A 57,671-nucleotide genomic window follows, 5' to 3' on the forward strand; every position below is an offset into this window, starting at 1 on the left:
CTAAAGACTCATGCTTATGGGAAGTTATTTTGCCATCTATTACTTTTGTACAAAGTGGCTTTCCAAAATCATGGCAAAGTATTGCAAAAAATAGAACTAAATCTTTATATTCATCACCTGTTTTTAATTTAGCCATTTCATCTAAAGTCATAAGAGTATGAACCCAAACATCACCTTCTGGATGATATTCAGGCTCTTGTTCACAGCCAATTAATGCTTGTAATTGGGGATAATACTTTAATACTTCTAATTCTTTTAAAAGTTCAAAGCCTAAAGAAGGTTTAGGTGATTTTAAAAAGAGTTTTTTTATCTCTTCAAAAATACGCTCTTTTGGTAACTCTTCCAAGTCACCATTTAAAACCATTTTTTTACATAAAGCAAAAGTTTTAGTATCCAATGTAAATGCAAATCTTGAAGCAAATTGAATAGCTCTATAAACCCTTAAAGGATCTTCCATAAAACTATTATCATCAATATGTCGTAAGATTTTATTTTCTAAATCTTTTAGTCCATCAAAGGGGTCTAAAATCTCTTCATTTATAAAATCATATCCTAGGGCATTTATTGTAAAATCTCTTCTTCTAGCTGCCTCTTTAAAGCTTAAATGGCTATTACTAATAACTTCAAAGCCTTTGTGACCTTTAGCTACTTTTTTTTCAACTCTTGGCAAGGCAAAATCATACTCATCATTGTCAACTGAAAGTTTTAACACTCCATATGATTTTCCTACAAGTTTTACTTTTCCAAATTGTTCTAAATGTTTTGTGAGGGTTTCAAAGCTTTCTATATGAAAAACTTCTATGTCATAATCTTTTATTTGTAAGTTTAAAAAGTGGTCTCTAACACATCCTCCTACAAGAATAGGCTTTGCACCTTTTTCTTGTAAAAGTTTTAGTATCCTTGTTAGAGTATTGGGTAACTTGATACTAGTTTTTTTCGTTGATAATATGCACATCTCTTTGAGGGAAAGGAATAGAGATTCCTTCTTTATCAAATGTATTTTTAATATCTTCGATTAAGGCCCATTTTACAGCCCAAAAATCAGGTGTATTAACCCAAACTCGAACTACAAAATTAACTGATGAATCACCTAGTTCTGAAACAGCAATTGTAATTGCTTCATCTTTTAAAACTTTATCATTTGATTCAATTATTTTAGTAATCAAATCTTTTACTATTTTTAAGTTATCACCATACCCTACACCAATAAGTAAATCAACTCTTCTTTTAGGATGAGCATTTACATTTGTTATACTTCCTGCAGTAATTGCGCCATTTGGCACTAAAACTCTTTGATTATCTGGTGTTGTAAACTCTGTATTAAACAAATGTACTTCAGTAATAGTTCCACTTACTCCACCAGCACTTACAAAATCCCCTATTTTAAAAGGTTTAAAGAAAATAATCATAACGCCAGATGCAAAGTTTGATAAAGAATCTTTAAGTGCTAAACCAACAGCTAAACCAGCTGCACCTAAGATTGCCAAAAATGAAGTTGACTCAACTCCTAATTGTTCTAAAGCAGTTAAAACAACAACTACTACTAATACATAATAAATAATATCATCAAAAAAGTTTATAAGAGTTTCGTCAAACTTTGGATTTTTTCTAATCATAGTAGTTAATAGGTTTGCAACCTTTTTAGCTAACCACTTACCAACCACAAATATCACAATTGCCATTGCTACATTTAAAGAATAAAGACCGATTATATCCGAAACTGTTTCTACACTATTTCCCATGTTAATCCCTTTTTATATTAGTTTTTTTAATTTGTTTACAACTTCAGCTAAAGAGACTTCTTCTTTTTCTAAAGTTTTTCTATTTACAATCTCAACTAAGCCATCTGGAAGTTTTTTACCAACTACAACAGCATATGGAAATCCAATAAGTTCAAAATCACTCATTTTAAATCCAAATCTTGCATTTACCCTATCATCTAAAATAGTAGAAATACCTGCTATTTTTAAATCATTATATATCTTTTTACCAGCAGTCAACTCTTCTTCTTTTTTTGCATTTGAAACAATAATATCAACCATAAAAGGAGCTGTTTCTTTCGTCCAAATACAACCTTTATCGTCATGATGTTGTTCAACCACTGTTGCTACAAGTCTAGATACACCTATTCCATATGTTCCCATAACAAAAGGTTTAGACTTACCATTTTCATCTAAAAAGTTTGCTCCAAGAGGTTCAGAATATTTAGTTCCAAGTTGAAAAATATGTCCAGCTTCTATCCCTTTTGTATGGATAAGTTTTCCGCCACAGCAAGAACAAATATCTCCTTCTTGAACAGCAATTAAGTCAAAATATTTCACATCTTTTAATGTAGTTAAGTCAGTTCCAGTAAAATGATAGTCAATTTCATTTGCACCACAAACTAATCCAACTTCATCCTTTAATTCATTATCAATAACAAAATTTATATTTTCAGGTAAATTAAATGGTCCACAATATCCAGCAACTAAACCAGCATCTAAAATATCAGCATCATTTGCATCAAGAAGTTCTAAGGCATCAACTGCATTTGTAGCTTTTGTTTCTTCCAGTTCGTCATTTCCTCTTACAAAGAAAACTACTACTTCTTCTTTCTCTTCATATATTGCTTTTTTAATTACTGCTTTTATTGATTGAGCTTTTGGAGTGCTTAAAAAGTTTGAAACATCTTCAATAGTTTTCATCCCCGCAGTTAATACTTTTTCCATTTTTATATTTTCAGCAGTAAGCTCATACCAGTTTTTAGTCTCTTTTTTTGCTCTTGTAGCTGCTTCAATATTAGCACCATATTCACACTCTTCACATACAACTATTGTATCTTCACCTGAATTTGCCAATACCATAAACTCTTTACTTCCACTTCCACCAATTGCACCACTATCTGCTGCAACTACACGAAACTCTAAACCTAATCTTGTAAAAATCTTTTTATAAGTCTCTTCCATAAGATTAAATTCTCTAATCATATCCTCTTCACTAGAGTGGAAAGAATAAGAGTCTTTCATTAAAAATTCTCTTCCTCTCATAAGTCCAAATCTAGGACGTGCTTCATCACGAAACTTTGTATTGATTTGATATAAATGAACAGGTAAATCTTTATATGAAGTAACTCTATTTTTTACTAAATTTACCATTGCCTCTTCATTTGTAGGACTTAAAACAAAATCACTACCTTTTCTATCTTTGATTCGAAGCATCTCTAGACCCATTTTAGATGCACGACCACTCTCTTCCCAAAGTGTAGTTGGTGTTACAAATGACAATTGAACTTCATTAAGCCCTGCATTATCTAACTCTTCTTTTACAACAGCTCTAATTTTGTCTAATACTATCTTTCCTAAAGGCATAAAATTATATAAACCAGCACCTTCTTGATTGATAAATCCAGCTCTGATTAAAAACTGATGAGATGGTAAAGTTGCATCTTTTGGTGCTTCTTTTGTAGTTGGTATAAACATTTGAGAAAATTTCATTTATATTCCTAATTATTAAATTTTATTGCGTGGTCGCATTTTTGAATAGAGTTTGATTTACTCTCTAGGCCAAATACTGATTGTACTGTGCCTAAAATAATATCGCACTCAACATCTTTTGAAATCTTTTTTAACCTAGTTGTTGGTTCATGTAAAAATTCATTTAAAACTGTTTGACAAAGTTTTTTAATATTTTCTTCATCTTCAGCTTTTACAAAACCTTTTTTTATAGCATTTTGAAGTTTCTTTTCAATTACATCATCTGCTTTTGTATAAAGATGTTTTACTACAGGTTCCACTTCAAGTGATTTTAGCCATTTAAAAAACTCTTCTGATTCTTGATTAACGATTTGATATGCTCTTTTTGCTTGTTCGGCTCTTAGTGTCATATTTGAGTTTACTATCTCTTGTAAATCATCTACAGCATATATTTTTAAGTTTGAGCTTTCTATCTCTTCAATATCTCTTGGTACTGCAATATCAAACCAATGTCTACCAAAAGAACAATTCTTCACCATGCTCTCTTTTATGATGGGATAGGGAGCTGCAGTTGCTGTAATCATTATTGGTATTTCATTTAAAAGTTTTTCTAAATCTTCATAAGGCTCAACACTTACTTCAAAATCAAAAGTATCCACAAGCATTTGTGCTTTTTTAATATCTCTACTAGTAAGAACAATATCAAATCCAGCTTTATTTAAGTGCTTCATTGTAAGTTCACTCATCTCACCAGCACCAATAACTAAAGCTTTTACTCCACTTGTATTTTGAATAATATCTTTTGCTTTTGCAACGGCAGTTGAAGCCACTGAAACAGAACCTGTTCCTAAGCTTGTCTCAGTTCTTACATTTGCAGCACACTTAAAAGCATAGTTCATAGCTTTTGAAATACTTTTACCGCAATAACCTTTTGCCAAAGACAATCTAAAAGCGTCTCTTAATTGTCCTACTATTTGAGTCTCACCTATAACTAGTGAATCCAAGGCTGAAGCTACTGAAAAAAGGTGATGTATAGCACTTGTATTATCATAAATATCAGCTCTTTCTAATAAGTTCTCATAATCTAGTCCTGAATATTTTGCCAATATTTGGAAAATCTTTTCTTTTGATTGTTTGATATTTAAAGAAGTAGTCATTATCTCAACTCTATTACAGGTTGATAATAAAACTACCTCATCAATAGATTCATCTGCTTTTACACTTTTTAAAAAAGTCTCTACTGAACTTTCATTTGAAAAAGCAATCTTTTCTCTTGTTTGTATATCTGTATTTTTGTGGGTAAAAGAGATACTTAAATAACTCATACTTTAAAACTCTCTTTCTATCATTTCTTTCATAATTTTCACAAGACCATCTGAATTTTCGTCTTCTAAAATCATGATTGCTTCTCTTCCTAAAGCTTTTGCTTGAGAGATAGCATCATTTAATGAATCTGTTCGCTCCATTTGTTGTTTTATCCAAAGGGCATCTTCTTCATTTAACTCTTTTTTGAAAAGTGATTCCAACTTTGTTTTATCATCTAATCTTTGATGTAATAATAAATAAGGAATTGTAGCTTTTCCTTCAACAAAATCAAACATTGCAGGTTTTCCTAAAGTAGTTGAGTCTTGAGTAATATCTAAAATATCATCAATCATTTGAAAAGCAAGACCTAGATTTTTTCCATAAAGAGCATATTTTTCTTCATCTTTATTAGCCAATATTGCAGCACTTGCAGCACTTGCTTCTATAAGTGAAGCAGTCTTTTTATAAATCATATCAAGGTATTTTTTGTAATCAGTATTAAAAGTTTCTGTCAAATCAATATCTAGCATCTCTCCAATACTTAATTTTGTAACAGCACTTGAGATATTGTAAGCAACTTTTCTATCCATTTGTGAAAGTTCAGTAAAGGCTTTAGAGTATAAAACATCTCCAAACATAATTGCTGTTTTATCATCATATAAAGCATTTACAGAGGGGCTTCCTCTTCTTGTATCTGCCTCATCAATAACATCATCGTGTAAAAGTGATGCCGCATGAATCATCTCAACTATTGCACATAGTTTTATTGACTCTTCATTTACTCCAGCAATTTTAAGTATTAGTTTAGACCTTAACATTTTTCCAGTTGCTAGATGTCCAAAAAGTTCTATGCTCTTTTCATCTTCACACTCTTTTACAAACTCTAAAATTTTTTCTTTTACTATTTTTAATTCTTCCACAAAATACCTTATGAATCTAATCTACAAATAATTTCACCAGTAAACTCAATATACAAATCATCTTTTACCTTAGATACCTCATCAAGATTTTCTAAAACAAAAGAGTCTATATCTTCATTTACATCATAAGCCTCACCTTTATCTTTTGATAAAAGTAATTCCATCGCTGCGTATTTTTCCAATATTTTATCTAACTCATCACTTACAACTTCACTTGATGCGTGTTTAACCACATCCAAAAACTTTGACTTTGGAGTTCCAAATAAAATATCATCCATACTATTTTTCCAATCTCACTCTTACAGATTTTGCATGAGCGGTTAAGCCTTCTGTATCTGCTAATAATGCACAAGCTTCGCCAAGCTCATCAATTGCCTCTTGAGAAAAACTTATTATTGAAGACTTTTTCAAAAAGTTTTCCACATTTAGTGGGCTATAAAACTTAGCTGTACTTCCAGTTGGAAGTGTATGGTTTGGTCCAGCAATATAATCACCTATTGGCTCAGGTGTATTTTTACCTAAGAAAATAGCTCCTGCATGTTTGATTTTTGGCAGTAGTTCAAAGGCATTATTTGTCATAATTTCTAAGTGCTCTGGTGCTATTTCATTCATATATTTTATAGCTTCATTCATATCTTTTGCGATTATTATAACACCTCGCTCATCAATAGATTTTTTAGCTATTTCACGTCTGCTTAACTCTTGCAAAAATCTATCAACCTCTATTGAAGTAAGCTCTGCTACTTTGTCACAAGTTGTTATCATAATAGAACTAGCCATCTCATCATGCTCTGCTTGTGAAAGTAAATCAATAGCTAAAAATCTAGGATTTGCACTTGCATCACTTAAGATTCCAATTTCACTAGGACCTGCTATCATATCAATATTTACTTCCCCAAAAACTAACTTTTTAGCTGTTGCAACAAATATATTTCCAGGACCAGTTATAACGTCAACCTTTGGAATAGTTTCAGTTCCATAAGCCATAGCAGCAATTGCACTTGCTCCTCCAACTTTAAAGGCTTTTTTTATTCCACAGATGTGACAAGCCGCAAGTAATAATTCATTGATTTCATTATTTGGTGTTGGAGTACATACAACTATCTCTTCTACACCTGCAACTATTGCTGGAATTGCATTCATAAGTAAGCTACTTGGATATGCAGCTTTTCCACCAGGAATATAAAGCCCTGCTCTATCAACAGCTGTTACTTTTTGTCCTAAGATACTTCCATTTTTTTCAAAATCAATCCATGATTTTGGAAGTTGTTTTTCATGGTAAGATTTTATTCTATCATAGGCAGTGTGAAGTGACTTTCTTAACTCATCATCTATATTTTCATAGGCTTTTTTCATCTCATCAAGTGATATTTCTAAATCACTATCTTGTTTTACTTCCCATTTATCAAATTTAGAAATATGCCCTTTAATAGCCAAGTTTCCATTATCAACAATCTCTTCAATAATATTTGAAACGATTGCAGAAACACCTTTGATATCTGTTTTTGCTCTTGCTAATATATTTTCAAACTCTTTTTCGAAATTTGAATCTGTAGTATTTATTATTTTCATTTAATCCTCATTCACACATACTTGTTAATTCTTTTAAAATCTCTTCAATATCTCTAGCCTCTACATCAAGTGTAAAGTCAGCTACATTTTCATACTCTTTTACTCTTGTATTATAAAGTTTTTTTGCTTCATCTAGATTTTTAAGAAGTGGTCTTTTTGCTAGTTTTTGTTTTGTATTTGGAGCATCATTGATTCTTTTAAGAATGCCCTCAAAAGAAGATTTTAGATAAACAACTTTACCAATATTTTTGATATTTTCTTGTCTATAAAACCCACCACCTGTAGATATAACAGTGTTTGTAATTGACTTCTCTAGCCATAAAGCACATTGTTTTTCCAAGTCTCTAAAATGAGCTTCGCCCTCATCTTTAAAAATTGTTTTAACTTTCTTTTTTGTGATACTCTCAATTAAATCATCAGTATCAATTGAAAATCTACCACTATATTTAAAAAAAGCTCGTGCAATGGTACCCTTACCTACACCCATAAAACCGATTAGTATAATATTGTTCTTATTCATAACTTGCGATTATAGCTAAATAAAAGTAAAAGTTTAAGTTGTAGGTATATAAATTAAGAAATTAGCGCCTTTGTACTTTTTATTTTCCCAAGTGTACTCTTCATTTAATACTTCGATTTTTCCTTCAATGTGATTTTCAATTATTTGATGGGTCATATAAAGACCAATCCCTGTTCCATTACTTTGATGTTTTGTAGTAAAGTATGGTTCAAAGATTTTATCTTTAATATCTAAAGAAATTCCTCCGGCGTTGTCTTTAATAGAAAGAACTAAATAGTTATCTTTTTGGTAAAGTTCAAAAAATACAAATCTATTGTCTTCTTTATTATTTAAAAGTAAGGCATCCTTAGCATTGTTGAAAATATTAACAGTAGCTTGAATAAGTTCATTTAAGTATGTGTTTACTTCTAAGCCTTCACAGCTATTTTTTACAATAAATTCAATGCTATTATCTTTTAAAGAACTACCTATCAAATTGCTATTTTTGCTAATAATTTGATTTGAGTTAACATAAGTCTTTTCTTTGTCAGTTTTATAAAAATTTCTAAAATCATCTATTGTTTGAGATAAATATTGTGCAGATTCATTCATGTTATCCAAAGAAGAAAGAACACTACTAGTCTCATATTCACCTAGTGAAAACTTTAGTTTTAATCCAGTAGAAACTGCACTAATTACACTTAAAGGCTGTCTCCATTGATGGGCAATATTACCAATCATTTCTCCCATTGCAGCCATTTTAGACTGTCTGAAAAAAATCATCTCTTTTTCTTTTATATCTCTTAAATCAATAACACTAATAATATATACAGCTTTTCCTTCAAAGTTTGTTGTATTTACTTTTACAAGGGAGGGAATTGTTTTACTATCTTTATCTTTTATATTTATTTCAAAGGGCTCATGGTTTTCATATAGATTTTTAAGAATATCTTTCTTTCCACTATTTTCAATAAATTTAAATATATTTTGTCCTATTAGGTCCCGTTTATTTTTATAACCTAATAAAAATACCCCGTTCTCATTTGTATCAATACAAATATTTTTTTCAACAACATAAATAGAATCCATAGTAGAACTTAAAAGTGTCTCAAAACTTTTTAAAGTCTTTTCAAGCTCCTTTTGTATTCTCTTAAATTGATTATTACTCTCTTTTAATTTGTTTTTTTGCTCTTCTATTTTTCTGTTTTTAGAGAGTAACTCTTTTTGTCTATAACCTATTAAGAGTAAAATAACCAAAAAGCCTAAAACTATTTTCCAAATTATAGAATAATCTATTCCACTATCAAACTTTACATTTACCCATTTATTATATATCTCATGTTTTTTATCTTCAGGAATATTTTTTATAATCTTATTAAAAATTTCCAATAAAGCTAAATCATCTTTTTGAATAGCAATACTTAAATCTAAGGAATCATCAAATTTCCCTGCAATTTTAAGTTCACCTATAAAATCTTTTTGTATTTCATAACCAATAGCTGCTAGGCAATCAATAAAACCATAAACTTCACCCTTTGCAACTTTTTCTAGCCCCTCTTTTACAGAATCTACTTCAATAATGTTTTCATATTTATATCTTCTCTTCAATAAATCAATTATTGCATAGCCCTTTACAACAGCTAACTTTTTTTTACCTATAATACTTTCTATATCTGGTATAAAAATCTCTTCATTTTTTGTCGCTATTACAAAATGAGAGGAAATATATGGTTTCGTGAAATTCGCGTACTCTTTTCTATTATTTGTTTCCATAGCTAAAGATAAAATATCACATTTTTTTGCTTTAAATTTTTCTAAACTTTCACTCCAAGTTTTTGTTTGAATTAAGTTTATTGGTCTTTTTAATATAGCTTGAAAATAATCCATGTATTCTCTACTTATTCCTATATGTCTGCCATTTTCTATTTTTTCAAAAGGTAGCCAATTGGGATCAATACATACATTGATTTTTCTTTTTTTAGTTAAATATTGTTTATCAGCATTAGTTAAAATATTATTAGATTTAAAATCTTTTGTATTAAACACGATATCATTGATATTTATATTTGGATGAAACTCTTTTAGTTTTGATAAAATATCTTTTATCAATTCATCCCTAATACTACCTATCTCATATAGATTTGGCATCATTAGTTTTTCTATTTCAAGTGCTTCAAAAAGTAAGGCATCTTTTGATTTTAATTTAGAGTATTTATTATAAATTATATCTACTAACTCTTTTTTATGATCAAAGGCATATTTCCATCCTCTGTTTGTTGCTTCAATTATTCTCTTCATTTTGTCTTGATTTGATAAAGCATAATCTTTTAAAGCAAATAAATTCAAGCTAAAATTATACATTCCATAATTTGCTGGAGTAATTACAGTATAAGGTACTTTTGATTTTTTGATTTTATATAATTCATTTGATAAATAAGCTGTCATAATGTCTACATTACCATTTATAAAACTATCGGCGGAAAAGTCATGATTTCTTATCTCTTTAAAATCAGATTTTTTTATTTCAAATTTTTTAAGTAACTCAGATAGAATAGATTTATCAAGCTGACTTTTTTCTGCCATAATTATTTTGTTCTTAAAATCATAGGGAGTAATAATATCTTGTTTTGCAACAAATACAAGTGCTGATTTTTTCATATAATTAGCTAAAAGCATTAATGGCTTTTTTTCATCATAATATTCTAATAAAGATAAATCATAAACTCCAAAATCGGCTTTTTTATTTTTCACTTCATTTATTACATTTATTTTATCTTCATATTCTCGTATCTCAACATCAAACCCAAGCTCTTTATAAAAACCTTTTTCATAAGCTGCAATAAACCCTGCATACTCAAATTGATATTTCCAATTTAATTGAATAGAGACTTTTTCTAAATTTCTTGCATATAAAGCAGAAAAGAGAGATAAAAATAATATAAAAAGTAATTTAATTTGTTTTTGCATTAGATATTCTAGTGAATTTAAACTTAAAGATATTTGTTTATATATCGTTTTATCATACTTTCATTACCCAATATTCCGCCTTGGTGTATATATATGATATCATCATCTTGAAAGTAATCTGATGATATCAAATTTAGCCAACCCAAACTATCATAAAGTAAGTCAAACTCTATATTAGTATCTTTTAAAAGTTCTAATTGTATTTCATAAAACTCTTTGTAAAGTTTTCCAAAGTGATACTTCTTTTTATTTTTTAATATGGTTGGGTGTTGTGTTTCATCGCAGTTTAGTTGTAAAAACTGTTTTTTAAGATACTCTTCATCTCCAACACATGCACAGGTTATCACTTCATGATTTAGATGTTTTTGTAAAAATAAGGCAGTAGTCCCTGTACCACTTGGTAAAAATACTTTTAAATTCTCTTTTTTATTCTCTTTTGCCCATTTGTTTATCTCATTTGCTAAAATTTGGATTCCATATTCAGCCTCTTTTACTCTACCACCCTCTTCTATATAAATATACTCTTCTTCACTTTTTAAGATATGGTTTTCTATATACTCTTGCGTTGATAATTCATTTTGATTAAGTTCTATTATATTTGCACCATTATTTAAGGCCTCTTTATAGTTTCCTTGAAGATTCTCTTTTAGATATGTAGCTATGTGAGAGACATAAAAATCAAGTTTTACATTTTTTATTTTTGCTAAAACTGATAGGGAATACAAAGAGTTTGCTTGGGCAGAACCAAAAGATATAATTTTTTTAATACCTTTAAAATCATGCTTTAAAAAATAGTAAAACTTTCTAGCTTTATTGCCTGAAAAATCAATATCAAGTAAATCATCTCTTTTTATAAATATTTGACGATTTTTAAAATTTATTGTACTTATGGGTGAGTTTATGTATTTCATTAAACTTATTATACTAAAATAACAAAAAAAATTGGAGTATTCTATGGATTTAATGCAATATGTTGACAAGGGTGGAATTATTGTTTATATTCTTATTTTTTTAAACATTATAGGATTTACAATTATTATTTGGAAATTTTTAACACTACCCCGAAAAAATGCAATGGTAAAAAAAGTAAGAGACAAAGTTAATACTCAAAATGGCCTTACAATATATGCTCAAATAGAATATGAAGTAAAAAAACTAGAAACAGGTTTAACTTATGTGAAGAACATAGCTTCTGTAGCGCCACTTTTAGGTCTACTTGGTACTGTTTATGGAGTATTTAAATCTTTTGAATCAATTACTAAAAATGGATTAGGAGATCCAAGTATCTTTTCTAATGGTATTTCAATAGCTCTTATTACTACAATTGCCGGGCTTATTGTTGCTATTCCACATCATATAGCTTATAACCACTTTATCTCACAAATTGATGCCATAGAGTTAAAAGCAAAAAAAGAGATTATTGCAGCATGAAAAGAAGAGAGAGTTTAGGTATAGACTTAACCCCTGTTATTGATGTAGTTTTTATCTTACTAATATTTTTTATTGTAACTTCAGTATTTAAAAAAGAGGAGTTAGCTTTAGTATTGGACTTACCAAAATCTAGTGCAAAAGAATCTGAAGTATCCAAAGATGATATTTTCATAGAACTCTCACCTACGAAACTAGCCATAAAAGGAATAGAGGTATCTTTTGAGTCTTTAGAAGATAACTTAAAAGAAGTAAAAGATAAAACAAAACCTTTAATAGTAAGAATTGACGAAAAAGTTGAATACAAAAGAGTAGTAAAAGTTTTGGATTTACTACAAAAATATGACTTGAACAATTTAGCTTTAATCACAGAAAAAGAAGAATCTAATTAATAAAATTATTTATTTATAGTAAATTAAAAAATAGTTCGATACAATGGTCTTTTTTATAAAAAAGGTTTGTTATGTTTAAAAACTATAAAGATGAAATGATTCTTATTTTATTAGTTATACTTATTTCTCCTCTTTTAATTTATCTAGATTTATTTGATTTGATTTATAACTTTACCCGTAGCCATGAAGAGTATCAATTAGATGAATACTTTATTATTTTTATATCTATTTTGATTGCTCTATCCCTATACTCATTTAAAAAAGTAAAAGATTTAAATAATATAAAAAAAGAACTTATTCTAAATCATGAAACCGATTCCCTCACTTCTTTAAAAAATAGAACTGCCTTTTTACAATATAATGAAAATATATACAAATACGTAGTACTACTAAATATAATTGATTTTTCAGTATTTAATAAATATTTAGGGTTTAGAAAAGCTGATAAACTTCTAATATTGGTTGCCAATGAACTTAAAAGTATAGTAAAAGAAAATACAAATGAAGAACTTTTTAGAATATATGGGGATGAGTTTGCTTTCTACTCTAATAATAGTAACATTATAGAATTATTAAGAACTATTAAATTAACATTTGAGGAAAAACATTTTACCCTAGATAATTATGAATTTACAATTCACTTAAATCTTGCATACTCAAGTACATATCCCAAATATCTCACGGCAGTATCTGCTTTACATTTTGCTCGAAACTCTATTCATAAAAGTATATATAATTATACAGAAGAGTTAGATGCAAAATCAGACTCACTAAAGATGCTACATACTCTTAAAGAAGGATTTACTACTAATAATGTAATTCCAGTTTATCAAGCCATATATGACAATACAAACAAAACCACGTACAAATATGAAGCACTAGTTAGAATAAAACAAGAAGATAACTTGATTAGTCCTTATCTTTTTATTGATGTTGCTAAAAAATTTAAACTTTACCACAAGATAACAGAAGAGATTTTAAAGCATACATTTGAAGACTTTAAAAATATCTCAGATGAGTTTTCAATAAATCTATCTTATATTGATATTATAAATGCCAATACAAACAAATATATTTTTAAAATGTTTGAGTCTTATCCCCAAGTTGCAAAACGTTTAACAATTGAATTTTTAGAAACAGAAAATATTATGAATTATGAAATTTTAATTCAATTTACAGAACAAATAAGAAAATTTGGTGCAAAAATAGCGATAGATGATTTTGGTTCTGGGTATTCAAACTGGAACAATGTGCTAAAACTTAGACCTGATTTTATTAAAATAGATGGGAGTCTTATTCAAAACCTTCTAAACAATCAAGATAATATAAATATCATAAAACTAATTGTTGAATTCTCTAAAATAAATAATATAAAAACAATCGCAGAATTTGTTGATAATGATAAATTAGCAGAGCTAATTATAGAGTTAGGAATAGATTATTCACAAGGATATCTTTATGCTCAACCTAAAGAAAAACATTTAATATGGAATAATTAAAAGTAGAAAGCAAGCATAAAAGTCAACAATGTAAGTTCTAAAACTAAAGCTATTAATGTACAAAAAACTTTTGAAAATAGCACATTTTTAGCTTGTATTAGAATACTATATCATCTTAAAGTATTAGTGGAATAGTTTAGATTATGAGGTGGTACCGCTAGTCGGACTTGAACCGACAAGACCGAGGTCACCGGATTTTGAATCCGACGTGTTTACCAGTTTCACCATAGCGGCACACAAACTAGTTTAAAAACTAGTCTGGAATCATAGTGAGTTTATGATTAATTTTTGTTTAATGCTTGTAAATCTGAATAGGCAACTTCAAGTCTTGCAATCATTGTTTCCATTCCAGCTCTTAGCCATTTTCTAGGGTCATAGTAAGATTTATTTGGTTTATCTTCACCGTCTGGATTACCGATTTGTCCTTGTAGATAGTCATGGTTTTTAGCTTCAAAAGCTCTTACCCCATCCCAAAATGCCCATTGAGTATCTGTATCAATATTCATTTTAATAACACCATAATCAATAGCTTCTCTTATCTCTTCTAATGCAGAACCAGAACCACCATGGAAAACAAAATTTATTGATTTTGCAGGGATATTGTGTTTTTGCGAAATATATTTTTGAGAGTTATCTAAAATCTTAGGACTTAAAGAGACATTTCCTGGTTTATATACTCCGTGTACATTTCCAAAAGATGCAGCAATAGTAAAGTTAGGTGATACCTCTTTTAATTGCTCATAAGCATAACAAACTTCTTCTGGCTGTGTATAAAGTAGTGCGTTGTCAATATCACTATTATCAACACCATCTTCTTCTCCACCTGTAATTCCAAGCTCTATTTCTATCATCATATTAATAGTTTTCATTCTTTTGAAATATTTTACACAAGTGCTGATATTTTCTTCTAAACTCTCTTCTGAAAGATCAAGCATATGAGAAGTAAAAAGAGGTTTACCATGCTTAGAATAAAAAGATTCGCCAGCTTCAATTAAGCCATCAATCCAAGGTAAAAGTTTTCTAGCAGCATGATCAGTATGTAAAATAACAGGTACTTTATAAGCTTCTGCTAAAGCATGTACATGCATAGCTCCTGAAATTGCTCCATAAATTGCTGCATTTGGATCTTTTAAACCTTTTCCTGCAAAAAAACCAGCTCCACCATTTGAAAATTGAATAATGATTGGTGAATTAACTTTTGCAGCAGCTTCTAAAACTGCATTAACTGAATCAGTACCTACAACATTTACAGCAGGTATTGCAAAAGAGTTTTCCTTTGCATATTCAAAAAGCTTGTGTGCTTCACTTCCACTTAATACACCTGGCTTAACAATATTTAAAACTGACAATTCATTCTCCTAGTTATTTGATTACTATTTTAGCATCTTTTTTTAAGTTCTCAACTTCTTCTTTTATGATTTTTCCATATTTTTCTTGAACAATTAGTTGAGCTATTTTAGCTTTTACTTTTTCAAAAGGTAATGTTTGAGCTACCTCTTTATTTTCTAAATAAATAACATGGTAACCAAATTGTGTTTTAACAGGAGTTTTTGTATATTCACCTTTTTTAAGCTTCATTGCAGCATCTGAAAATTCTGGTACCATTTGCTTAGCTTGGAATTTACCTAAATACCCACCCTTTTCTTTTGTTGGTCCTATTGAGAATTTTTTTGCTAACTCTTCAAAAGAGCCTTTCTTATTTTTTGCAATTTCAAGTTTTGAAATTATATCTTTTGCTTCAGCTTCAGTTTTTAATAAAATATGTCTTGCTTCTAATGTATCAGGTGTTTTGAACTTATCTTTGTTTTTATCATAAAATGATTTTTGTTCAGCTTCACTTGCTTTTACTTTTACAAACTCTTTTTGCATCCATAATTCTAATGCTAAATCTTCTTTGATTTTGTCTAAAGCTTCTTTATATTTTGCATCTTTTTCAATGCCACTTTTCATCGCTTTTTGTGTTAAAAGTGTTTTTTCAATTAGTTGTTGAATAACTTTATCTTTTGACTCTTTTGGAAGTGCTTCAAATTGAACATTTTGACCTCTTAAAAGTTGAGCAACGTCTTTAGTAGTTATCTCTTCTCCATTTACAGATGCAAAAGTTTCAGCTGCGCTTAAAGTAGAAGCTGTCAATGCTAAAGCTGTTACAACACTTAAAATTGTTTTTCTCATCTAATATCCTTAAATTTGTTATAGTAAGTATTTTACCTAGTTTTTATTAATAAAGAGTTAATCATCTTGTAAGACTATTTTACAATAACTTATATGAAACATTGAGAAATTTTGATATTTAGCTTAAAAACCCTTTAAATTTGCAATAATTTATGATATAATTCGCGAAAATTAAATTAAACTTAAGTTTAACATATGAAATTAAGGGATGTAAATGCGAATATTGATCATTGAAGATGAAATAACACTTAACAGAACACTGCAAGAGGGATTAACTGATTTTGGTTACCAAGTAGATGCAGCAGAAAACTATAAAGATGCAGAATATTTTATAGATATTAGAAACTATGATTTAGTATTAACTGATTGGATGTTACCAGATGGTGATGGTATTGAATTATGTAAAATCGTAAAAAATAGAAGTAGCAGAACTGCAGTTGTAATTATCTCAGCAAGAGATGATAAAGATAGTGAAATCGAAGCATTAAAATCAGGAGCTGATGATTATATTAAAAAGCCATTTGATTTTGATATTTTACTTGCAAGAATTGAAGCAAGATTAAGATTTGGTGGAACAAATGTAATTGAGATTGATGAATTATCAATTAATCCTGATGAAGAAAAAATTCTTTATGCTGGTGAAGAGATTGAATTAAAAGGTAAACCTTTTGAAGTTTTAACTCACCTTGCAAGACATAGAGATCAAATCGTTTCAAAAGAACAATTACTTGATGCTATTTGGGAAGAGCCAGAATTAGTTACTCCAAATGTAATTGAAGTTGCAATTAACCAAATTAGACAAAAAATGGATAAACCATTAAATATCTCTACTATTGAAACAATCAGAAGAAGAGGTTATAGATTCTGTTATCCAAATACAGATGAAGAAACTACTGTATAATTAGGAACTATTAAAAAGTGAACTTTAAAAGCATTTATAAACAGTTTTACCAAAAACTTATAATTGCTACTTCACTTTTTATTATTACAATCTCATTTTTATTTTATGGCTATACAAAAGCCACTATCTACGAAGGTATCAAAGAGAGTCTTTTCAATGATGCAAAAATAATCTACCAAATAAGTATCAATAATGAATCAACTGAAGATGACTTTAATATAATTACAAACTCTGGAATTATAGTTGATATTATTACAATGGAAAATCTCACCGAAGTTCAATATAAAGATTATAAACAAGGCGATGACTATTTTATAGAAATCCTATATCCATTTGATGTCAAAAACCACAAGTTTATTAAAATAATCAAAAATGTAAACTATGCAATTGCTATGCTAAATAAGATATTCAATAATGTAATCTTGCTTTCTATTGGTGGCTTAATAATGGTTGTGCTATATGCGTTTACTGTATCTAAAACACTTTTGCGTCCTATTATTCAAATCACTGATAAATTATCAAATATGGATGAAAACTATCTTACTAAGATTGATAAAAGTAATTTACCAATAGAGTTCCATGCCCTTGCAAACTCAATCAATAAACTTACAAATAGAATTCAAACCTTTGTAATGTTTAAAAAAGAGCTTTTTGTAGGTGCTGCCCATGAGCTTAAAACACCTCTTGCAGTAATGAAATTGAAAAATGAAGTAACCCTAATGAAACAAAGAGAGCCAGAAAAGTATCAAGATACTTTAAAACTCAATATCCAACAAATAAACGATATGAATAAAATGATATCTTCTATTTTAGATATAGGAAGACAAGAGGGAGCTCAATTTGAAAAAGCAGAAGAGTTAGATTTAGTTCAATATATGAAAATAAAAGCAAATGATTTTAGAATGTTAAGTGCTGAGAAAAAAATCACAATAACATATTATGCAAGTGTAAATAACTTTTTTACTTCTATTCAACCTACACTATTAAATCAAGTTATTCAAAACTTTATGCAAAATGCCATTAAATTTACTCCTGTGGATAAAAGCATAGCGATTGTCTTAGATAGAATTAATGACAAAGCTGTATTAACAATAACTGATGAAGGCATAGGAATTGATGAATCACTAGATTTATTTGCTCCATTTAAGAGATTTGGAGAAGAAGGTGGCGCAGGACTTGGACTATTTTTAGCAAAAAATGCTGCTGATTCACTAGGAGCAACAATCAGTTTAAAAAATAGAACAGATGGCAACAGTGGGACTGTTGCAAAAATTGAACTCCTGAACAATCCACACTTAAAAGCTCTTAGTAAAGTTAAAAAAGACTCGCGTGCTCTATTTTAGTACATTTATTTTGTACTACTTTCATACCAGCTTCCTTTGCTTTTTCTCCAGCTTCATTATTCACAAGACCTAATTGAGTCCAAACAGTATCAACATCCCCTCTTTTTATGCAAGAGTCAACTACAGCTGCAATTGCATCAGGCTTTCTAAATATATCAACCATATCTATTTTAAAAGGTATCTCTTCCAAACTTCTATAAACCTTTTCACCTAAAATAGTCTCTTCTTTTGGATAAATTGGTACTATTTTATATCCTGCATTTTGTAAATATCTAGCAACCATATTACTAGCTTTACTAGTATCTGGAGAGAGCCCAGCAATAGCTATTGTTTTAGTGTTATTAAATATCTCTTTAATCTCTTCGTTATTTGAATTAACTGTTGGAAATTCACACTCCATGTTACTTCCTTTATTTATATTTTAAGTATTAAACAATAGTATAGCTTATTTAGAAATAAACCAAAATAAATATAAATTATTAGCTATAAAAAATTTTTTACTCTATCTTTATAAAATAGCATTAAATAAATATCCTGTTAGAAGAATAGCAAAGCCAACAATTCCAAAGAATATTGATATTAGTTTTATACTCAAAACTCTTTTTAAAATCATAGCTTCAGGAAGACTCAAAGCAACAACAGCCATCATAAAACTAAGTGCCGTTCCTAAAAGCATTCCTTTTTGTGTTAAAACTTCAACAAGGGGTAAAATTCCTGCTGCATTGCTATACATAGGAATTCCCATAATAACTGCAACTATTGGAGCATACCATACATCTCCCCCTGCATATTTTGTAATAAAATCAGCTGGAACATATCCATGTATAAATGCTCCAATACCAACTCCAATAATTACATAAAGATAAATCTTTTTAAATATATCACTTGTATATTCCCAAGACTCTTTAATCTTATAAGAAAATTTTCTCTGTTCTTCTTCATACTCTACATCTACAGGTTTTACTTCTATTAAAACCTCTTTTTCTAAGTTCATAGTTCCAATAATCAGTCCTGCAAATATTGCTATAATCAGTCCAATACCAACATAAAGAAAAGCTATTTTCCAACCAAAAAGTGAAAATATAAGTGCTATAACAACTGCATCACTTAGAGGAGCTGATATAAGATATGAAAAAGTTACTCCTAAAGGAATCCTAGCTTGTAAAAATCCTAGAAAAAGTGGAATTGCACTACAAGAGCAAAAGGGAGTAATTACTCCAAAAATTGCAGCCATGATATGCCCTATAATTTTATGTTTTCCACTTAAATAATCCCTTGCTTTTTCTATGGGAAAATAACTTCTTAAAAGTGTCACTAAATATATAATTGTAATTAAAAGTATAAATATTTTTATAGTATCATAAATAAAAAAATGAAAAGCTTCACCTAAATGGCTCCCTTTTTCAAGGCCTAAATTATCAAATACAAATATTGCACTTAAGTTTACTAGCCAATCAAACATATTAGCTCCTAATTTTGATTTTTAATTTTCTGCATTTACTTTCCAGGCTTCAATTAAAGTTTTTGAACTTAACTCTTTTTTTATTTCATCTATATACTTTAACTCATTTAAAGCTTTTTGACAAAGTAAATTATTTGAACTATTTGTTAAACTAAAACTTCTATTAATTATCCATGCATATGGGATTATACCCGCTCTTTTTAAATCTTCTTGTAAATCCTTTGCTTCATGTGTTGGTGTTGCTTCTGCTAGTGTTACAAGTAAAATCTTTGTATATTTTTTATCTTTTATTAAAGGAAGAAGTTCAATAAGCTCTTCTTCTAAACCATCATCTTTATTTTTTAAAACTTCTTTATGATAGGCTTGTGAAGCATCAAGTAGAAGTAAGGTATGTCCAGTTGGTGCAGTATCAAGTACCACAAAACTCTTTTTTGCTTTTGATACTATTTTTGCAAAAGCTTTAAATACTGCAATCTCCTCTATACAAGGTGTACTTAACTCTTCTTTTAAAAGTGCCATATCTTCTTGTGAGATTTTACCTTCATTTGAACTTATCACCTCATCGATGTGTTTTTGAGTCTCAATTTTAGGATCAATCTTTTGAATAGTTAAATTCTTATTCTCTTTTGAGATATATTCTAAATGTGCTGCAGGGTCAGTTGTGGAAAGGATAACATTATGTCCTTTTTTTGCTAAATCTAAAGCAATCCTAGAAGCTATGGTAGTTTTTCCAACACCACCTTTTCCCATAGTCATGATAAGTCCATTTCCATCTTTTTCAAAATCATTTATCAAATTAGCCCAAGAGTATGTTTCTTCTAAAATACTTTGTAAAGAGTTTTGCAACTTTTCTTTTGCATCTTTAAACTCTTCTGGTATTTTATTTTCTATTATATTTTCTAAAGCTTCAATCCCAACTGCACCATTTGGATAAAATCCAATAGTTGTTTTATCCAAAGTATTTAATGTATCATCAATAGATTCTAAAGCTTTTTTTGATTTTTTTTCAAAACTTTTTGCAACTATATCATCGTCATTTGATTTAAATAGACCATTTATAATTAAGTGTTGGTTTTTTATGCCTTGATTTGCCAACTCACTTGAAGCTTTAGAAGCTTCTATTAAAGATAACTCTTCAGCCCGTGATACTAAGATCAAAAGTGTTTTATCACTATTTTTTAAATTTTCAACTACATTTTCATACAATTTTTTATTTTCACTTAAACCTGATACAGCGCCCAAACATGAACTACCTGTACTATTCTCTTCAATAAAACTATTCCAAGCACTAGGAAGTTTTAAAAGTCTTAAGGTATGTCCAGTTGGTGCAGTATCTAAAATAATATGTTCATAATCTTTAGAAATGTCATCATCACCTACATATTTCGAAAACTCATTAAATCCAGCAATCTCCACAGTACAAGCTCCGCTCAACTGCTCTTCCATTTGCTCAATCGCTTCTTTTGGCAAAATATTTCTAAAAGGTGCCACCATCTTTTCTTTATATTCAAAAGCTGCAACAACAGGGTTTATATTCATAGCTTCAAGATTTTCAACTTCTTCTATTTTTGTAGGTGTAGATTTTAACTTTGTTTCTAAAACTTCATCTAAATTTGAAGCTGGGTCTGTACTTATTAATAAAACCCTTTTACCCTTTTTTGCTAGTGCAACAGAAATTGCACATGACATTGACGTTTTTCCAACTCCACCTTTACCAGTAAAAAAAAGAAATTTAGGTATTTTTTTTAATAAATTTTGCATATTAAATACTTGCTACAAAAGAAGCAAGACCTAATTTTGAACTAAGTGTTGGAATAGATGGATACTCTTTAGAAAAAATCAATTCATCATCTAAAAAAAACAGTGGTAAGGATTCAACACCCTCTTTATTTAATATTTCCGAGACTTTACTATTTAGTACATACTCTTGAGGATGTGTTGATAGTCCAAATCTTTTTACTTCAAATATATTTTTATCTAGTGTACTTAAAAAACTTGCTAATTGTAAAAGTTTGCTATCAACACTTGTTCCACAAACACCTGTTGGACAACACATTGCTGGATCATAAATTTTCAATGTTTTCATTACTTTAATGCTTCCACAATTTTAGGAAGAAGTACTTCATCTATTTCATTATAAGTATCTTCAAAAGCATCAAATCCTTTTCCATCTGGATCTTCAAATCCTACATGAATTTTTGGTATTGGTTTTGGGAACATTGGACAAGTCTCATTTGCATGATCACAAACTGTTACTATCAAATCATAATCATTTTCAATAACTGTATCTAACGTTTTTGAATGATATTCTTCTTTCCAAATTCCCTTATCTTCAAGTAATTTTTTAGCATTTGGATTTACTCTTCCACTTGCTTTTACTCCTGAACTATCTGCACTTACACCATCAAGCTTAGCATTAATTAATGCCTCTGCAATAATACTTCTACAAGAATTCCCTGTACATAAAATCAAAACTTTTTTCATCTTTTTTTCTCCTTAAAAAATGTCCCATTTTTGAAGGGACCATATATATTGATTATTACTTTTTACCCTTGGAATAAATCCAACTAAAAGTAACAAAACCTAAAGAGAGCAACGAGTTACTCTTACACTTATATCAATGTTAATAAAACTACAAATAGTATAGGTGGAGTAACTATTAATCCAAATTTACTATATTGCCAAAATCCAATTTTTACACCCTTTTGACTTAATACATGAAGCCAAAGCAGAGTTGCCAAAGAACCAAATGGAGTCATCTTAGGACCTAGGTTACATCCAATGATATTTGCATAAGCTAAAGTTTCATTCCCTATATCTTTTAGTGCAATATCCATAATCATAACTGTTGGCATATTATTCATAATAGCACTTAAAAATGCACTAATAAAACCTGTCCCAATTATGGCTACAAAATCTCCTTGGGTACTTAAATCTTTTAAAATTATTGTAAGATAATCTGTAAGTCCTGCATTTTTTAGACCATACACAACTATATATAAACCAATACTAAACCAAACTACCTGCCAAGGTGCTGTTTTTATTGTAAGCCATGCACGAGCTGATTTTGTATAACTAGCGATGCTTAAAAATATAAGTGCTCCACCTAAAGCAAAAACTGAAATAGGTAAATCATATCTATCTCCCACAAAATATCCAACTAAAAGTAAAGCTAAGAAAAGCCAAGAAAATTTAAATAGTGTTTTATTTTTCAATACCTCATCTGGATTTTTAAGTAAGCTTGTATCTACTGTTTTTGGAATATCATTTCGTAAAACTAGCCATAAAACTATAATAGAAACTATTGTACTAACAACATAAGGTATAAACATATTTGATAAGTACTGCATAAAACCTATATCAAAATAGTTTGCAGTTACTATATTTGTAAGGTTTGAAAATACAAAAGGTAAAGAGGCACTATCGCTTATAAAACCTCCTGCAAGAAGAAAAGCTAAAATTGTTTTTGCATTAAGTTTTAAAATTCTCATTTTTGCTAACAATATAGGAGTTAAAATAAGTGCAGCTCCATCATTTGCAAAAAGAGCTGAAACAAATGAACCCAAAACTAAGGCATATACAAACATCAAATGGCCATTTCCATTTGATAGTTTTGCCATTTTGATGGCACACCACTCAAAAAATCCTATCTCATCAAGAACCATAGATAATATAATAATCCCTATAAAAGCTAAAGTAGCATCCCAAACTATGTCTGTGACTATTAAGACATCTTCTAAACTAACAACTTGCAAAAGTAAAGCTACAACTGCTCCGATTACAGCTGTTGTTCCTATTTGCAAACCACGAGGTTGCCAAATTACAAAAATTAAAGTTACTAAAAAAATCGAACTAGCAAGTATCATACTTCACAACCTTTTTCTAACTTTGGAATATCTATTTCTAAATACCCAATTTCTTTAATAATTGATTGTCTAAAAATATCCAAAGGTTTACGAATACTATAATATGCCCACCGACCTTCTCTTCTTAAACTTAAAAAACCACCATCTTTTAAAATTTTTAGATGTCTTGATACTCTTGATTGAATCATATCAAATGAATTTTCTATATCACATACACAAACTTCTGTATTTACATCCACAAATCTCAATATCTTAATTCTTGTTTCATCATTTATTGAACCAATTGTATTTAAAAAATATTCCAAGGGTTTCCTTCTTGATTTCTTATTTTTAAAATTATATCAGATTTATATTTATATATCAAGATATATTGATATATAAATATAAAAAAAAAGAGTTTTGGGAAGTTGAGTTAAACTCAACTTCTTAAAAACTCTCCCACTCATCTTTAGTAGAACTTGTTGACTCTACTTTATTATTGCTTTTTTGAACAGCTTTTTCTATTTTTTTATTCTCTTTTTTCTCTTCAGCTTTTTTTTCAATTTTTTGCATTGTATCTTCTTTTTTTGATGATAAGTCTAAAGCTTTTGCTTTAACTTTTTCTTTACCTATAAACTCTTTAGAGTCGGCATTACTCACAATTAATTTAGATATATTATGGGTAATTGTTGCAATATTATTTGTCTCTGCTGCTATTGATGCATTTTCTTGTGTTTGTCTATCTAGTTTTGTAACTGCATCATTAATCTGTTCAATTCCACCTAGTTGCTCTTTACTTGCCATTTCAATGTCTGCTATTAAATTTATAGTATGGGTGATATTTACATTTAGGTTTTTATATCCATTTATCATATCATTTGCAATATCTTTACCTTCATTTGCCTTTGAAGTTGCACGTTCAACTATTCCTTTTATCTCTTTTGCAGCTTCTGCACTTCTTGTTGCTAGATTTCTAACCTCTTGGGCAACAACTGCAAAGCCTTTTCCAGCCTCTCCTGCTGTTGCTGCTTCAACTGCTGCATTTAGTGATAGTATATTTGTCTGAAATGCTATTTGGTCAATTACTGTGATTGCTTCATGGATTGAACTAACTTGATTATTTATCTCTTCCATTGCACCTGTAGTTTTATTTGCTAACTCTTCACCTTCATTTGCAGATTTTGTTACATCACTTGAAAGCTGTGCCATTTTTGCAATATTGTCAGTATTACTTCTAATATTTCCTGTTACTTGTTCTAACGCAGCTGCTGTCTCTTCTAATGAAGCGGCAGCTTCTGTTGAACTTAAATTTAATTTATTCATATTTACCAATAAAACATCAGAACCTTCATCTAGTGTAAGCCCGTTCGTTTTATTTTCAATCAATATCTCTGTAATTGAACTACCTAAATCATTTACACCATTTGCAAGTTTTAATAAATCTTCTTTAATATTTTTAGTTTCAACTTTATTTAAATACTTATAATGAGTGTACTCTTCAAGAATATCAAGAACACCATCTATATTTTTTTCAAGGTGTTCTGCCATATTATTTAGTACTTTTTTCAACTGCATAAGTGAAGGGTTATTAACATCCATATTTAATCTTTGACATAAATCACCCTGTTCAAACTCACCTAAAACTAATATGGTTTCATCAATTAGTTTTCTATCTTCTGCAATTCCAGTTTTTGTTCTTTCTATATTTTTATTTACAACTCTTGACATCATTCCAAATTCATCTTTGCATGTGATTGCAGTAGGATGAATTTCATCAATTTCTCTATTTAAGTATGCAAAAAAGTTTTCTAAATCTTCTTTTAGAATCCCTACTTTGGATACAATATCTTTACTTACCATTGAGAATGAAATCATTAAAACAGCCAATATTATTGCCATAATTATTACAACTTTTATAATACTGTTATTAAACTCTGTATCTATATCATCGATATAAATTCCAGTACCTAAAACCCAACCCCACTCATCAAACTTTTGTACATATGATAGTTTTGGATATTTTGTTTTTGAGACTGTTCCATCTTCTGAAGCTTTAGTCCAGCTATATTTTACAAAGCCTTTTCCGCTTTTATTTGAAATTTCTGCAAATGCTTGAAATATATTTTTATTATTTGTCTCTTCAATTACATTGCCATGCTCTAAACTATAAGCACTATCAAACATATTATCATCAAGAACTTTACCATTTAAAGATTCAGAAATAGGATGCATAATCATTCTTGGAAAAGGTTCTGTGTCATCATTAATCCAAATGTAATTTGTCAGATCATATCTTAGATTTTTAATAGCATTTATTGCATTTGTTTTTGCAGTTTGTTCATCTATAGTACCTGCTTTAAATTCATTATATTCATGCTCAACTAAACTATATGAAAGTTCGACAATATTAGTTAACTTTGATTTTTTTTCAAAAAGCATCATGTCTTTTTGTGCCATCAAAAAAATAGCACTAATTATAATAAATGATAAAAGAGTTAAAGCTCCTATTACAAGCATCTTCTTTAATACATTTAAATTTCCAAATATTTTTCTACCTAACATAATCTTACCTTATAAAAATTTATACCTAAGCTTATAATACAAACAATTAATTGTCACTTATATTTTATTATTTAAATCAAATTTAATTTAACTTAAATAATTTAAATATTTATAATTAGATACTAATAAAATCTTTTTTGTATTTAATTACTTTTTTAAGATAATTTCTTGTCTCTTCATATGGAAGATTATTAATCAATATTTCATATACATCTTGTGCATTTTTTTCATTTATTATCTCTTTTGCACTTGTTCTATTTTTATGAAATGTTTTTAAAACATTTCCACTTCCAGTATTATATGCACTTATAATACAATACTCTTTTGAAATAGGATTTATTATTCCATCAAGATATTTACTATCTAAGATTTTTAAATAAGCACTTCCTAGTTCAATATTATTTTGAGCATCAAAAAGGTATGATTTTGTAGGAGTCCAAGTTCTGCCTTTAGCATACTTATAAGCATCTCGTCCTGCACTTGTTGGCACTATTTGCATAAGCCCATAGGCATTGGCACTACTTATTGCAAATTGATTAAAGTTACTCTCTGTTTGAATTATTGCATATACTAAATTTTCACTAAGATTATATTTTTTAGCAAATCTTTTAACCAAAGGTTTAAATTTAGCAACTCTTATATTTGCATGATCTTTTACCATTGGAATATCAATAGAATAAACTGTTACATCTTTTCCTGCATTTTTTATACTTTTTGTTTTTATCTCTTTTTTTAATAAAATATCAGCAAACCTATTTGCTCTCCATTCATACCTTATCTCTTTATTTTGGTCATCCTTTACCTCACCTAATAAATAAGGAGTAGCTCCTAGTTTTACACTTTTTGCTTCAAATAAATCAGCAGCCCTTGGATCATCTGGTAATAATAGTGTTGTAACAATTGCATTTTTTAAACTCTTTTTATAATCTTTATCATCTAGGGTTTCAATTGTAACTATTCCCTTGTCAAAATCCACCAATGCCCTACTTTTGTAGTTTTGCATATATTTAACATACTCTTTTTGTTTTGGAATTTTTACATTTTTTTCACCCCAAATATTTGAAATCTCTTTTATAAAGTTTGATAAAAATTTATCTAAACTATCGATATCATTTTTGAGTTTTTTAGGGTTTGTTGTATATTGAATAGTTTTATCTCTTGCCATTGCTTTAATTACAGCTGAAGGGTCTTTACTAATTGCTGCTCTTGCTACACTTTGGACATCTGACACGCTACATGAAGTTAAAAAAAATACTATAAAAATTAAAGCAAATCTTATCATTATCTCTTTTCTTTTAACTCTTTATCTCTTAATTTTATTACATCTAGTAAATCTTCAATTCGTTTGTTTCTTTCTTCTAATCTAGTTTGTAAATCCAAAATCACATCCTTTTTTAAAGCAACTTCATCTTCAAGTTCTTTAAAATCTTTTAGAAGTTTATCATTTTCTGTTTTTATCTTTTTTAAAATTACCACCGACTCACTAACTTTTTTATTTGCACTATCTATTAAGCTTTCATTTTTTAATCTATACTCTAAAATCTGTTTATCATACTGGTTTACTTGTGATTTTAACTGTCCATTTTTTCTTTTTAAATTATCCATTTGCTCCAAATATACAGATAAATCTGGCTTTTGATTTTTTTTAACTTCTTGTTCTAGTCTTTTTATTTTGTTTATATACTCTAACTCTTTTCTCTTAGATTGTTGAATATTATCGATTACTTTTTTTCTAAACTCTCTTTTTGTAATCTCTTCTTCTGTTGTTAAAAACCTAATACCAACATACTCAATAATCTCTTCACCCAAATCATCAAAAATAGGAATTACTGTACTATTTACATAATATACAGAGCCATCTTTTGCAAGATTTTTAATTTTACCATTCCAGGTTTTACCTTTTTGAATTGTTTCCCAAAGATTTTTAAAAACCTCTTTTGGAGAATCTGGATGTCTAATTATATTATGAGGTTGACCTAGAAGTTCATCTCTTGAATATTTTGCTAATTCACAAAAGAAGTCATTTGCAAATGTGATATTACCTTTTAAATCAGTTTTAGAAACAATTGCTACATTATCTATAGCATGTAAATATCTCTCTAATTCATTTTTTTGATTTTGAATAATTTGGTTTTGATTATATTTTTGACAATCTTTGCTAACTTTTTCTAATAAACTTTCAATTTCTACAGGCTTTATAAAATATGATGTAACATTTAATTTTATTGATTCCATCAAATAAGTTTCGTCTGAATATGCAGTTGTAAAATAAAAAGGGATATCTTCATTGAGTTTTCTGATTTCTTTTAAAAGTGATACCCCATTCATATTTGGCATATTGATATCACTAATTATTGCATCTACTCTTATATTTTCTTTTTGCAGGTCATTGTATTTTTCTAGGGCTTTTGCACCATCTGTTGCTATATATACATTTTTGAAAAATTCTTTAAAAATATCTTCAAAATTTTTTCTTATTTGTTCATCATCTTCTACATAAATAATATTAAATTTTTTTGATAAAGGGCCATTCTTACTAATTTCCATAAATCTACCTTGAAAAAATAACTACTTTTCTTGTAATCTTATCAAAAAAAAGCAATAAAAAGAGAGTTTTTAAGAGAAAATAAGTAAATTTATAAAAAAATAACTAAAAAAAATAATTACTTTAAATTATTAAGTTTATTTTGAATATATTTTTTCACATCACTGTAATTAATAACTTCTCTAAAGTCATCAAATTTACATCCTGAAGCATTTGGATGTCCACCACCATTTGCCAACTTTTGGGCAAGTACACCAACATCTAAATTACCATCTGCTCTAAAACTTGCATTTCCTCTTTTTGACACATCAATAAAAAAATCATAATCTTTATTTGCTTTTAAAAATGCATTTGCTGGAATTGAAATACCACCTAAAGTATAGGTCAAAATTCCTTTTTTATCTTGATAATTAATTGTTAATTCATCTTTAATACTAATAATTGAATGTACCAAATATTTAGCACTCAAATTATCAATAGTATCATCATTTTTATCAAGATTTAAAAACTCTTTTTTTAATCTATGTATGTCATTATCAAGTTTAATATTTCCATTTTCTTGAGATATATAAGAAGAGGCTTTTTTTAATAAATATATTCTAAAATCTCTATTTTTATCTGCAAAAAGCACATTATTTATCTCTCTTACTTTTGAAATCATACTAAGTAAAACTTTTCCAAACTCAAAATTCTCAACCTCATCTTCAAGCCAGATATCAATTGCATTTATTGCATTTACTAAAGGTTCTAACCATGCATATGATTCATCTTTAAAAGCATCATACTCTTTTACGAAATAATCGTAAGTGATTTTAGTAGCACACCTTGAAGTATCTAAAAAATACCAATCATATTTATCTGCACAATTTTGTCCAGTAGCATGGTGGTCAAGAAGTTGTACTTTTATATTGTAGCCATCTTCATTTAATTTTATTGTTTCATTGTTTAAATATTTTGATTCTGCCATTGTGAGATTTACGTCAGTAATTAGAAAAAGAATATCTTCTTTTATCTCTTCATTTTTAATAATATCTAAAAAATAAACAATACTTTGTTTTACTTCTAAACCATAATTTGCATTTAAATAGTAACTTTGAGAGAAAATCTCTTTTGTTAAAAGTTGACAACCATATCCATCTAAATCTGTATGAGAGACATGAAATAGTATCATTGAGCGATATCCTTTAGTGTCAAATCTTCTAAAAATAGATTTATTTTTCCCTGTAAATTATTTAATAAAGGCCATACTGAACACAGACTTCCTGATTCAGAAGGACAAGCTTCCATAGATGGTGCACATTCAAAAACAGAAGGAATTCTCTCTTCTGCAGCTGTTGTTATAGATAAAATTGTAAGCTGGTCATAGGGTTTTGCAAGGATAAATCCTCCATTAACACCTCTTTGAGATATTACTATTTGACTTTTTGCTAGATTTTGCATAATTTTTGCTAAAAAAGATTTAGGAATTTTTAATTCTCTTGAGAGTTCATCCACATTTTTAGGACTATCACTTTTGGCTATAGAGATAAGAGAAAGAAGGGCATACTCACTTTTTTTAGTCAATAACATCTTGGATTGATTCCTTTTCTAAATTTATAATATTCTACAAGAAAGAATATTAATAATCATTATACAAAAAAATTAATTTTTTTGTTTAAAAAAAAAGGGTTGCAACCTAAAGGTTACAACCCTTTTTAAAACTAAGTAATTAAACTTATTTAGCTCTAATTCCTAAAGCTCCAGCTAGTTCTACGAATCTAGCATAATCTTTAGCTCTTAGATATTTTAATAATCTTTTTCTTTTACCAACCATTTTTAAAAGACCTAATCTAGATGAGTGATCTTTTTTGTTGATTTTTAAGTGCTCTGTTAACACTCTAATTTGCTCAGTTAAAATTGCAACTTGAACTTCACAAGAACCTGTATCTTTTTCATCTCTTCTGTATTTTTCAATAATACTGTTTTTTACTTCCTGATCTAAAGCCATAGAAGACCTCCTAATAGGTATACTAATCTCACTTCATTTTGAAATGGAAGCGAATTATATTTAATTTTTATTTAAATCTTGTTTAATAATTATATATTTAAAAATAATTAAAACTTAATTCTTACTCCTGTATAAAAAAATGTCCCTACATTTACACCAATATTTTCCTCTAACTGTTTATCAAAAATATTATCTATTCCACCATAAATAGCTAAAGTGTTATTTATATCATAATTTATTCCAATATCAATCAATGAATAGTCGTCTGCTTTTGTTGTATTTTGACTATTTGCATATTGTTCTCCAATATATCTAATAGATAGATTTGTTATTAAGTTTGGTATTATCTGGTAACTTAGACCTAAAGAAGCTGATAAATCAGGAGTAAATAACAGTTCTTTTTTTGTAGTTTTATCTTCTGTATTTAAGTAAGTTAAATTAAAATTCAAGTCACTATTTTCAGTAATATTGTAAGCAATATTTAGCTCCAACCCTTTTATATCAACTTTTTCTAGATTTTCTGAAGTATAATATTTTGCATTACCCGTTCCATATGAGGCAAGTTCTATTTTATCATCTATTTTGGTATTAAATAAAACAATTTCTGAGAAAAGATTTTCCAATTTATTTGATAAAGCTATTTCAAAAGTTTGTGACTGTTCAGGTTTTAAATCATAAGCTTTTGTTTTTGGTCCAAAAATCACATCTGATCCAAATCTTTTCCCATCTTTATATGAAGGTGAAACTACATATAACTCTGCAATATCGGGTGCTCTGTATCCTTGTGCATAATTTACCCTAAGATTTGTTTTATCTGTTAATTTTTGTACCAATCCTGCTTGGAAAGTAACTTTATTATCTGCATTTGATATATTATCATATCTTGTACCCATAGTTGCATTTAAACTATCTGTGATTGCCATTTCATCTTGAATAAATAGTGACTTATATTTTACTACTTTCGTTACAAATTCACTTGAACTTGGATCTATATTTATTGCACTTGAATCTCTTGTTTCTTTTCTATATTCAAGACCAGTTGTAATAATATTTGAATCATTTAAAAGATAAGTCAAATTTGACTCTAAAGTATCAATAGTAACATTTGCACTAAATTTTTTATTAACAGGTCCAGTGAAATTAATAGGTGTAGTTTCATTTCTTTTTTTATAATACGATCTATATACCTTTGTTTGCCCAGATAGATTATTTGATATTTCATATTTAAGATCAGATGATATATCAATTCTTTTATTATTATCTTCAGAATTAACAGGAGTATTTTGAATCAACCCTCCTCCTGAAAACTTAGCGTTACCTAAGTACGTTCCTTTTCTGTTTTCATCTAAATAATTTACATCTAAACCTAAAGTTAATGTATCATTTAAATCTTTTTCTACTCTTCCCCCAATATTATTTACAGTTCCTTCATCTATATATGTTACTTTACTTGAACCATTAACTCCATTTTGTGAATTTCCAACTAAAATTGCACCGGTTGATGGATTTGTTGCTACTTGTGAATATGATTTATTTTTACTATAAGAAGTGGTGTCTATTATTGATCCAAAAAGTTTATATCTAAATTCATTTGTTACTCCACGTGTAGTAAAGTTTATGTTCTTTTCTTTAGCTTTACCTTCTTCACCTTGTCCATATTTTATATCAATAGTTGAACTATTTGTTTCAATTTTTTTTGTAATTATATTAATTACTCCTCCAATAGCGTCAGAACCATAAAGAGTAGACATAGAACCTTTTACTATCTCGATTCTCTCAATCATTGAAGCTGGTATTCTATTCAACTCATAAGGTCCTTCAGTTTCCCCAGATAACCTTTTTCCATCAATTAAAATCAAAGTTCCATTTGCTCCTGCTCCTCTAATAGATATAGAAGCTTTTGAAGCTGAACTAGGATGAGGAAATCTTCCAAATTGTGCATTTATTGAAGGTATTTTTTCAAACACATCTTTTAATGTTGAAGCTGCTATTCGCTCAATATCTTTCTGAGTAACTACAATAACAGAAGCACTGACCCCTTGAATATTTTTTTCAGTTTTTGTAGCTGTGGTTACAATTACATCCTCTAAAATAGTATTAGCAAAACTATCTTGAAATAAAATCAAACTTGTTATTGCCGAGATTAAAATTATTTTTTTCATTTTTGTCCTTTTATTTATAATATAAATTTGAATTAGGGATTTCTCCACCTATTGATTTTGGGTCATTTTTTTTTAAAATATTAAAGAAAAAGTCTAAATCATCTTTTGCATCAAGTGCTTTTATATTTTCAAATAATATATGAGAAATAGAGTCAGCCAAACCTTTTTCTTCTAACATTGGAAGCTCTTTTACTATTAACTTTGAAGCTTCAACAGGATTTTCTTTGTACCATACAAGTGATTTTGAATACTCTTGTAAAAATCTATTTATTAATTCTTCTTTTCCTTTTGTATCTCCTATATAAGCAATTCCTGCTTGTGGTAATTTAGCTTTTGTAACAAATAGTTTTCCCCATTCTTTTTGTAAATCAACACTTCTATACAGGTCAGGGGCAACAACACTGAGTGGGAAAGATTTTGTTTTTCGTAAAGCTATTGAAATAGCAGGTTCAGCTAATAAAGCATGATCAACTCTTCTTAAAATTAACATTTGCATCGCATCAATTGGACTAGATACATATCGTAAGTTAAAATCTTTTTGAGAATCTAAACCAGATTTTTTTATTAATTCTTTAAAAATAATATCTGGCATATCAGCTCTAAAAGGAACCACAATTTCCTTTCCTTTAAAATCTTTTAATGTTTTTAACGTGGGGTCTCTACTTATCATTCCTAGTATTCCCCAAATAGAGACATTTAAAAGTTTTATATCTATTCCTTTGTTATATAAATTTGCAGCAACATTGGTAGGTATTGCTATAAAATTTATATCTTTGCTTAAAATCAAAGCTCTCAATTCATCTGGATTTTTCCAAAGCACAAACTCTATATTTATTCCCAAGTCTTTCAGAGATTGGTTCTGTGCCATATGTATAATGGGGTGGGATACACTTGCAAATGGACCAGCCACTTTTATTGTTATTTGTTCTTTTATTTCACTTGAAAATAAAAAAACAGCCATAACTAACACACTTAATAATTGTTTCATATATACTCCTTTGTATACTTAAATTTTGTTTTAACCGGGTATGCCATCAGCTCTTTTATTGACTAAAAAAGGAAAAAATATTTTCATATAAATCATAAAAGGAATGGCCCAAAAAATCGAAGAACTGATATATGCCATCATCGAAAACTCTTCGTAAAAGGGAATAAAACTTCTAATTATTGTTGCTAGAATTATTAAAAAAACTCCAAGATTTAACCAAAAGTTTGTAAACAGTTCTCTTCCTGTATGCACTGTTGAAATAACAACCATCACTATGAAAAAGACTATTCCAAAAACTCCAGTTGTCAAAAAATGTCGAAAATGATTTAAAGCATATATGCTATCATCGAGATAATCAAATCCCAAAAGCCCATAACCAATTGCCATTAAAATTAAAATACTCATCAAATAAACAACAAAAGGTTTAAATAAAATATTGTTATCTTCTAAAATAAAATCATTTAAAATATTTAAAATGGCAGCTGCACTCGCAAAAGCAAAATATCCTAAAATAGAATTTTGAGGATAAAAAAACTCTACAAAGCTGTACAGAATTACACAAAAAATAGCAAGATTGTATCTTGGTGATCTGGCATAAAAGGTTTCATCAATCCCTTCCTGTTCTAATATCTCATTGATAGCTTCCATATTAACTCTACGAAGAGCCAATAAGATTAAAACCATAAATAATCCAAGGGATAAAAGCATGATTGAATGAGTATCAAAAGAGATGAAGCCTGCAGAACTTGCAAAAAATAAGGTTTGAGTTACAATCAAAGAGACAAGTGAAAAACCAAGGGAAATATGCCTTTTTGTAATATCAGCAAAAAGAGGTTTTATCACAAGTGCAGTAATATAAATAAGTAAAGATATATTTATAAAACCGACAAAATAAATACCCAAATAATCCATACACCAAAAACTGATTCGCCCTACTACCCATAAAAGAATAATAAATGCTAATTTTTTCCCAACAATAGGAATGGTTCCAGGAAATAATTCAGGAGCACCCGTTAGAAAAAAAGCTACAATTCCAGCACTTCCTATTCCAAATATCATTTCATACATGTGCCAACTAAGAAGATCACTTATAAAAGGAAGAGAAATATACCCAGCAAACACAAAAGACCATAATATGATTGAAACCGCAATATAAGGAGCAAGAACTAAAAACATAGGTCTAAAGGCATATGCCAAATAAGAAGGATATTCTCCTTTTGGATAGTGCGTATAATGATTTGTTGCGTATTGTTTTTTTGTTTCTTCTGTCATTTTAATTCCAATTCAAATGTATTTATAATAGTTTCATCACTTAAAAGTTTTGCTGTTTGTTCATACACAAAAGTATTGTCTCTTAGATTTTTAGGATAATTAAACATGAAACTTTTAATGATATGACCTACGGGTTCAGCTTTTAAAACAAGCACCTCATCACTTAGTTTTATCGCTTCCATCAAATCATGTGTTATAAAAAGAATACTTAACTCTTTCTCTTCAATTATTTGAAGTAATAAAGCTTGTAACTCTTTTTTTAATCCAATATCTAAAGCAGAAAAAGGTTCATCTAAAAAAAGTAAAGTTGGATTTGTCACTAGTGCTCTTGCAAATGAGACTCTTTGTTTCATTCCTCCACTTAAATCTTTTGGGAATTTATAAAAATCATCTTTTTCTAAACCAAATTTTAAAGCAATTTCTTTTGCCTCTTTTTCTCTTTTATCTTTTGCCATACCTTGTGCTTTTAATCCTAGAGCAATATTATCAATGACATTTTTCCAAGGAAGAAGTCTTGCTTCTTGAAAAGCAAAAGAAGAGCTTTTAAAACTGTTTTTTATCTTTCCCATTTCAAGTGTCAATAATTTTGCACAAAGATGCAGTAAAGTCGTTTTACCACCACCACTGGGTCCTACTATTGATATAACTTTTCCTTTTTTTAAAGTAAAACTTATATCTTTTAAAATATCACTGAAACCAAAAGAATGTGATACATTTAGAACTTTTAACTCTTCTATTATCTCCATGACTCAACCTCTCTTTTTATAGGCTCTAAAATAAGATATTCAATGAAGAGTAAAGTTCCAATCATAATTACAACTAAAGCTAAAGCAGTTGGCGTATCAAGTTGACTTCTTGCAATTGCTAAAGCAGAACCTATTCCATCATTTGCAGATAATAATTCAGCCATAACAACAATTTTCCAAGCCATACCTAAAGCTCCAATCCATGCTGGAAAAATATAAGAAAATATATGGGGGAAATATAAATCAAACAATTTCATCTTAAAAGGAAGATGAAAACTATCAGCCATCTGTTTTAAATCTCCTTCAAGGGTTCTTGTTCCTTGTAAAGCACCTATAAAAATAATAGGAAAAGAAGCTACAATCACAGTAAAAATTACTGTCATATCCCCCATCCCAAACCAAATCATTGCCAAAACTATCCAAGCTATAGGTGGCATTCCCATAAGAATAGTGACTATGGGTCTGCTCATCATTGAGGTTGTAATAAAAAGACCCGAAAGTAACCCTAAAAGTGTCCCAAAAAATAAAGAGATAGAAAAGCCAACAACGGCTCTTTTTGTGGTAATGACTATTTCCTGTAACATACTTTCATTTTTTAACATTTCAAAAAGAGTTAAAAAAGTCTCTTTAGGACTGGGTAATATTAAGTCTCCATATATTTGGTTTCCCATATCCCATAAAGCAAGAAACAAAAATATGGAAGAAATTGCACCCCAACCACTCCATAGATATGAAGGGAAGTCTTTTATTATTTTTATAAAAAAGTTCATTTTTGTAATCCAATTTAATAAATTTCCGTAGAATATCAATATTAATAATAATTATCATTGATATAAATCAATCTTTTTAATATTTTTGATAAAATAGACTTTTTAAAAAGGTTTTATTATGAATATTATAGATTTTGAAAATATACACGTAAGTTATGATGACAAACTTATACTAAAAGAAGTTAATTTAAAAATAGAAGATAACCAACATTGGGCTATTTTGGGTGCTAATGGTAGTGGAAAATCAACCCTTATAAAGCTTATAGCCTCACAAATTCATCCAAGACAAAACTATCCACATAAAAAGTTAATCTTGGGAAAACAGAGGTATTCACTTACTGATTTAAGAAAAGCTATGGGAATTATTACAAATGATTTGCACAACTATATTTATGATCAGGGTAAATTTTTAACTGGTTATGAAGTAGTAATTAGTGGATACTACTCCTCTATTGGCGTTTTTAAACATCAAGATTTTACTTTACAACAACATAAAAAAGCAGATGAAATCTTAGCATTTTTAGAAATACCAGAATTGAAAGATAAAACTGTAGCAAAAATGAGTACCGGACAACTAAGAAAATGTATTATTGGTCGAGCTTTAATTCATGAGCCAAAGGCATTTATTCTTGATGAACCAACAGTTGGACTTGATATAAAAGCACAATTGAATTTTATAAAGTTATTGCGAAAATTAAGTCAAAAGACAACTATTATTTTAGTAACCCATCATATAGAAGAAGTTTTCGATGAAATTACACATATAGCACTCATAAAAAACGAAACTATTTACAAACAAGGTATAAAAGAGGAGATTTTAAACTCTGAAAATATCTCAGAAACTTTTGGTATAAAACTTAAAATCAACTCATCAAAAAGTAGATACTTTATAGAAGAAATATAAAAAGAGCAAAAGCTCTTTTTATGAAAGAAAATCTAATGAAGAAATAATTCCTGCAGTTCCATCTTCTCGTAAAAATATTGAGTTAGATTTTAGATGTGCTAAACTCTCATTTGCAGATTTATTATAAGCCATATCAGCTCCAACATCACCCAAATAAAGTGCACCTATTCCAGTTTGTCCAAGGGCTATTAAATTCTCAGTGCCACTTTCATCTTTTGTCCAAATTCTCAAATCTTTAAATATTGAATCATTTTCATCAATCCAATTATTTCCATCACTATCATACTCACTCAACTCACCAAAGCCATCATTAGATGAAGGTCCAAAAAGTTCACTTCCATCATCTATTGTTCCATTTTGATTTTTATCTAATACTAAAAAACCATTTCCATCTTTTAAAAGTGGTAGTTCTTTTTCAGTTCCATCACTATTGATATCAAAATTAAAACACATAGTGTCACTTAGACTATCAAAAGCACTTGCTTCACAATCATATTGAATAACAAGTGGGTCTAAAAAATGTGTCTCTTCAAAAACTAGTTTTTCACTATGTTTTTCATAAAATTCTCTTGTGTAAGATAAGTCTAAATCGATATTAATATCTTTATTATCTTTAGTTTTTATAGTTGCTTGTGTATTAAACTCAATTGAATCACTTCTACTATATTCATAACTTCTCTCAATTGATATTTTATTTTTTATAAGCATCTTTTGGGCATCAAAAGCTGGTTCGTTTTCTTGGCATTTAATATCTTTTAAACTAGCCATTTTATCATTTTCTTTTCCGCCAAAAAAGCTTGCAAGTATCATCTCTAAAATCATTCTTTCAATCTCTTCGTAGGGACTCAAAAAATTACCACTCTTAGAAACATCATTTGCACTTTCTACTTCATTGTCATTTGTTGCCATATTTTTATCTGTATGTTCTTTTTTATATCCATCAGATTCTAATTTTTGTGTATCTTCGTTTACATTCATAAAACCTAATACTTCATGGCTAAAATCTACTTGAGATTGTGTAATCATCTCAAAAGAGCTTTTCGTTTGTGAACTAATTTTCACATTTGACGATTCTATTATCATAATAACTCCTTTTTTAATTAGTTATTATCAATGATAGTATTTTTTTTTAATAAAGAGAATAGAAAAAGTGTCAAAATAATAAATAATATTATTTATTATTTTGTTTTTTAGTTAATATAAAGAAATGAAGAAGCAGTTTTTATATCATTATCCACCAGTTTCATAAAAAGCCCGTGCTGAAACCTCAGGGTTTTCAGACCATTTGTTCTTTTCTGGCTTATTTAATAGTACATCATTTAAAATTGCAGCTGCTTTGTCTATGTCATTATTTTGAATAGCCTCTTTTATACTTTGAGAATCTTCAAAATATAAACAAGGGATTAAAACTCCACTTGCAGTTAGTCTTATACGATTGCATGTAGCACAAAAATCATCTTTATGAGGTTCAATTATCCCAAATACATAACCATCTTCCATAATATAATCCTGTGATGGAGAGCTACCACTTCTCTCAAGTTTTTTAAAACTATATTTTGCTTTTAAGATATTTTGTATTTGAATTGAGTTATACCCCTTTGCACCATCTTTTGCATGGTCATTTTCCATGAATTCGATAAATCTTATGGGATAACCTTTTGATTTACAAAACTCTACTAAATCACAAAGCTCGTTATCATTTATCCCTTGCATTGGTACGCAGTTTATTTTTATTTTAAGTCCTGCACTATGGGCTGCTTCAATACCTTTTAATACTGTAGGTAATACATCTTTTTGTGCAATTTTATGTGCAACGTCTGGTATGAGGCTATCTAAAGATACATTTATTCTTTTAAGCCCTGCATCTGCTAGTTTTTGTGCTGATTTTGGTAGTAGATATCCATTTGTAGTAAGGGCCAAATCAATATCATCTTTATATTTAGATATCATCTCTATAAAGTTATCCAATCCTTCTCTTAAAAGCGGTTCTCCACCTGTAATCCTTACTTTTTTCACACCTCTATCAATACATACTTTGATAAATTTGAATAAATCTTCATAAGAGAGAAGTTCTTCTTTAGGTACCCAAGAAAATGGTTTTTCTGGCATACAATATTGACATCTAAAGTTGCATCTTTCAGTTACAGAGACTCTTAAATAATCAACTACTCTACCATGTCCATCTTTTAACATAAAATCACCTTCAAGTGTCAAAAATTTGCCACTTAATATTAAATTGCGTTAGCTTATTATAAAATTCCTTAAACAAAAAGGATACAGGGAGTTTAGTGGATAAATTAAAGATTATTACTCAATTGGACTTTTTTAATGAATTAACGCCAAGCCAGATAGAAGAGATATTTACAATATCTAATCTAATTACCTATCCTAAAGATTCAATTCTTTATTATGAAGATGAAATAAAAGAAAATATTCTTTTTTTAGTTGAAGGACTTATAAAAATTTATAAGATCGATAAATTTGACAATGAAATATTTTTATATCATATATATAAAAACTCAATGATTTCTGAATTAACTTCAATAAATAAAAATAGTATCTATTGTTTTTCAAACGCAGAGTTTGTGGAAGACTCAATAGTCTTATCTATAAATTTTGATAAATTTAAAGATATGTTTTTATCTAAAAATATCTTATCATATAAATTAATTGAGACCTTACTAGAAAAAACCCATCAACTACAGTGTATTGTAAATCGTGAGTTAGTATTTGATGCCACCGCAAAAGTAGCCTTTATGATTTATAATGACATTCAAATGTTTAATAAACTCAAAAGACAAGAGGTATCATTTATGTTGCACATTCAACCAGAGACACTTTCTAGAGTTTTGAAAAGATTGACAAGAAATGGTGCTATTGATGTTGATAAAGGTGAAGTAATCATCTTAAATAAAAATCAATTGGAATCAACCTTTAAAGGAGTTGGCATTTGAAAACAAATAAAATAAGTACAAAAATAAAAACATTAGGTGCCTTATTCATAATATTAATGGCAGTCATTATTTTTACGACTGTATATTTAAATAATAAAAATAAAAAAGATGCCTTGGTAATTAATATAGTTGGTAAAGAGAGAATGCTAACACAAAAAATCTCTAAAAATATTTTTTACCTTTATTACAGTGAAAAAACAAATTTTTCAGAACTAAATAGTGCTAGTGAAGAGTTTATTCAAGGATTAGACTCTTTAAAAAATGGTAATAAATTAACAGGGATAGAACCTGTGCCAAATGATAAAATTGGACAACAACTCTATAAAGTAGAAATTTTATGGAAAGACTTTTTTGACAATGTAACTAGCTTTAAAAAACTGCAAATAAAAAATGATGAAGAGAGCGAAAAGTTATTAAAAACAGTAGTTGAAACAATCTATAATACAAATAACAACTTATTAAATGAAGTTGATGAGTTAGTGACTTTATATACTTTACATGCAGAAGATAAAACTGTTTTAATTAAAAACTTCCAATATTTAGCTGCAGTACTTATTCTTTTACTTATATTTTATGCTTTTACACAACTTAAAGGTATTGAAGAAAATGCTAACAAATTTTTAGAATTTTCAAAAAAAATAGCCAATGAAAAGAATGAACAATTAGAAACTCTATCAATAGATGTAAATGAAAAAGAGATTTTAGAAGTAACGGATACTTTTAATTGCTTTATTAATAAAATCAATTCGGCTATGAATGAATCTGCTGTTGCAATGGAACACTCTAAAAATGCAAGTTCAAAACTAGAAGAAATAACTAATGAATTCGATAATGTAATCAATGATCTAAAAAACCGAACAGATATCGGTAATCAATTAAACAAAAGTGAGGATATGGTTATTGAGTCAACAGAAGATTTAATTAACTCAACTAAAAAACTTCAAGACCTAAAAGAAGAACTAGACAAAATACTTCATACTTGTAAACTTTAATAATCAAAGGATTTTCTCCTTTGATTTTAAACATTACTTTTTCAAAAAAATTATAAACTTTCTTCAAAAAAATCATATTATTGATATATATCAATAAATTAAAATTCCTAATAGTTATAATGCTATGTAAATGCTATGTTATAGTTTAATAAATATATTGAACGCATCTAGTTAATTATGCATTTTATGCTTTATTTTTATTTATTCAGTAAATAAAAGTTTATGGATTAGTTTTTGGTGGTGCTTAAACTATAGTGTTACTAATTAGTATAAAAGGGAGAAGAAATGAAAAATCTTAATAGAGTCACTTCGCTATTAATAGGAAGTGCTTTAGCTGCAACAGTTTCAATCGCAAATGACAGTACTCTTCAAAAAGTTATGAAAGATAGGGGATTGAATGAACAAGATGTTATTCGAGCTGCTAAAACTTATAACCCAACAGGAGTAAAAGATGACTATGTCATATTTTCATCAGGTGGACAATCTGGACAAGTGATTGTCTATGGTGTTCCATCAATGAGAATTCTTAAATATATTGGTGTGTTTACACCAGAGCCTTGGCAAGGGTATGGTTATGATAAAGACTCATTAGCTATTCTTAGACAAGGGGATGTAAGAGGAACAGAAATTAACTGGGGCGATACACATCACCCTGCACTTTCTGAAAAAGATGGTAAATATGATGGTAGATGGTTAGCTATTAATGATAAAGCAAATCCAAGAATTGCTATCATTGATTTAGCTGACTTTGAAACAAAACAAATTGTTCCAAATCCAGTATTTAAATCAAATCATGGGGGAGCATTCTTTACTCCAAATTCTGAATATATTATAGAAGCATCACAATATGCTGCTCCTTATGATAATAACTATCACGCAATTGACGACTACAAAGAGTCTTACAGAGGTGGTGTTACAATGTGGAAATTCGATGATAAAATTGGTCGAATTCTTCCAAAAAATTCATTTACTATTGAAATGCCTCCATATCATCAAGATTTAAGTGATGCCGGAAAAGGTGTAAGTTATGGATGGGGATTTACGAACTCATTTAATACAGAAATGTATACAGGTGGCATCGAAGTTGGTAATCCACCAAATGAAGCTGGTATGTCAAGAAATGATACGGATTTTCTACATGTATATAACTGGGAAAAACTTGCAGAAATTGCAAAAGATCCTAAAAATGTAAAAGTTATTAATGGTCATAATATTATACCTATTGAAGTTGCAGTAAAAAATAATGCACTTTTCTTAATTCCTGAACCAAAATCACCACATGGTGTTGATGTTTCTCCAGATGGTAAATACTTGATTGTTTGTGGAAAATTAGATACACATGCTTCTGTTTATTCTTTTGAAAAAATTAAAAAACAAATAGATAATAAAGAGTTTATTGATAAAGACCCATATGGTATTCCTATTTTAGATATGAAAAAATCTTTACATGGACAAGTTGAACTGGGACTTGGGCCTTTGCATACGCAATACTCACCTGTTGATGGACAAGTGTATACATCATTGTATGTTGACTCACAAGTTGTTAAATGGGATTATAAAAATTTAAAAATATTAGATAAAGAAAATGTACACTATAACATTGGACATTTAGCTGGTATGGAAGGTAAAACTTCTGACCCTCAAGGTAAATATATTATTGCATTAAACAAATTATCTATTGATAGATTTCAAAATGTTGGTCCACTACATCCACAAAACCATCAATTAATTGATATATCGGGTAAGACAATGGATTTATTAGTGGATATGCCTTTACCTTTAGGAGAGCCTCACCAAGCAGTTGGAATTAGAGCTTCAAAACTTCACCCACATATTAGATATACGATGGGTACAAATACAAAAACTGGTAAAGAGCACATTGGTAAAACTTTAGCGGGACAAGAAAGAATAGTAAGAGATGGGAAAAATGTAACAGTATATTCTACATTAGTAAGATCTCATATTAACCCTGAAAGAATAACAGTTAATAAAGGGGATAAAGTTACCATTCACATGACTAACTTAGAAAGAGCCCAAGATGAAACTCATGGGTTTACAGTTGGTGGATTTGATCAACATGCCTCACTAGAGCCAGGAGAAACTACAACAATTGAATTTATTGCTGATAGAGAAGGTGTTTTCCCTTACTATTGTACTGAATTCTGTTCAGCTCTTCATTTAGAAATGATGGGTTATTTAATGGTAAAAGATCCTAACAAAAAATATGTTAGTGCAAATAAAATGAAAATAGAAGCAATGAGTCCAGCTGAATTAAAAGCTGAATATGACAAAGTTGTTGCGGTAAATGCAGCAACAGATTCAGTTATTCAAAGTGTTGTTGCCTTCTTAAAAGCTAACGGCTTTGATAAACATAAAGTTGTTGCTGACTTAGTAACAGATGCATTTGACCAATATGGGCAAATTCCTGATGAAAAGAAAAAAGCTAATGCTGCCTTTAAAGCTGGTGATGTAGAAAAAGCGATTTTACATGAAGGTATGATTTGGCAATTGATGGTTAAAACAGCTGATGTTGGAATTAGAGCTAAAGATGCATTAGTGCGAAAAATAGCTACAGAACAATCTGCTGCTGCTGCTAGAGGTGAAAAAGCATTTGCAGAAGGTGGATGTAATGGTTGTCACGTTATTGGAAAAGTATCTTCAGGTCCTGATTTAACGGGTGTTTTATCTAGACATGAAAATGCAGAAAAATGGGTAAGTGAATTTATTTTAGATCCAGAAGCTAAATACAAAGAACCTTACATAAAAGCAATGATTGATTACTTTAATTTAAAAATGCCTAATCAAGAAATGAGTGAGAAAGAGACTGAAGATATTATTGAATATCTAAAATGGGTAGATGATAACGCTAATCTATTCTAATCTTGATAAAACAGAAGATTCATCTCTTCTGTTTTATTGATAGCTGTCAATACAAATAATAACTATGATAGCTATAATTAATGTAGATGATTTATTTAAACATTTTAGAGTGTTTTAGTAAGTTATCTAATAAAGGATTTATCTATGCACACAAGTTTTAAAAAATCAAAAGTATTTGCTTTTTTAGCACTATTTATCTTGACCATAAGTTTTACAATTCCTGTAGTATTTTTTCATGGTGCACTTAATAATATTCATAATAACAAAGAAGTATCAGCAATTTCAACAACAATATGGAACTTATATTCACTAAATAAATATGTAAGTACAAATACACCAAAAGAGGCTTCAAATGATTTGAATAAAATGATTGAATCAGCTTCTGAAATAGGTGCAGCTTCACTGCCAATTTGGTCAGTATCACTTGAAGCACCAAATTATCCAAAAGAAGCATTTCCTATGGGGATTCCCGTGTATTTTCATTTTGATGGATTTACTGGAGAAGTACATGAAATGAATACAATTAATCACTATATTGGAATGGATCCAATGTGGAGAGGAGGACAATTTGAAAGAGAAATTGCTCCTTATGCATTATTATCATTATGTTTAATTATGATTCTTTTTATTGCTTATAATAAAAAAATATTTTCATATTTTATGTTTATTCCTGTATCTCTACCATTCTTATTTATAGCAGATTATGCTTATTGGCTATATTGGTTTGGACATAATTTACATGATTGGGGAGCTTTCAATATAAAACCTTTTATGCCAACAGTTTTTGGAGATGGTAAAGTTGCTCAATTTATCACGCACTCATATCCTGGTATTGGCTTTTATTTACTTGTAGCAATAAGTTTGTTAAGTCTTTTAGCATTATTATCAAGAAATAAAGCTATAAAAGAAAGTAGTTTATAAGTAACTATGATGAAAAAGTATTTAATGGCTATCCTATCAATATTATCATTTTCAAATGCAACTATCTTGCAAGATGCAATTAACAATGCGCAAGAGGGGGCTATTTTAAAACTTTCGGATGGTATTTATGAAGGGAATATAATAATTGATAAACCTTTAACTATTTTAGGTGTTGGAAAAAATGTACTAATAAGTGCAAAAGGAGAAGGTACTGTTATTACTATAAATAGTTCTTTTGTAACACTAAAAAACCTAAAAATTCAGAACTCTGGGGATAGACATGATAAATTAGATGCTGCAATTGTTATAAAAAAAGCTACTCAATGTGAAATATCAAATGTTGAAATTACAAACTCATTATTTGGGATAGATTTACAACAAGTGAGTAATACCTTAATATCTAACAATTATATTCAATCAAAAAATTTAGAATTAGGATTAAGAGGTGATGGAATTAGGCTTTGGTATAGTAATGATAACATCATAAAAAATAATCATTTATATAAATCAAGAGATATGGTTGTTTGGTATTCTCATGGAAATACAATAGAAGATAATAAAGGAGAATATGGTAGATATTCTCTTCATTTTATGTATGCGGGAAAAAATATAGTTAAAAATAATCATTATAAATTTAATTCAGTTGGGATATTTTTTATGTATTCAAAAGACACTATTGCTTCAAACAATATAGTACAAAGTTCTTTAGGTAACACAGGAATGGGCATTGGACTAAAAGAAGTTAGTGGTTTTACTCTTAAAAATAATACATTGCTTTACAATGCAAGAGGTATGTATATAGATAGATCTCCTTTTGATAAAGATAATAGAAATACTATTTCAAATAATAATATTCTTTATAATACAGAAGCTATGCACTTTCATTCAATATGTGAAGATAATGATATCAATAACAATCAAATAATAGGAAATATAGAAGATGTGGTAAATAATACAAGGGGTGGAAAAATTTATAATAATAATTGGAATAATAACTACTGGGATAACTACGAAGGATTTGATAAAAATCTAGATAATATTGGTGACAATTCTCACAAAATTTATAAATATGCAGATAAATTATGGCTTAACTACCCAGAAGTAAAATACTTTTACGGATCACCTATAATTTCAATGTTGAATTTTCTTGCAAAACTTGCACCCTTTACACAGCCGCTATTTTTAGTAGAAGATAAACAACCTATAATGTTTAGTGGAGAATAAAATGGAACAAAAAAGAAGAGAATTTATACAGTTTTCAACACTAGGAATATTAGGATTAGTATTAGCAGGTGGTGTTGCAGGTGTACCTTATTTAAAAGCAAAAACATTAAGAGTTAGACCACCTGGAGCTCTAGATGAAGATGATTTTTTAGCCCTATGTATTAAATGTGGTCAATGCTTACAAGTTTGCCCATATCATAGTATTGAACTTGATTCATTATTTACAGGGCATGGTATAGGAACACCATACATAGATACCTTAAATCGAGCTTGTTATTTATGTACAGCTCTTCCTTGTGTTTTAGCTTGTCCCTCAGGAGCATTAGACCATAATGTTTCTAAACCTGAAGATTTAAAACCAATGGGAATAGGAGTATTAGAAAACCCTAATAAATGCATTGCCATTTCAAAAGAAATGGTTGAAAAAAAACATATTCAAAAAATATATTCACATCCTCATTCAAATGAACAAGAGAATGAAGTGTTAGAAAAACTTGAAACTTTTGTTGGGAAAGGCTGCACAATTTGTGCAGATATGTGTCCTTATCCCAATGCCATCGAAGCAATTGAAATGGTTAGTGATAGTTCTGGTGGATTTCGACCACAGTTTAATGAAAAGTGTATAGGGTGTGGAGTTTGTGAAGAATTGTGTCCTACAAATGCAATTACTATTAAAGCTCGTTTAACATACGATGATTATTATATAAAAGGTAAAAAATAATGAAATTAAAAATTATAAGTTTAACAATAAGTTCTTTGCTTTTTTTAACAGCATGTTCTGATAAAAAAGAAGAAGAAAGAGAAGTAACACCTTCTGTTGCTGGAAAAATTGAAGTTTCACAAAAGAATGATATTTATGAAAAGAAAGTGGAAGAAAAAGAGGCTCAAAAAGATAGATCTTATTACTACTCTTACAATAAAGAAAAAGTCGAAGAGAAAGAAAAAACAGCAATAGATGCAAATATAAGAGTACGATCTCCCTATGAAAGAGTTGAAATTTCAATGTTAGTTGGTAAATTAAGTAAAGAGTTTATTGTGAAATGTTCTGCATGTCATAATGATTATGCAAATGGAATTATTGGTCCTTCTCTTTTAAATAAAGATGAAAATTTCATTTATGAGTCAATAAATTCTTTTAAAAAAGATGCTAATAAAAATGTTCTAATGAGCCAATTAGTAAAACAGATGCCAGAAGAAGAGATAAAAAAATTAGCAAAAGAAATTTCAAATTTCAATATGCAAATACAAGAATTAAAGGCTAAATAATGAAAAATATAATTGTAGGACTTTCAACCCTAATAATTGTTGGATTAATGATATATGTAGCTTTAATTGGAAAAGCATTTCAAGGTGGAGAGGCTGGTAAAATCATTGAAGATATGAAAACATTTAATAAAGTAAAAATAAGCAAAAAAGATTCATCTAAAGAAAATGATGAACTTAATTCTTTAAAAGATAGAGCTGGTAATTCATCAGAATTTAAAGTATCACAAAACTTCAAAAGTAAATGTGCTTCATGTCATGGGGTTAATGGAAAAGGAATTTTAGGACCTGATCTTTTTGGTAAATCATCAGAAGAAATTTATACTTCTTTAATTGAATATAAAAGTGGAAGAAAAGAGAATCCAATCATGAAAGGATTACTAATTAAGATTGAAGAAGCAGAATTAAAAGAGTTAGCTGAAGAAATTGGTTCTTTTAAAGATAAGATAAAATAAAGGTTCTGTTATGGATAAATTTAACAATAGAACAACTATCGAAAACAGTTCTTTTTTATCAACATTTATAGATAAAACAAGGGATGGGAAAAGTAAATTAAGTATAAGAGCCAAAAGATATATAAGTGTTATTTCTATTCATCTTTTTTTCTTTTTATCTTTTTTTATTGACATCCAAGTTTTAGAAGGAACTCTAAATGCTTCAAGATTTTTAGGGTTTCATTTAATCGATATTTTTACTACCATTGAAGTATTCGTTGCTACTTACCATATACCAATAAATATGATTATTGGTACGATTACTATTGTTATTATCTATTTAATAATAGGCGGTAGATCCTATTGTTCGTGGGTATGTCCTTATGGAATAATTAGTGAAATTGCTGAAAAACTAAATAATAATTTAGTAAAAAGAAAAATAATTAAACAGAGAGTCTTCAATAAAAACATTAAATACATCTTTTGGATAATGTTTCTAACAATGGCTTTTACAAGTGGCTATATCGTTTTTGAAACAATAAATGTTGTTGGAATATTAAGTAGAGCAATCGTTTATGGTTGGTCCGTGGCACTTATTTGGGTTTTATTTGTATTAGCCATTGAAATATTTTATTCAAGAAGAGCTTGGTGTAAATATATTTGTCCAATTGGTACAACATATGGAGCTATTGGCTGGGTTAGTGCAACAAAAATCGAATGGAATGATAACTGTGACCACTGTATGGTATGCCATGATGTTTGCTTTGAAAACCATGTATTAGAATTAACAAAAGCAAAATATGATAAAGAACGAAAAGAAAAAGGTATCAAGCAACAATATGTTACTAGTGGTGATTGTACATTATGTGGAAGATGTATTGATGTATGTCACTCAGATGCTTTAAAAATTGATTTTAGGTTGAAAAGTATATTATGATAAAAATAAAAAATTTAACAAAAAAATTTGGAAATACCGTATCCTTAGATAGTGTAAGTTTAGAGTTTAATATAAATGACCACATAGCACTGATGGGTCCAAATGGAGCAGGTAAAACTACACTAATTAGACTAATATTAGGTTATTACCATGCAAATAGTGGGGATGTTTCAATCAATGATTTAAGTCCAATAGAAAACAGAGTTGATATACTAAAAAAAGTTAGTTTTGTTCCTCAACTTCCACCTCCAATTAAATTAAGTATAAATGAACTATTACACTATATTTGTACTAGCACAAATATAAATAAAGAATTAATTTATCACTATTGTAAAGAGATGGAATTAGATATAACTCAAATATTGAATAAGTCATTTTTCAAACTATCAGGTGGAATGAAACAAAAACTACTGATTTCTGTATCTTTGGCTAAAAATTCAGAAATTATGATTTATGATGAACCAACTGCTAATTTAGATCCAAAAGCAAGAGATAATTTTTATAGACTATTAAAACAAAATGATAAAGAGAAGATTATGCTTTTTGTTACGCATAGATTAGAAGAAGTAAAAAACATAACAAATAGACAAATATATTTTGATTTAGGAAAGGTAATAAGTGATGAGAAATTTTAAATATGGCGTATTTTTATTTTTTGCTATTTTCTTTATTTCATGTAGTGATTCAACATCCTCAGAAAATGATATAAAAAAAATACATTGGGATAGGGATATGTGTGATAGATGTAGAATGGTTATAAGTGAAAAAAAATTTGCTGTGCAAGTTATAAATCCACATACAAATAAAACGTTTCTTTTTGATGATTTAGGCTGTGCTATATCATGGTTTGAAGAAGAGAATCAACCTTGGATAAAAGAAGCGAAAATTTGGATTAATGATGCACACAATGGATCATTTATTGATGCAAAAGAAGCTATTTACACAAAAGAAAACATAACTCCTATGGGTTATGGTTTTAGTGCATATACACAAAAGACAAAACCAAAAAATGAAAGGTACTTTTCATTTGAAGAGAGTGTTGAACTAATCAATTTACGAAATCATGAATATCAACAAGAAAAAATTGGGACTAAAAATGAATAATCTTTTATTGGTAGCATTCCTAGACTTAAAAGAGTCAATAAGAGCTAAATGGTTTTTAGTTTATACTCTTGTATTTGGTGGATTAATTGCTATTTTTTTTATTACAGGAGTTACACAATCTCAAGTAATGGGATTCAATGGTTTGAGCAGATTACTTTTAATGTATATTCAAATTACAATTGTAATTTTACCAATATTTATTTTAATTACAACAGTTAGATCTATTTCCTCAGATAGGGATAGCAATATCCTAGAGTATATGCTCTCTTTTCCTATTTCATTAAAACAATACTATTGGGGTAAAGTTATTGGAAGATTTATTACAGTATTTTCACCTGTATTTTTAGCAATGATTTTAGCAATAATCATTGGATTAGTTAAAGGGGCATCAATTCCTTGGGCTATATTATTTTTATATTCTGGCCTAATATTTTCGTTATGTTTATCATTTTTAGGAATTGCTTTTTTTATATCTACTATTGTTAAATCCTCTGAAGTATCTTTAGGAATTGCTTTTTTTGTTTGGATTTTTCTTTTAGCATTTATTGATATTGCTTTAATATCTTTAATGTTACAAAATAGAATGGACGAAAGTCTTATTATTGGTATATCATTGCTTAATCCATTAGAAGTATTTAGGGTAGCTGCAATTTCACTTTTTGACCCAGAGCTTACCGTAATGGGTCCTGTTGCATACACTATTTTAGATAATGTTAATCAAAAAGTTTTTGTAATTTTATCAATTATTTATCCAGTGATTTTAGGTTTTGCTTTTGCATTTATAGGATTAATCACTTTTAGAAAGAATGATTTAGTATAGGAGAATATTATGTTAAAAAGAAGTATATTTGGATTGTTAATAATTAGTACATTAGGATTTAGTTCACAAATCATCTATTCAAAAGATGATTTAGGAGTTGTAAGAAAAATAAATATTGCAAAAAATCCTACTTGGGTTGCACAAATTACGACAAATAAAGGCAAAAAAGCTCTATTTTGTTCTCCAAAGTCAATGTTTGAATTTTATCATAGACCTCAACTTTTTGAAGAGTATGAAGCAATGAGTTCTGATGATTTAGATGAAATATTAGTAACAGATTATAATAGTTTAAAACCTATAAATGGAAGAAATGCTTACTATGTTTATGGCTCTTCAAAAACTTCTCCTTCTGGTGATGACTTAGTCGTCTTCGAAAAAGAAATGGATGCGAAAAATTTTGCTTCAAAGTATAATGGAAAAAGAATATTTAGATTTTCTAAAGTCTCATTTGCTTTAATTGAACTTTTAAATGGTGATATATAAATTAGATATTAAAAAATTATTGTTCTTTAACATCTATAAGCTACTTACTAAACAAAGAGTTAAATTACTCTTTGTTTAAGACTACTTCCAATTTTCTATAAAATCTTTACTTTTCTTTTTTAATAACTCCATTCTACTTTTGCCTTTTGGTAAAGTATTTCTCAGAGTTTTCATCTCTTTTAAAAAATCACCTACACTATTTGGAATAATATTTTCTAAATAGTTTTTTAACTCTTTAGAAAAAGAGGGAGAAGTTCCATTTGTGGAAATAGATATTATCAAATCATCTTTTTTTAACATGGAAGTAAAAGTAAAATCACATAGCTCCAAAACATCTGAGCAGGTATACAAAATATTTTTATCTCTTGTATGTTGATAAATCTCCTTTTGAAGATTTATATCATCAACACAGGCAATTACTATATTAAAACCTTCTATATCTTTTTTTTCATACTCTTTTTCAAGAGTTTTTATATCAAAACCCTTTATCACACCACTTATTGTTGGGGCAAGAACAACTATATCATTTGTAAAATTTAGTAATTTCTTTATTTTATTTGTTGCAATTTTACCTGCACCTACAACTAGAATTTTTCTATTTTTAAGATTTAAAGATATAGGAAAAGCGTTCATTAATCTAACATCTCATAGGCACTATTTATATCTTCTGCTTTATTTGCACAATATAAATGTAAAGCTGCGTTTAGTTTTGCAAGTTTTTCTAAATTGGCACAGGGGTTATTTATCTCATTTATTGCTTCTTCTAAAGTAATCTTATCAAAACTCTTATCATAATTTATTCCATAATATGCAGGATCTATAATAAACTCTTCAAGTCCATTTTGCATTTTTACCCAAGCTTTTGATTTATTGAAAATCTCAGGTCTACCTTCTGCTGCTTTTACTACTACAAATTTTTCATAATTTGAAGCAAAAATTTCACTATACTTTTCAACATAAGGCTTATGATAAGCAGAAGTTAAAGCAAATTTTGAATTGGCAGGATTAAGAAGCTTTTCAACTGTATTAAAAGCACTTCTTAATTTTAATATTTTTCTTAAATCTGTAATTGCACTCAATTTTGGTAAAAACTCTTTTCTATCAAAATAGTGAATATTTTCATCTAATTTAATGTTTGTAGCAATATCCTTTATTGTAATACCATCTTTTGCTGGTTGTAAAACATCTCCACTAACTACAATGTTCAAATCAAACTTTTTTAAATACTTTGCCACTAGTGGAAAAAGATATGTACCATCTGTTTTCCCATCATAAGGGAAACCTAGTTCTATTGAGTTTGGAATATTTACCTTTTTTATATATTCATTACAAACATCTAATGTTGCTTTTAATTCTGCGTTTGTTTCAAGTCTGACTCTCCATCCAAGTAAAAATGCAACTACTAGTTCACTTTGAACTTCTTCATTTAATATTTGTCTAATACAATCTTTCATCTCTTCTTGTGTTAATTCTCTATTTGACTTAGGTCCTGTTCCTACTGCTTTTATATATTTAAAAAAACTCATAATTACCTCATTTATTTAATGTTGCATGTATTATATAACACTATTCTTATAATTTAGAATTATTTATTATTTAATACTTCATGCTAAACACTCTTATTAACTTAATAAAATCTTAATTTATCAAAATACTTTTTTTTATTAAAATTATTGATAAATATCAATTTTTTTTTTCAACTTTTCTACTAAACTTTTGAATAGTTCAGTATATGAATTAGGAGAAAATATATGGAAATAGCACCTTTAATTATAAGACCGGAAATTCCTCTGGAGAATTTCTTTCCTATATTTTTATCATCCGCAATGGTAATTATACTAGGGCTTGGATACATTGGTATTTATACTATTGTCCGATTAGGCAAACTTCATAAAAGTTTTATGCCAGCAGCATATGCTTTTTGGATTGCGCAAACATACTGTTTATACTACCTTGGTGTTTTAATAAAAAGTGAACCTTTTACACAATATGTGTTATTTGGTGCGATGGTTGGTTTCCTACTAATTCCACACTTCGTATACTTTTTAATGGTTAAAACCCATGAGTCAGTAGAACATTAAAAAGGAGAAAACGGTGGCTAAAAAAGAAGTCTCTGTATGGGGAAGTAATAGGTTTTGGCAAAGATCAGCAGCTTGGGTTACTGGATTTAGTGCTATGTTACTAATTTGGTTGACATTTGACACTGTACCTCAAATAGCTATGGGTACAGACAAAGATATCCAAAATGGAATAACTAAAAGAGTTCCAAGTCCAACTGTTATTAACTACAAAATTAGTTACGACATGAGTGAAAAAAGAGGTCATGAAGTGCCAGTTATTGGTGGAAATGATGGAAGTGGTAATAGTATGTTTACTGAAAAAGAGAAGTTTTTTGGTAGAGATGATTATTCACAAAAAGAAGCGGCTGATTTACTTCATTTAGGTAAATTAGGTACGCAAGCAAAAAATTGTATGGATTGCCATACATTACTTGGAAATGGTGCATATTATGCTCCTGATTTAACTAAAGCTTGGTTAGATCCAATGTGGAGTGAAAATGGACCTTATAGAGGAATGACAGGAAAAGCAACTAAAGAAGAAGCTATGGCAGAATTTTTAATGCATCCTTCACAATATCCTACACATGCTAGAATGATGCCAAACCTTGGTATTACAGAAGATGAAGCAAAAGGGATTGTTGCTTTCTTAAAACATATGTCTTCAATTGACACAAATGGTTTCCCTAGAAACTTTGGGAAAATGCAAGGAGCTGTAAATGGCAAGTAATTTAAAATTTGAATCCCAAAGACTTGGGACTTGGTATTTTACTGTAGCGGCAACACTTTTCGGTGCACAGTTATTATTTGGTTTAATTGCAGCAACTCAATTTGTTGTTCCAGGTTTTCTTTTTGAAACATTAGATTTTTCAATTGCAAGAATGGTGCATATCAATGCCTTAGTTGTATGGTTATTATATGCAATGATTGGTGCAGTATATTTTATTTTACCTGATGAAACAGGGATTGAGACAGTTGGTGTTGGTATTGGGAAAATACTATTTTTTGTTCTAACAGCAGCTGTTGCAGTTGTGGTTTTAGTATATATTTTTATTCAAGTTGGACCTGCAAAAGAATCTACAATTTGGTTAATTACAGAAGGTAGAGAATATATTGAAGCTCCAAGATGGGCAGATATTGGAATTGTTGTTGTTGTACTTGGTTTTATTGCTAATGTATATTTAACAGCAATAAAAGGTGAACGAACTGGAATTATGACAGTTCTTATGGCAGATTTACTTGCACTTGCAGGTTTATACCTTGCTGGTATGTTCTTTACAGATAATATCTCTATGGATCAATATTGGTGGTGGTGGGTTATCCACTTATGGGTTGAAGCTACTTGGGAAGTTTTTGTTGCTTGTTTAGCTGGTTATGGTTTAATTAAAACTATTGGTGCAAATAGACAAATCGTTGAAATGTGGTTATGGATTGAAGTAGCTATGTTATTTGGTTCTGGTATTTTAGGTATTGGGCATCACTATTTTTGGATTGGTACGCCTGAGTACTGGTGGGAAATTGGAGCATTATTCTCTGCACTTGAACCTGTTCCATTAATTGGTATGTTTGTACACGTATTATATGACTGGGGAAAAGAATCTGGTCATGCAGCAGCAAATGGTACAAAACACTCTATTTCAAATACACCTGCATTTAGTTGGTTTGTAGTAAATACTTTTGGTAACTTTATTGGTGCTGGTATTTGGGGATTTATGCATACGCTACCTCAAATCAATCTATATACACACGGTACACAATGGCCAGCAGCACACGGTCACCTTGCTTTCTATGGGGCATACGCTACGATTTTAATAGGTATGTTTTATATGGGTGTTCAAGGTTCAAATGGAATTAAAGAGTTACGCGCAACTTTTGCTTCTAAAATGGCAATTACTTTAATTACATTTGGTGTTGTGGGTATGACTGTTGCCTTAACTGCTTCTGCTTATGTTCAAACTATGGTAGAAAGAGCACAATGGGGTGCAACGTGGGAAGGTTTCTTCGCTGCACAAGAATCAATGTGGTTCATGCAAGGTATGGGATGGAGACTGGCAATGGGTGTTGTTACATTTATTGGATTTATTTACTTAGTAAAAGATTTATTAAGTACAGGTTCTAATCCTAAACACATAAGATAAGGAGTACACAATGTTTGAAGTATTTACAGATGTAGTTCCAAGTTTTTTTGGAACACTAAATCAAGGACCTATGACTTTAACAATTTTTCTACATACGGTAATAATTTTACCTATGTTTTTTCTTTATAGACAAGAAAAAAAGAGATTGGAAAACGAGCAATAAAATAGAAATCAAATAGGAGACTTTCTCCATTTGATTTAAGAAACTCGACAAAGCATAATTAATATTTTACTTATGCTTTGCCAATAAATTGTGTAATATAAAGATAAGGAGACTAGTATGAAATTAACAAAAGTTTTGAGTATGACGGCACTTTCAGCAATGGTTGCAACTTCAATGTTTGCAGGATCTTCAAATATGGACTTTCCAAAAGTCTATGAAAAAGAGTGTCAAGGTTGTCATGGACCAATTCACCAAGGTGGTGTTGGTTCAGATTTAAGACCTGGTGCTTTAAAAAAACAAGAAAGACATGTATTAAGAGATAAAATATTAAATGGTGTTCCAAATACAGCAATGCCTCAATGGACACATATGTTCTCAAAAGATGATGCTGATGGAATGGTTGATTGGCTAATGGATTGGCAAAATAATACTAACTATAAGTTAGATTTTAAACAAATTCATGGAACATGGACAAAATTAGCAGACAGAGAATTTTTAGCTAAAAAATATCCAAAATCACACGACACAAAATCTGTACTTGATATCACATTTGCAACTGAAAGAGATGCCTCTTTAGTTGACTTTATTGATAGTACTAATGGTAAAGTTCTATCTAGACATAAAGCTGGGTTTGCTGTTCACGTAACAGTGACAAATAAGAAAAACCCAAGATATGCTTATTCAATCTCAAGATCAGGTAGACTTACAATGTTTGATATAGCTGCACCTGGTCAACCAGCACTTGCTTCTGTTCAAGTTGGATTTGAATCAAGAGGACTTGCAGTTTCTCCAGATGGTAAATATGTAATTGCAGGAAACTATACTCCAGGTGGAGCAGTACTTTGCGATGCTATGACATTAGAACCATTAAAAGCTTATGATACATCTGCAGTTATTAACATAGATGGTCAAATAGAGTCATCAAGAGTTGCTTCTTTAGCTGATACTCCATATGGTCCTTACTTTGCAATGGCATTAAAAGATGCAGGTAGAGTATATATTATTGATTATTCTAAACCTGATTTCCCAATCGTTGGAGATGTTCCAAATATTGGTAAAGTTCTTCATGATGCATTTTTAAATGAAGATGAAGGTAAAGATTTTGGTAGATACTATATGATTGCTTCTCAAGGAAGTGATGTTATTGGTATTGTTGATTATAAAAATAAAAATTTAGCTGCAAAAGTTTATACAGGTAAAAAATCTAAACCACATCCAGGTCAAGGTTCTTCTTGGTATAACAAAAAAATGGGTAAACAATTACACGCAACTGTATCTATGAATATTGGTTCTGTTGTAATTTGGGATTCAAATTGGAAAGTAGTTAAAAAAGTAGAAACTTCAGGTGGTGGATTATTCGTAGGAACTGCACATCATACACCATATATTTGGGCTGATACAGTACTGGGAAGTCCAGAAACTTATAATGAAGTTTATTTAATCAACAAAGAGACTTTAGAAGCTGATAGAATTGTAAAAGTTGGTAAAACAGAAGGTCAATTAATTGATGCAAAAACTAAAAAAGTATTACAAACTTGGGATGCAACACAATATAAAACTGTAACATTCCCTGAATCTGATCCTAAAATTGGGAAAGATAAAGTTATT

Annotated in this window: 58 protein-coding genes and 1 tRNA gene (2 of these 59 running past the window's edge); 24 read left to right on the forward strand and 35 right to left on the reverse strand. The window is 29.0% G+C overall.

What is annotated here, in order from left to right; translation table 11 throughout:
* The 10 genes in view from Q0617_RS01290 to Q0617_RS01335 are tightly spaced (at most 33 nt apart) and all read right to left on the reverse strand, a layout consistent with a single transcriptional unit that may run on beyond the window.
* On the reverse strand, window positions 1-955 hold the 5' portion of the coding sequence (locus Q0617_RS01290) for a hypothetical protein (RefSeq protein ID WP_298749627.1). The gene continues 458 nt to the left of window position 1, outside the view; 955 of the gene's 1,413 nt are visible here — the first part of the coding sequence; the start codon lies at window positions 953-955; its stop codon lies beyond the left edge, outside the window.
* A complete protein-coding gene (locus tag Q0617_RS01295) occupies window positions 927-1,742 on the reverse strand; it encodes a mechanosensitive ion channel domain-containing protein (protein WP_298749629.1) in 816 nt (271 codons plus the stop codon). Before Q0617_RS01295 ends, Q0617_RS01290 begins: the two co-directional genes overlap by 29 nt.
* A gap of 12 nt (window positions 1,743-1,754) precedes the next feature.
* Window positions 1,755-3,473: a proline--tRNA ligase gene (locus Q0617_RS01300; protein ID WP_298749632.1), complete on the reverse strand. Its 1,719-nt coding sequence runs from the start codon at window positions 3,471-3,473 to the stop codon at window positions 1,755-1,757.
* 8 nt (window positions 3,474-3,481) lie between these two features.
* The gene (hemA, locus tag Q0617_RS01305; RefSeq protein WP_298749634.1) at window positions 3,482-4,777 is read right to left on the reverse strand and encodes a glutamyl-tRNA reductase; all 1,296 of its coding nucleotides are present in this window, start codon (window positions 4,775-4,777) and stop codon (window positions 3,482-3,484) included.
* Window positions 4,778-4,780: 3 nt separating this feature from the next.
* Entirely contained in the window at window positions 4,781-5,677 is an 897-nt protein-coding gene (locus Q0617_RS01310; RefSeq protein ID WP_298749636.1) for a polyprenyl synthetase family protein, read from the reverse strand.
* Between the two features lie 8 nt (window positions 5,678-5,685).
* Complete coding sequence (locus Q0617_RS01315; protein ID WP_298749638.1) at window positions 5,686-5,955, reverse strand: DUF2018 family protein; 270 nt, start codon at window positions 5,953-5,955, stop codon at window positions 5,686-5,688.
* A 1-nt stretch (window position 5,956) separates the two neighbouring features.
* Window positions 5,957-7,249 carry a histidinol dehydrogenase gene (gene hisD / locus Q0617_RS01320; protein WP_298749640.1) on the reverse strand — a complete coding sequence of 431 codons (1,293 nt, stop codon included), beginning with the start codon at window positions 7,247-7,249 and terminating at the stop codon, window positions 5,957-5,959.
* A gap of 7 nt (window positions 7,250-7,256) precedes the next feature.
* The gene (locus tag Q0617_RS01325; RefSeq protein WP_298749642.1) at window positions 7,257-7,769 is read right to left on the reverse strand and encodes a shikimate kinase; all 513 of its coding nucleotides are present in this window, start codon (window positions 7,767-7,769) and stop codon (window positions 7,257-7,259) included.
* Between the two features lie 33 nt (window positions 7,770-7,802).
* Window positions 7,803-10,715, reverse strand: coding sequence for an ABC transporter substrate-binding protein (locus Q0617_RS01330; protein WP_298749644.1), 2,913 nt, complete (start codon window positions 10,713-10,715; stop codon window positions 7,803-7,805).
* A 23-nt stretch (window positions 10,716-10,738) separates the two neighbouring features.
* On the reverse strand, window positions 10,739-11,626 hold the full coding sequence (locus tag Q0617_RS01335; RefSeq protein WP_298749646.1) for a 1-aminocyclopropane-1-carboxylate deaminase/D-cysteine desulfhydrase: 888 nt from the start codon (window positions 11,624-11,626) through the stop codon (window positions 10,739-10,741).
* Window positions 11,627-11,669: 43 nt separating this feature from the next.
* Here Q0617_RS01335 and Q0617_RS01340 point away from each other — a divergent pair, with 43 nt between their 5' ends.
* From Q0617_RS01340 to Q0617_RS01350, 3 genes are all read left to right on the forward strand, one after another.
* Window positions 11,670-12,146 carry a MotA/TolQ/ExbB proton channel family protein gene (locus Q0617_RS01340; RefSeq protein WP_298749648.1) on the forward strand — a complete coding sequence of 159 codons (477 nt, stop codon included), beginning with the start codon at window positions 11,670-11,672 and terminating at the stop codon, window positions 12,144-12,146.
* Window positions 12,143-12,535 carry a biopolymer transporter ExbD gene (locus Q0617_RS01345; protein ID WP_298749650.1) on the forward strand — a complete coding sequence of 131 codons (393 nt, stop codon included), beginning with the start codon at window positions 12,143-12,145 and terminating at the stop codon, window positions 12,533-12,535. Before Q0617_RS01340 ends, Q0617_RS01345 begins: the two co-directional genes overlap by 4 nt.
* Before the next feature lie 71 nt (window positions 12,536-12,606).
* The gene (locus tag Q0617_RS01350; RefSeq protein ID WP_298749652.1) at window positions 12,607-14,034 is read left to right on the forward strand and encodes a GGDEF domain-containing phosphodiesterase; all 1,428 of its coding nucleotides are present in this window, start codon (window positions 12,607-12,609) and stop codon (window positions 14,032-14,034) included.
* 149 nt (window positions 14,035-14,183) lie between these two features.
* Here the strand turns inward: Q0617_RS01350 and Q0617_RS01355 are convergent.
* The 3 genes from Q0617_RS01355 to Q0617_RS01365 form a co-directional block, all read right to left on the reverse strand.
* A tRNA-Leu gene (locus Q0617_RS01355) sits at window positions 14,184-14,268 on the reverse strand.
* Between the two features lie 47 nt (window positions 14,269-14,315).
* Window positions 14,316-15,383 carry a class II fructose-bisphosphate aldolase gene (gene fbaA, locus Q0617_RS01360; RefSeq protein WP_298749654.1) on the reverse strand — a complete coding sequence of 356 codons (1,068 nt, stop codon included), beginning with the start codon at window positions 15,381-15,383 and terminating at the stop codon, window positions 14,316-14,318.
* A gap of 13 nt (window positions 15,384-15,396) precedes the next feature.
* A complete protein-coding gene (locus tag Q0617_RS01365; RefSeq protein WP_298749656.1) occupies window positions 15,397-16,206 on the reverse strand; it encodes a peptidylprolyl isomerase in 810 nt (269 codons plus the stop codon).
* A 214-nt stretch (window positions 16,207-16,420) separates the two neighbouring features.
* Between Q0617_RS01365 and hsrA the strand changes: the two genes are divergently transcribed.
* Together hsrA and Q0617_RS01375 are read left to right on the forward strand one after the other, a co-directional pair.
* Window positions 16,421-17,107, forward strand: coding sequence for a homeostatic response regulator transcription factor HsrA (hsrA, locus tag Q0617_RS01370; protein WP_298749658.1), 687 nt, complete (start codon window positions 16,421-16,423; stop codon window positions 17,105-17,107).
* Window positions 17,108-17,124: 17 nt separating this feature from the next.
* Complete coding sequence (locus tag Q0617_RS01375) at window positions 17,125-18,450, forward strand: HAMP domain-containing sensor histidine kinase (RefSeq protein WP_298749661.1); 1,326 nt, start codon at window positions 17,125-17,127, stop codon at window positions 18,448-18,450.
* Here the strand turns inward: Q0617_RS01375 and Q0617_RS01380 are convergent.
* The 18 genes from Q0617_RS01380 to Q0617_RS01465 form a co-directional block, all read right to left on the reverse strand.
* Entirely contained in the window at window positions 18,422-18,850 is a 429-nt protein-coding gene (locus Q0617_RS01380) for a CoA-binding protein (protein ID WP_298749663.1), read from the reverse strand. The two genes, Q0617_RS01375 and Q0617_RS01380, sit on opposite strands and share 29 nt — an antisense overlap.
* Window positions 18,851-18,958: 108 nt before the next feature.
* The gene (locus tag Q0617_RS01385) at window positions 18,959-19,912 is read right to left on the reverse strand and encodes a permease (protein WP_298749665.1); all 954 of its coding nucleotides are present in this window, start codon (window positions 19,910-19,912) and stop codon (window positions 18,959-18,961) included.
* A gap of 21 nt (window positions 19,913-19,933) precedes the next feature.
* Window positions 19,934-21,673, reverse strand: coding sequence for an arsenical pump-driving ATPase (gene arsA, locus Q0617_RS01390; RefSeq protein WP_298749667.1), 1,740 nt, complete (start codon window positions 21,671-21,673; stop codon window positions 19,934-19,936).
* 1 nt (window position 21,674) lies between these two features.
* Complete coding sequence (arsD, locus tag Q0617_RS01395; protein WP_298749669.1) at window positions 21,675-21,998, reverse strand: arsenite efflux transporter metallochaperone ArsD; 324 nt, start codon at window positions 21,996-21,998, stop codon at window positions 21,675-21,677.
* Window positions 21,998-22,396 (reverse strand): arsenate reductase ArsC, encoded by a 399-nt coding sequence (locus tag Q0617_RS01400; protein WP_298749670.1) that lies wholly within the window; start codon window positions 22,394-22,396, stop codon window positions 21,998-22,000. Before Q0617_RS01400 ends, arsD begins: the two co-directional genes overlap by 1 nt.
* A gap of 128 nt (window positions 22,397-22,524) precedes the next feature.
* Complete coding sequence (locus tag Q0617_RS01405) at window positions 22,525-23,778, reverse strand: arsenic transporter (RefSeq protein WP_298749672.1); 1,254 nt, start codon at window positions 23,776-23,778, stop codon at window positions 22,525-22,527.
* Complete coding sequence (locus Q0617_RS01410) at window positions 23,775-24,083, reverse strand: metalloregulator ArsR/SmtB family transcription factor (RefSeq protein ID WP_298749674.1); 309 nt, start codon at window positions 24,081-24,083, stop codon at window positions 23,775-23,777. The genes Q0617_RS01405 and Q0617_RS01410 overlap by 4 nt, the downstream gene beginning before the upstream one ends.
* Before the next feature lie 121 nt (window positions 24,084-24,204).
* Complete coding sequence (locus Q0617_RS01415; RefSeq protein ID WP_298749677.1) at window positions 24,205-26,319, reverse strand: methyl-accepting chemotaxis protein; 2,115 nt, start codon at window positions 26,317-26,319, stop codon at window positions 24,205-24,207.
* A gap of 115 nt (window positions 26,320-26,434) precedes the next feature.
* Complete coding sequence (locus Q0617_RS01420) at window positions 26,435-27,601, reverse strand: murein transglycosylase domain-containing protein (RefSeq protein WP_298749679.1); 1,167 nt, start codon at window positions 27,599-27,601, stop codon at window positions 26,435-26,437.
* Window positions 27,601-28,866: a response regulator gene (locus Q0617_RS01425; RefSeq protein ID WP_298749681.1), complete on the reverse strand. Its 1,266-nt coding sequence runs from the start codon at window positions 28,864-28,866 to the stop codon at window positions 27,601-27,603. The genes Q0617_RS01420 and Q0617_RS01425 overlap by 1 nt, the downstream gene beginning before the upstream one ends.
* Window positions 28,867-28,982: 116 nt before the next feature.
* Window positions 28,983-30,035, reverse strand: a complete 1,053-nt coding sequence (locus tag Q0617_RS01430; RefSeq protein WP_298749683.1) for a phosphoesterase — start codon at window positions 30,033-30,035, stop codon at window positions 28,983-28,985.
* Window positions 30,032-30,433, reverse strand: a complete 402-nt coding sequence (locus Q0617_RS01435; protein WP_298749685.1) for an Rrf2 family transcriptional regulator — start codon at window positions 30,431-30,433, stop codon at window positions 30,032-30,034. Before Q0617_RS01435 ends, Q0617_RS01430 begins: the two co-directional genes overlap by 4 nt.
* Before the next feature lie 145 nt (window positions 30,434-30,578).
* The gene (rpsO, locus tag Q0617_RS01440; RefSeq protein ID WP_298749687.1) at window positions 30,579-30,851 is read right to left on the reverse strand and encodes a 30S ribosomal protein S15; all 273 of its coding nucleotides are present in this window, start codon (window positions 30,849-30,851) and stop codon (window positions 30,579-30,581) included.
* Between the two features lie 107 nt (window positions 30,852-30,958).
* Window positions 30,959-33,013, reverse strand: coding sequence for a TonB-dependent receptor (locus Q0617_RS01445; RefSeq protein ID WP_298749689.1), 2,055 nt, complete (start codon window positions 33,011-33,013; stop codon window positions 30,959-30,961).
* Between the two features lie 10 nt (window positions 33,014-33,023).
* Complete coding sequence (locus Q0617_RS01450) at window positions 33,024-34,001, reverse strand: ABC transporter substrate-binding protein (protein ID WP_298749691.1); 978 nt, start codon at window positions 33,999-34,001, stop codon at window positions 33,024-33,026.
* A 30-nt stretch (window positions 34,002-34,031) separates the two neighbouring features.
* On the reverse strand, window positions 34,032-35,273 hold the full coding sequence (locus Q0617_RS01455) for an NnrS family protein (RefSeq protein ID WP_298749693.1): 1,242 nt from the start codon (window positions 35,271-35,273) through the stop codon (window positions 34,032-34,034).
* The gene (locus tag Q0617_RS01460; RefSeq protein WP_298749695.1) at window positions 35,270-36,019 is read right to left on the reverse strand and encodes an ATP-binding cassette domain-containing protein; all 750 of its coding nucleotides are present in this window, start codon (window positions 36,017-36,019) and stop codon (window positions 35,270-35,272) included. Before Q0617_RS01460 ends, Q0617_RS01455 begins: the two co-directional genes overlap by 4 nt.
* Window positions 36,010-36,789, reverse strand: a complete 780-nt coding sequence (locus Q0617_RS01465) for an ABC transporter permease subunit (protein WP_298749697.1) — start codon at window positions 36,787-36,789, stop codon at window positions 36,010-36,012. The genes Q0617_RS01460 and Q0617_RS01465 overlap by 10 nt, the downstream gene beginning before the upstream one ends.
* Before the next feature lie 118 nt (window positions 36,790-36,907).
* Here Q0617_RS01465 and Q0617_RS01470 point away from each other — a divergent pair, with 118 nt between their 5' ends.
* A complete protein-coding gene (locus Q0617_RS01470) occupies window positions 36,908-37,693 on the forward strand; it encodes an ATP-binding cassette domain-containing protein (RefSeq protein ID WP_298749699.1) in 786 nt (261 codons plus the stop codon).
* Window positions 37,694-37,711: 18 nt separating this feature from the next.
* Here Q0617_RS01470 and Q0617_RS01475 read toward each other — a convergent pair whose 3' ends face one another.
* Together Q0617_RS01475 and moaA are read right to left on the reverse strand one after the other, a co-directional pair.
* Complete coding sequence (locus tag Q0617_RS01475; RefSeq protein ID WP_298749701.1) at window positions 37,712-38,776, reverse strand: hypothetical protein; 1,065 nt, start codon at window positions 38,774-38,776, stop codon at window positions 37,712-37,714.
* A gap of 147 nt (window positions 38,777-38,923) precedes the next feature.
* On the reverse strand, window positions 38,924-39,886 hold the full coding sequence (gene moaA / locus Q0617_RS01480) for a GTP 3',8-cyclase MoaA (protein WP_298749703.1): 963 nt from the start codon (window positions 39,884-39,886) through the stop codon (window positions 38,924-38,926).
* A gap of 95 nt (window positions 39,887-39,981) precedes the next feature.
* Between moaA and Q0617_RS01485 the strand changes: the two genes are divergently transcribed.
* The 13 genes from Q0617_RS01485 to Q0617_RS01545 all read left to right on the forward strand — a co-directional run bounded on the left by Q0617_RS01485 (window position 39,982) and on the right by Q0617_RS01545 (window position 51,705).
* Window positions 39,982-40,647, forward strand: coding sequence for a Crp/Fnr family transcriptional regulator (locus tag Q0617_RS01485; RefSeq protein ID WP_298749705.1), 666 nt, complete (start codon window positions 39,982-39,984; stop codon window positions 40,645-40,647).
* Entirely contained in the window at window positions 40,644-41,639 is a 996-nt protein-coding gene (locus tag Q0617_RS01490; protein WP_298749707.1) for a type IV pili methyl-accepting chemotaxis transducer N-terminal domain-containing protein, read from the forward strand. The genes Q0617_RS01485 and Q0617_RS01490 overlap by 4 nt, the downstream gene beginning before the upstream one ends.
* 285 nt (window positions 41,640-41,924) lie before the next feature.
* Window positions 41,925-44,519, forward strand: coding sequence for a Sec-dependent nitrous-oxide reductase (gene nosZ, locus Q0617_RS01495; RefSeq protein ID WP_298749709.1), 2,595 nt, complete (start codon window positions 41,925-41,927; stop codon window positions 44,517-44,519).
* A 144-nt stretch (window positions 44,520-44,663) separates the two neighbouring features.
* On the forward strand, window positions 44,664-45,440 hold the full coding sequence (locus Q0617_RS01500) for a cytochrome C (protein WP_298749711.1): 777 nt from the start codon (window positions 44,664-44,666) through the stop codon (window positions 45,438-45,440).
* Between the two features lie 9 nt (window positions 45,441-45,449).
* Window positions 45,450-46,664: a nitrous oxide reductase family maturation protein NosD gene (gene nosD, locus Q0617_RS01505; RefSeq protein ID WP_298749713.1), complete on the forward strand. Its 1,215-nt coding sequence runs from the start codon at window positions 45,450-45,452 to the stop codon at window positions 46,662-46,664.
* A gap of 1 nt (window position 46,665) precedes the next feature.
* On the forward strand, window positions 46,666-47,385 hold the full coding sequence (locus Q0617_RS01510) for a 4Fe-4S dicluster domain-containing protein (RefSeq protein WP_298749714.1): 720 nt from the start codon (window positions 46,666-46,668) through the stop codon (window positions 47,383-47,385).
* Window positions 47,385-47,930: a hypothetical protein gene (locus tag Q0617_RS01515; protein WP_298749716.1), complete on the forward strand. Its 546-nt coding sequence runs from the start codon at window positions 47,385-47,387 to the stop codon at window positions 47,928-47,930. Before Q0617_RS01510 ends, Q0617_RS01515 begins: the two co-directional genes overlap by 1 nt.
* On the forward strand, window positions 47,930-48,382 hold the full coding sequence (locus Q0617_RS01520) for a c-type cytochrome (RefSeq protein ID WP_298749717.1): 453 nt from the start codon (window positions 47,930-47,932) through the stop codon (window positions 48,380-48,382). Before Q0617_RS01515 ends, Q0617_RS01520 begins: the two co-directional genes overlap by 1 nt.
* A gap of 10 nt (window positions 48,383-48,392) precedes the next feature.
* Window positions 48,393-49,298, forward strand: a complete 906-nt coding sequence (locus Q0617_RS01525; RefSeq protein WP_298749718.1) for a NapH/MauN family ferredoxin-type protein — start codon at window positions 48,393-48,395, stop codon at window positions 49,296-49,298.
* Complete coding sequence (locus Q0617_RS01530; RefSeq protein WP_298749720.1) at window positions 49,295-49,933, forward strand: ABC transporter ATP-binding protein; 639 nt, start codon at window positions 49,295-49,297, stop codon at window positions 49,931-49,933. The genes Q0617_RS01525 and Q0617_RS01530 overlap by 4 nt, the downstream gene beginning before the upstream one ends.
* Window positions 49,920-50,402, forward strand: coding sequence for a hypothetical protein (locus Q0617_RS01535; protein WP_298749722.1), 483 nt, complete (start codon window positions 49,920-49,922; stop codon window positions 50,400-50,402). Before Q0617_RS01530 ends, Q0617_RS01535 begins: the two co-directional genes overlap by 14 nt.
* Entirely contained in the window at window positions 50,395-51,222 is an 828-nt protein-coding gene (locus tag Q0617_RS01540) for an ABC transporter permease subunit (protein ID WP_298749725.1), read from the forward strand. Before Q0617_RS01535 ends, Q0617_RS01540 begins: the two co-directional genes overlap by 8 nt.
* Before the next feature lie 9 nt (window positions 51,223-51,231).
* A complete protein-coding gene (locus tag Q0617_RS01545; RefSeq protein ID WP_298749727.1) occupies window positions 51,232-51,705 on the forward strand; it encodes a nitrous oxide reductase accessory protein NosL in 474 nt (157 codons plus the stop codon).
* An 81-nt stretch (window positions 51,706-51,786) separates the two neighbouring features.
* On the opposite strand, the gene Q0617_RS01550 is transcribed toward Q0617_RS01545, so the two are convergent.
* Together Q0617_RS01550 and Q0617_RS01555 are read right to left on the reverse strand one after the other, a co-directional pair.
* Window positions 51,787-52,338, reverse strand: coding sequence for a bifunctional precorrin-2 dehydrogenase/sirohydrochlorin ferrochelatase (locus Q0617_RS01550; protein WP_298749729.1), 552 nt, complete (start codon window positions 52,336-52,338; stop codon window positions 51,787-51,789).
* Entirely contained in the window at window positions 52,338-53,231 is an 894-nt protein-coding gene (locus Q0617_RS01555) for a glycosyl transferase (RefSeq protein ID WP_298749731.1), read from the reverse strand. The genes Q0617_RS01550 and Q0617_RS01555 overlap by 1 nt, the downstream gene beginning before the upstream one ends.
* Window positions 53,232-53,531: 300 nt before the next feature.
* On the opposite strand from Q0617_RS01555, the gene Q0617_RS01560 reads away from it, so the two are divergent.
* The 5 genes from Q0617_RS01560 to Q0617_RS01580 all read left to right on the forward strand — a co-directional run.
* A complete protein-coding gene (locus Q0617_RS01560) occupies window positions 53,532-53,786 on the forward strand; it encodes a hypothetical protein (RefSeq protein WP_298749733.1) in 255 nt (84 codons plus the stop codon).
* Window positions 53,787-53,799: 13 nt separating this feature from the next.
* On the forward strand, window positions 53,800-54,492 hold the full coding sequence (locus Q0617_RS01565; RefSeq protein ID WP_298749735.1) for a cytochrome c: 693 nt from the start codon (window positions 53,800-53,802) through the stop codon (window positions 54,490-54,492).
* On the forward strand, window positions 54,482-55,900 hold the full coding sequence (locus tag Q0617_RS01570) for a cbb3-type cytochrome c oxidase subunit I (RefSeq protein ID WP_298749737.1): 1,419 nt from the start codon (window positions 54,482-54,484) through the stop codon (window positions 55,898-55,900). Before Q0617_RS01565 ends, Q0617_RS01570 begins: the two co-directional genes overlap by 11 nt.
* 10 nt (window positions 55,901-55,910) lie before the next feature.
* Entirely contained in the window at window positions 55,911-56,063 is a 153-nt protein-coding gene (locus Q0617_RS01575; protein WP_298749739.1) for a hypothetical protein, read from the forward strand.
* Window positions 56,064-56,180: 117 nt separating this feature from the next.
* On the forward strand, window positions 56,181-57,671 hold the 5' portion of the coding sequence (locus Q0617_RS01580) for a nitrite reductase (RefSeq protein WP_298749741.1). The gene runs 228 nt beyond the window's last position; only the first 1,491 of its 1,719 coding nucleotides appear in the window; it begins with the start codon at window positions 56,181-56,183; its stop codon lies off the right edge, out of view.

Origin of the sequence: uncultured Arcobacter sp., from assembly GCF_937982575.1 — a bacterium.
Classification (GTDB): Bacteria; Campylobacterota; Campylobacteria; order Campylobacterales; family Arcobacteraceae; genus Arcobacter.

Excerpts from the sequence above, each read along its gene's own strand:
- Q0617_RS01350 (WP_298749652.1), top strand. The coding sequence starts at position 12,607 with ATGTTTAAAAACTATAAAGATGAAATGATTCTTATTTTATTAGTTATA.
- nosD (WP_298749713.1), top strand. The coding sequence starts at position 45,450 with ATGAAAAAGTATTTAATGGCTATCCTATCAATATTATCATTTTCAAAT.
- Q0617_RS01430 (WP_298749683.1), bottom strand. The coding sequence starts at position 30,035 with ATGATACTATTTCATGTCTCTCATACAGATTTAGATGGATATGGTTGT.
- Q0617_RS01520 (WP_298749717.1), top strand. The coding sequence starts at position 47,930 with ATGAAAAATATAATTGTAGGACTTTCAACCCTAATAATTGTTGGATTA.
- arsD (WP_298749669.1), bottom strand. The coding sequence starts at position 21,998 with ATGAAAACATTGAAAATTTATGATCCAGCAATGTGTTGTCCAACAGGT.
- Q0617_RS01545 (WP_298749727.1), top strand. The coding sequence starts at position 51,232 with ATGTTAAAAAGAAGTATATTTGGATTGTTAATAATTAGTACATTAGGA.
- arsA (WP_298749667.1), bottom strand. The coding sequence starts at position 21,673 with ATGCAAAATTTATTAAAAAAAATACCTAAATTTCTTTTTTTTACTGGT.
- Q0617_RS01295 (WP_298749629.1), bottom strand. The coding sequence starts at position 1,742 with ATGGGAAATAGTGTAGAAACAGTTTCGGATATAATCGGTCTTTATTCT.
- hsrA (WP_298749658.1), top strand. The coding sequence starts at position 16,421 with ATGCGAATATTGATCATTGAAGATGAAATAACACTTAACAGAACACTG.
- Q0617_RS01450 (WP_298749691.1), bottom strand. The coding sequence starts at position 34,001 with ATGAAACAATTATTAAGTGTGTTAGTTATGGCTGTTTTTTTATTTTCA.
- Q0617_RS01525 (WP_298749718.1), top strand. The coding sequence starts at position 48,393 with ATGGATAAATTTAACAATAGAACAACTATCGAAAACAGTTCTTTTTTA.
- Q0617_RS01315 (WP_298749638.1), bottom strand. The coding sequence starts at position 5,955 with ATGGATGATATTTTATTTGGAACTCCAAAGTCAAAGTTTTTGGATGTG.
- Q0617_RS01365 (WP_298749656.1), bottom strand. The coding sequence starts at position 16,206 with ATGAGAAAAACAATTTTAAGTGTTGTAACAGCTTTAGCATTGACAGCT.
- Q0617_RS01345 (WP_298749650.1), top strand. The coding sequence starts at position 12,143 with ATGAAAAGAAGAGAGAGTTTAGGTATAGACTTAACCCCTGTTATTGAT.
- Q0617_RS01550 (WP_298749729.1), bottom strand. The coding sequence starts at position 52,338 with ATGAACGCTTTTCCTATATCTTTAAATCTTAAAAATAGAAAAATTCTA.
- Q0617_RS01425 (WP_298749681.1), bottom strand. The coding sequence starts at position 28,866 with ATGGAAATTAGTAAGAATGGCCCTTTATCAAAAAAATTTAATATTATT.
- Q0617_RS01555 (WP_298749731.1), bottom strand. The coding sequence starts at position 53,231 with ATGAGTTTTTTTAAATATATAAAAGCAGTAGGAACAGGACCTAAGTCA.
- Q0617_RS01325 (WP_298749642.1), bottom strand. The coding sequence starts at position 7,769 with ATGAATAAGAACAATATTATACTAATCGGTTTTATGGGTGTAGGTAAG.
- Q0617_RS01530 (WP_298749720.1), top strand. The coding sequence starts at position 49,295 with ATGATAAAAATAAAAAATTTAACAAAAAAATTTGGAAATACCGTATCC.
- rpsO (WP_298749687.1), bottom strand. The coding sequence starts at position 30,851 with ATGGCTTTAGATCAGGAAGTAAAAAACAGTATTATTGAAAAATACAGA.
- Q0617_RS01380 (WP_298749663.1), bottom strand. The coding sequence starts at position 18,850 with ATGGAGTGTGAATTTCCAACAGTTAATTCAAATAACGAAGAGATTAAA.
- Q0617_RS01330 (WP_298749644.1), bottom strand. The coding sequence starts at position 10,715 with ATGCAAAAACAAATTAAATTACTTTTTATATTATTTTTATCTCTCTTT.
- Q0617_RS01465 (WP_298749697.1), bottom strand. The coding sequence starts at position 36,789 with ATGAACTTTTTTATAAAAATAATAAAAGACTTCCCTTCATATCTATGG.
- Q0617_RS01340 (WP_298749648.1), top strand. The coding sequence starts at position 11,670 with ATGGATTTAATGCAATATGTTGACAAGGGTGGAATTATTGTTTATATT.
- Q0617_RS01415 (WP_298749677.1), bottom strand. The coding sequence starts at position 26,319 with ATGTTAGGTAGAAAAATATTTGGAAATTTAAATGTATTAAAGAAGATG.
- Q0617_RS01575 (WP_298749739.1), top strand. The coding sequence starts at position 55,911 with ATGTTTGAAGTATTTACAGATGTAGTTCCAAGTTTTTTTGGAACACTA.
- hisD (WP_298749640.1), bottom strand. The coding sequence starts at position 7,249 with ATGAAAATAATAAATACTACAGATTCAAATTTCGAAAAAGAGTTTGAA.
- Q0617_RS01535 (WP_298749722.1), top strand. The coding sequence starts at position 49,920 with ATGAGAAATTTTAAATATGGCGTATTTTTATTTTTTGCTATTTTCTTT.
- hemA (WP_298749634.1), bottom strand. The coding sequence starts at position 4,777 with ATGAGTTATTTAAGTATCTCTTTTACCCACAAAAATACAGATATACAA.
- Q0617_RS01335 (WP_298749646.1), bottom strand. The coding sequence starts at position 11,626 with ATGAAATACATAAACTCACCCATAAGTACAATAAATTTTAAAAATCGT.
- Q0617_RS01560 (WP_298749733.1), top strand. The coding sequence starts at position 53,532 with ATGGTAATTATACTAGGGCTTGGATACATTGGTATTTATACTATTGTC.
- Q0617_RS01470 (WP_298749699.1), top strand. The coding sequence starts at position 36,908 with ATGAATATTATAGATTTTGAAAATATACACGTAAGTTATGATGACAAA.
- Q0617_RS01405 (WP_298749672.1), bottom strand. The coding sequence starts at position 23,778 with ATGATACTTGCTAGTTCGATTTTTTTAGTAACTTTAATTTTTGTAATT.
- Q0617_RS01455 (WP_298749693.1), bottom strand. The coding sequence starts at position 35,273 with ATGACAGAAGAAACAAAAAAACAATACGCAACAAATCATTATACGCAC.
- Q0617_RS01475 (WP_298749701.1), bottom strand. The coding sequence starts at position 38,776 with ATGATAATAGAATCGTCAAATGTGAAAATTAGTTCACAAACGAAAAGC.
- nosZ (WP_298749709.1), top strand. The coding sequence starts at position 41,925 with ATGAAAAATCTTAATAGAGTCACTTCGCTATTAATAGGAAGTGCTTTA.
- Q0617_RS01445 (WP_298749689.1), bottom strand. The coding sequence starts at position 33,013 with ATGAAAAAAATAATTTTAATCTCGGCAATAACAAGTTTGATTTTATTT.
- Q0617_RS01400 (WP_298749670.1), bottom strand. The coding sequence starts at position 22,396 with ATGAAAAAAGTTTTGATTTTATGTACAGGGAATTCTTGTAGAAGTATT.
- Q0617_RS01435 (WP_298749685.1), bottom strand. The coding sequence starts at position 30,433 with ATGTTATTGACTAAAAAAAGTGAGTATGCCCTTCTTTCTCTTATCTCT.
- Q0617_RS01570 (WP_298749737.1), top strand. The coding sequence starts at position 54,482 with ATGGCAAGTAATTTAAAATTTGAATCCCAAAGACTTGGGACTTGGTAT.
- Q0617_RS01515 (WP_298749716.1), top strand. The coding sequence starts at position 47,385 with ATGAAATTAAAAATTATAAGTTTAACAATAAGTTCTTTGCTTTTTTTA.
- Q0617_RS01510 (WP_298749714.1), top strand. The coding sequence starts at position 46,666 with ATGGAACAAAAAAGAAGAGAATTTATACAGTTTTCAACACTAGGAATA.
- moaA (WP_298749703.1), bottom strand. The coding sequence starts at position 39,886 with ATGTTAAAAGATGGACATGGTAGAGTAGTTGATTATTTAAGAGTCTCT.
- Q0617_RS01420 (WP_298749679.1), bottom strand. The coding sequence starts at position 27,601 with ATGATAAGATTTGCTTTAATTTTTATAGTATTTTTTTTAACTTCATGT.
- Q0617_RS01300 (WP_298749632.1), bottom strand. The coding sequence starts at position 3,473 with ATGAAATTTTCTCAAATGTTTATACCAACTACAAAAGAAGCACCAAAA.
- Q0617_RS01385 (WP_298749665.1), bottom strand. The coding sequence starts at position 19,912 with ATGTTTGATTGGCTAGTAAACTTAAGTGCAATATTTGTATTTGATAAT.
- Q0617_RS01540 (WP_298749725.1), top strand. The coding sequence starts at position 50,395 with ATGAATAATCTTTTATTGGTAGCATTCCTAGACTTAAAAGAGTCAATA.
- Q0617_RS01500 (WP_298749711.1), top strand. The coding sequence starts at position 44,664 with ATGCACACAAGTTTTAAAAAATCAAAAGTATTTGCTTTTTTAGCACTA.
- Q0617_RS01460 (WP_298749695.1), bottom strand. The coding sequence starts at position 36,019 with ATGGAGATAATAGAAGAGTTAAAAGTTCTAAATGTATCACATTCTTTT.